At 61.4% G+C, this 55,370-nt stretch carries 63 protein-coding genes (1 of these 63 running past the window's edge); 35 read left to right on the top strand and 28 right to left on the bottom strand.

Annotated elements, in window-relative coordinates; all coding sequences use genetic code 11:
- From purH to WH91_RS18135, 5 genes are all read left to right on the top strand, one after another.
- Positions 1–618: the final stretch of a bifunctional phosphoribosylaminoimidazolecarboxamide formyltransferase/IMP cyclohydrolase gene (gene purH, locus WH91_RS18155; RefSeq protein ID WP_046172424.1), read on the top strand. It extends 969 nt beyond the left edge of the window; only the last 618 of its 1,587 coding nucleotides appear in the window; its start codon lies beyond the left edge, outside the window; the stop codon is at positions 616–618.
- Between the two features lie 116 nt (positions 619–734).
- Positions 735–2,093 (top strand): oligosaccharide flippase family protein, encoded by a 1,359-nt coding sequence (locus WH91_RS18150; RefSeq protein WP_074797181.1) that lies wholly within the window; start codon positions 735–737, stop codon positions 2,091–2,093.
- Between the two features lie 85 nt (positions 2,094–2,178).
- On the top strand, positions 2,179–3,585 hold the full coding sequence (gene leuC / locus WH91_RS18145) for a 3-isopropylmalate dehydratase large subunit (protein WP_046172422.1): 1,407 nt from the start codon (positions 2,179–2,181) through the stop codon (positions 3,583–3,585).
- Complete coding sequence (locus WH91_RS18140) at positions 3,576–4,004, top strand: metallopeptidase family protein (RefSeq protein ID WP_046172421.1); 429 nt, start codon at positions 3,576–3,578, stop codon at positions 4,002–4,004. The genes leuC and WH91_RS18140 overlap by 10 nt, the downstream gene beginning before the upstream one ends.
- 178 nt (positions 4,005–4,182) lie before the next feature.
- Complete coding sequence (locus WH91_RS18135) at positions 4,183–4,488, top strand: hypothetical protein (RefSeq protein ID WP_046172420.1); 306 nt, start codon at positions 4,183–4,185, stop codon at positions 4,486–4,488.
- Positions 4,489–4,512: 24 nt separating this feature from the next.
- Here the strand turns inward: WH91_RS18135 and WH91_RS18130 are convergent, their stop codons facing one another.
- A complete protein-coding gene (locus WH91_RS18130) occupies positions 4,513–4,812 on the bottom strand; it encodes a hypothetical protein (RefSeq protein ID WP_046172419.1) in 300 nt (99 codons plus the stop codon).
- Positions 4,813–4,925: 113 nt separating this feature from the next.
- On the opposite strand from WH91_RS18130, the gene rimM reads away from it, so the two are divergent.
- The 4 genes from rimM to WH91_RS18110 all read left to right on the top strand — a co-directional run bounded on the left by rimM (position 4,926) and on the right by WH91_RS18110 (position 7,952).
- Positions 4,926–5,465, top strand: a complete 540-nt coding sequence (gene rimM / locus WH91_RS18125; protein WP_046172418.1) for a ribosome maturation factor RimM — start codon at positions 4,926–4,928, stop codon at positions 5,463–5,465.
- The gene (trmD, locus tag WH91_RS18120) at positions 5,462–6,154 is read left to right on the top strand and encodes a tRNA (guanosine(37)-N1)-methyltransferase TrmD (protein WP_046172417.1); all 693 of its coding nucleotides are present in this window, start codon (positions 5,462–5,464) and stop codon (positions 6,152–6,154) included. The genes rimM and trmD overlap by 4 nt, the downstream gene beginning before the upstream one ends.
- Positions 6,155–6,335: 181 nt before the next feature.
- Positions 6,336–6,932 carry a 50S ribosomal protein L19 gene (gene rplS / locus WH91_RS18115; RefSeq protein WP_046172416.1) on the top strand — a complete coding sequence of 199 codons (597 nt, stop codon included), beginning with the start codon at positions 6,336–6,338 and terminating at the stop codon, positions 6,930–6,932.
- Positions 6,933–7,139: 207 nt separating this feature from the next.
- Positions 7,140–7,952: an exodeoxyribonuclease III gene (locus WH91_RS18110; RefSeq protein WP_046172415.1), complete on the top strand. Its 813-nt coding sequence runs from the start codon at positions 7,140–7,142 to the stop codon at positions 7,950–7,952.
- Here the strand turns inward: WH91_RS18110 and WH91_RS18105 are convergent.
- The 3 genes from WH91_RS18105 to WH91_RS18095 all read right to left on the bottom strand — a co-directional run bounded on the left by WH91_RS18105 (position 7,949) and on the right by WH91_RS18095 (position 10,024).
- Complete coding sequence (locus tag WH91_RS18105; protein ID WP_046172414.1) at positions 7,949–8,407, bottom strand: Crp/Fnr family transcriptional regulator; 459 nt, start codon at positions 8,405–8,407, stop codon at positions 7,949–7,951. The genes WH91_RS18110 and WH91_RS18105 overlap by 4 nt on opposite strands.
- Positions 8,408–8,507: 100 nt before the next feature.
- Positions 8,508–9,191, bottom strand: a complete 684-nt coding sequence (locus WH91_RS18100) for a response regulator transcription factor (protein ID WP_046172413.1) — start codon at positions 9,189–9,191, stop codon at positions 8,508–8,510.
- 155 nt (positions 9,192–9,346) lie between these two features.
- On the bottom strand, positions 9,347–10,024 hold the full coding sequence (locus WH91_RS18095) for a YggS family pyridoxal phosphate-dependent enzyme (protein WP_046172412.1): 678 nt from the start codon (positions 10,022–10,024) through the stop codon (positions 9,347–9,349).
- Positions 10,025–10,155: 131 nt separating this feature from the next.
- Here WH91_RS18095 and leuS point away from each other — a divergent pair, with 131 nt between their 5' ends.
- The 3 genes from leuS to holA are packed head-to-tail and all read left to right on the top strand — an operon-like array spanning position 10,156 to position 14,283.
- Positions 10,156–12,765 (top strand): leucine--tRNA ligase, encoded by a 2,610-nt coding sequence (gene leuS, locus WH91_RS18090; protein WP_046172411.1) that lies wholly within the window; start codon positions 10,156–10,158, stop codon positions 12,763–12,765.
- 4 nt (positions 12,766–12,769) lie between these two features.
- On the top strand, positions 12,770–13,261 hold the full coding sequence (locus tag WH91_RS18085) for a hypothetical protein (RefSeq protein ID WP_046172410.1): 492 nt from the start codon (positions 12,770–12,772) through the stop codon (positions 13,259–13,261).
- Positions 13,261–14,283 carry a DNA polymerase III subunit delta gene (gene holA / locus WH91_RS18080; RefSeq protein ID WP_046172409.1) on the top strand — a complete coding sequence of 341 codons (1,023 nt, stop codon included), beginning with the start codon at positions 13,261–13,263 and terminating at the stop codon, positions 14,281–14,283. The genes WH91_RS18085 and holA overlap by 1 nt, the downstream gene beginning before the upstream one ends.
- Positions 14,284–14,367: 84 nt before the next feature.
- Here the strand turns inward: holA and WH91_RS18075 are convergent, their stop codons facing one another.
- The 8 genes from WH91_RS18075 to hemE all read right to left on the bottom strand — a co-directional run bounded on the left by WH91_RS18075 (position 14,368) and on the right by hemE (position 23,188).
- The gene (locus WH91_RS18075; protein WP_046172408.1) at positions 14,368–15,243 is read right to left on the bottom strand and encodes a ParB/RepB/Spo0J family partition protein; all 876 of its coding nucleotides are present in this window, start codon (positions 15,241–15,243) and stop codon (positions 14,368–14,370) included.
- 9 nt (positions 15,244–15,252) lie between these two features.
- A complete protein-coding gene (locus WH91_RS18070) occupies positions 15,253–16,059 on the bottom strand; it encodes a ParA family protein (protein ID WP_082102257.1) in 807 nt (268 codons plus the stop codon).
- Between the two features lie 25 nt (positions 16,060–16,084).
- A complete protein-coding gene (gene rsmG, locus WH91_RS18065) occupies positions 16,085–16,732 on the bottom strand; it encodes a 16S rRNA (guanine(527)-N(7))-methyltransferase RsmG (RefSeq protein WP_052952945.1) in 648 nt (215 codons plus the stop codon).
- A complete protein-coding gene (gene mnmG / locus WH91_RS18060; RefSeq protein ID WP_046172407.1) occupies positions 16,732–18,594 on the bottom strand; it encodes a tRNA uridine-5-carboxymethylaminomethyl(34) synthesis enzyme MnmG in 1,863 nt (620 codons plus the stop codon). Before mnmG ends, rsmG begins: the two co-directional genes overlap by 1 nt.
- A 165-nt stretch (positions 18,595–18,759) precedes the next feature.
- Positions 18,760–20,046, bottom strand: coding sequence for a tRNA uridine-5-carboxymethylaminomethyl(34) synthesis GTPase MnmE (gene mnmE, locus WH91_RS18055; RefSeq protein WP_046172406.1), 1,287 nt, complete (start codon positions 20,044–20,046; stop codon positions 18,760–18,762).
- A gap of 52 nt (positions 20,047–20,098) precedes the next feature.
- Positions 20,099–21,364, bottom strand: a complete 1,266-nt coding sequence (rho, locus tag WH91_RS18050) for a transcription termination factor Rho (RefSeq protein WP_046172405.1) — start codon at positions 21,362–21,364, stop codon at positions 20,099–20,101.
- A gap of 338 nt (positions 21,365–21,702) precedes the next feature.
- Positions 21,703–22,131: a protoporphyrinogen oxidase HemJ gene (gene hemJ, locus WH91_RS18045; protein WP_046172404.1), complete on the bottom strand. Its 429-nt coding sequence runs from the start codon at positions 22,129–22,131 to the stop codon at positions 21,703–21,705.
- A 31-nt stretch (positions 22,132–22,162) separates the two neighbouring features.
- Entirely contained in the window at positions 22,163–23,188 is a 1,026-nt protein-coding gene (gene hemE, locus WH91_RS18040) for a uroporphyrinogen decarboxylase (protein ID WP_046172403.1), read from the bottom strand.
- Positions 23,189–23,621: 433 nt separating this feature from the next.
- On the opposite strand from hemE, the gene WH91_RS18035 reads away from it, so the two are divergent.
- Genes WH91_RS18035 through dnaQ form a run of 4 tightly spaced genes read left to right on the top strand, consistent with a single transcriptional unit; the run spans position 23,622 to position 26,368 of the window.
- On the top strand, positions 23,622–24,224 hold the full coding sequence (locus WH91_RS18035; RefSeq protein WP_143077994.1) for a Maf family protein: 603 nt from the start codon (positions 23,622–23,624) through the stop codon (positions 24,222–24,224).
- On the top strand, positions 24,221–25,051 hold the full coding sequence (locus WH91_RS18030; RefSeq protein ID WP_046172401.1) for a shikimate dehydrogenase: 831 nt from the start codon (positions 24,221–24,223) through the stop codon (positions 25,049–25,051). The genes WH91_RS18035 and WH91_RS18030 overlap by 4 nt, the downstream gene beginning before the upstream one ends.
- Before the next feature lies 1 nt (position 25,052).
- Positions 25,053–25,649, top strand: a complete 597-nt coding sequence (gene coaE, locus WH91_RS18025) for a dephospho-CoA kinase (RefSeq protein WP_046172400.1) — start codon at positions 25,053–25,055, stop codon at positions 25,647–25,649.
- Positions 25,646–26,368 (top strand): DNA polymerase III subunit epsilon, encoded by a 723-nt coding sequence (gene dnaQ / locus WH91_RS18020; protein WP_046172399.1) that lies wholly within the window; start codon positions 25,646–25,648, stop codon positions 26,366–26,368. Before coaE ends, dnaQ begins: the two co-directional genes overlap by 4 nt.
- Positions 26,369–26,416: 48 nt before the next feature.
- On the opposite strand, the gene secB is transcribed toward dnaQ, so the two are convergent.
- Both secB and WH91_RS18010 read right to left on the bottom strand, forming a co-directional pair.
- On the bottom strand, positions 26,417–26,932 hold the full coding sequence (gene secB / locus WH91_RS18015) for a protein-export chaperone SecB (RefSeq protein ID WP_046172481.1): 516 nt from the start codon (positions 26,930–26,932) through the stop codon (positions 26,417–26,419).
- Positions 26,933–27,011: 79 nt separating this feature from the next.
- Positions 27,012–27,464, bottom strand: coding sequence for an FxsA family protein (locus WH91_RS18010; RefSeq protein ID WP_158409602.1), 453 nt, complete (start codon positions 27,462–27,464; stop codon positions 27,012–27,014).
- Between the two features lie 157 nt (positions 27,465–27,621).
- On the opposite strand from WH91_RS18010, the gene WH91_RS18005 reads away from it, so the two are divergent.
- The 3 genes from WH91_RS18005 to WH91_RS17995 are packed head-to-tail and all read left to right on the top strand — an operon-like array spanning position 27,622 to position 29,331.
- The gene (locus WH91_RS18005; RefSeq protein ID WP_046172398.1) at positions 27,622–28,335 is read left to right on the top strand and encodes a Tim44/TimA family putative adaptor protein; all 714 of its coding nucleotides are present in this window, start codon (positions 27,622–27,624) and stop codon (positions 28,333–28,335) included.
- Between the two features lie 29 nt (positions 28,336–28,364).
- Complete coding sequence (locus tag WH91_RS18000; RefSeq protein ID WP_046172397.1) at positions 28,365–28,952, top strand: Smr/MutS family protein; 588 nt, start codon at positions 28,365–28,367, stop codon at positions 28,950–28,952.
- Between the two features lie 10 nt (positions 28,953–28,962).
- Positions 28,963–29,331 (top strand): helix-turn-helix domain-containing protein, encoded by a 369-nt coding sequence (locus WH91_RS17995; protein ID WP_046172396.1) that lies wholly within the window; start codon positions 28,963–28,965, stop codon positions 29,329–29,331.
- A 156-nt stretch (positions 29,332–29,487) separates the two neighbouring features.
- Here WH91_RS17995 and hslU read toward each other — a convergent pair whose 3' ends face one another.
- Both hslU and hslV read right to left on the bottom strand, forming a co-directional pair.
- Complete coding sequence (gene hslU, locus WH91_RS17990) at positions 29,488–30,792, bottom strand: ATP-dependent protease ATPase subunit HslU (protein WP_046172395.1); 1,305 nt, start codon at positions 30,790–30,792, stop codon at positions 29,488–29,490.
- A 65-nt stretch (positions 30,793–30,857) separates the two neighbouring features.
- Complete coding sequence (gene hslV / locus WH91_RS17985; protein WP_046172394.1) at positions 30,858–31,415, bottom strand: ATP-dependent protease subunit HslV; 558 nt, start codon at positions 31,413–31,415, stop codon at positions 30,858–30,860.
- Positions 31,416–31,548: 133 nt separating this feature from the next.
- On the opposite strand from hslV, the gene hisB reads away from it, so the two are divergent.
- The 7 genes from hisB (at position 31,549) to coaA (ending at position 36,214) form a co-directional block, all read left to right on the top strand.
- Positions 31,549–32,136 carry an imidazoleglycerol-phosphate dehydratase HisB gene (gene hisB / locus WH91_RS17980; protein WP_046172393.1) on the top strand — a complete coding sequence of 196 codons (588 nt, stop codon included), beginning with the start codon at positions 31,549–31,551 and terminating at the stop codon, positions 32,134–32,136.
- A gap of 193 nt (positions 32,137–32,329) precedes the next feature.
- On the top strand, positions 32,330–32,677 hold the full coding sequence (locus WH91_RS17975; protein WP_052952944.1) for a DUF2628 domain-containing protein: 348 nt from the start codon (positions 32,330–32,332) through the stop codon (positions 32,675–32,677).
- Complete coding sequence (gene hisH / locus WH91_RS17970) at positions 32,674–33,324, top strand: imidazole glycerol phosphate synthase subunit HisH (protein WP_046172392.1); 651 nt, start codon at positions 32,674–32,676, stop codon at positions 33,322–33,324. The genes WH91_RS17975 and hisH overlap by 4 nt, the downstream gene beginning before the upstream one ends.
- Positions 33,321–34,052 carry a 1-(5-phosphoribosyl)-5-[(5-phosphoribosylamino)methylideneamino]imidazole-4-carboxamide isomerase gene (gene hisA / locus WH91_RS17965; RefSeq protein ID WP_046172478.1) on the top strand — a complete coding sequence of 244 codons (732 nt, stop codon included), beginning with the start codon at positions 33,321–33,323 and terminating at the stop codon, positions 34,050–34,052. Before hisH ends, hisA begins: the two co-directional genes overlap by 4 nt.
- Entirely contained in the window at positions 34,049–34,879 is an 831-nt protein-coding gene (hisF, locus tag WH91_RS17960) for an imidazole glycerol phosphate synthase subunit HisF (protein ID WP_046172391.1), read from the top strand. Before hisA ends, hisF begins: the two co-directional genes overlap by 4 nt.
- A 67-nt stretch (positions 34,880–34,946) precedes the next feature.
- The gene (locus WH91_RS17955; protein WP_046172390.1) at positions 34,947–35,264 is read left to right on the top strand and encodes a phosphoribosyl-ATP diphosphatase; all 318 of its coding nucleotides are present in this window, start codon (positions 34,947–34,949) and stop codon (positions 35,262–35,264) included.
- Positions 35,264–36,214: a type I pantothenate kinase gene (coaA, locus tag WH91_RS17950; RefSeq protein WP_046172389.1), complete on the top strand. Its 951-nt coding sequence runs from the start codon at positions 35,264–35,266 to the stop codon at positions 36,212–36,214. Before WH91_RS17955 ends, coaA begins: the two co-directional genes overlap by 1 nt.
- Before the next feature lie 111 nt (positions 36,215–36,325).
- Here coaA and WH91_RS17945 read toward each other — a convergent pair whose 3' ends face one another.
- Complete coding sequence (locus tag WH91_RS17945) at positions 36,326–36,676, bottom strand: VOC family protein (protein ID WP_046172388.1); 351 nt, start codon at positions 36,674–36,676, stop codon at positions 36,326–36,328.
- A 118-nt stretch (positions 36,677–36,794) separates the two neighbouring features.
- On the opposite strand from WH91_RS17945, the gene dapB reads away from it, so the two are divergent.
- Together dapB and WH91_RS17935 are read left to right on the top strand one after the other, a co-directional pair.
- Positions 36,795–37,628 carry a 4-hydroxy-tetrahydrodipicolinate reductase gene (dapB, locus tag WH91_RS17940; protein ID WP_046172387.1) on the top strand — a complete coding sequence of 278 codons (834 nt, stop codon included), beginning with the start codon at positions 36,795–36,797 and terminating at the stop codon, positions 37,626–37,628.
- Positions 37,629–37,643: 15 nt separating this feature from the next.
- The gene (locus WH91_RS17935) at positions 37,644–38,258 is read left to right on the top strand and encodes a 2,3-bisphosphoglycerate-dependent phosphoglycerate mutase (RefSeq protein ID WP_046172386.1); all 615 of its coding nucleotides are present in this window, start codon (positions 37,644–37,646) and stop codon (positions 38,256–38,258) included.
- 120 nt (positions 38,259–38,378) lie between these two features.
- On the opposite strand, the gene WH91_RS17930 is transcribed toward WH91_RS17935, so the two are convergent.
- Positions 38,379–39,248 carry a methylated-DNA--[protein]-cysteine S-methyltransferase gene (locus tag WH91_RS17930; protein ID WP_046172385.1) on the bottom strand — a complete coding sequence of 290 codons (870 nt, stop codon included), beginning with the start codon at positions 39,246–39,248 and terminating at the stop codon, positions 38,379–38,381.
- A 70-nt stretch (positions 39,249–39,318) separates the two neighbouring features.
- Complete coding sequence (locus tag WH91_RS17925; protein ID WP_074797183.1) at positions 39,319–39,804, bottom strand: DUF2244 domain-containing protein; 486 nt, start codon at positions 39,802–39,804, stop codon at positions 39,319–39,321.
- A 50-nt stretch (positions 39,805–39,854) separates the two neighbouring features.
- On the opposite strand from WH91_RS17925, the gene nth reads away from it, so the two are divergent.
- Positions 39,855–40,547 (top strand): endonuclease III, encoded by a 693-nt coding sequence (nth, locus tag WH91_RS17920; RefSeq protein WP_082102254.1) that lies wholly within the window; start codon positions 39,855–39,857, stop codon positions 40,545–40,547.
- A gap of 149 nt (positions 40,548–40,696) precedes the next feature.
- Here nth and WH91_RS17915 read toward each other — a convergent pair whose 3' ends face one another.
- Positions 40,697–41,149, bottom strand: coding sequence for a DUF2214 family protein (locus WH91_RS17915; protein WP_046172383.1), 453 nt, complete (start codon positions 41,147–41,149; stop codon positions 40,697–40,699).
- A 60-nt stretch (positions 41,150–41,209) separates the two neighbouring features.
- Between WH91_RS17915 and WH91_RS17910 the strand changes: the two genes are divergently transcribed.
- The 3 genes from WH91_RS17910 to WH91_RS17900 all read left to right on the top strand — a co-directional run bounded on the left by WH91_RS17910 (position 41,210) and on the right by WH91_RS17900 (position 43,876).
- A complete protein-coding gene (locus WH91_RS17910; protein WP_046172382.1) occupies positions 41,210–41,773 on the top strand; it encodes a TetR/AcrR family transcriptional regulator in 564 nt (187 codons plus the stop codon).
- Positions 41,774–41,861: 88 nt separating this feature from the next.
- Complete coding sequence (locus tag WH91_RS17905; RefSeq protein WP_046172381.1) at positions 41,862–42,866, top strand: adenosine kinase; 1,005 nt, start codon at positions 41,862–41,864, stop codon at positions 42,864–42,866.
- A 296-nt stretch (positions 42,867–43,162) separates the two neighbouring features.
- Positions 43,163–43,876, top strand: a complete 714-nt coding sequence (locus WH91_RS17900; protein WP_046172380.1) for a hypothetical protein — start codon at positions 43,163–43,165, stop codon at positions 43,874–43,876.
- Between the two features lie 13 nt (positions 43,877–43,889).
- Here WH91_RS17900 and WH91_RS17895 read toward each other — a convergent pair whose 3' ends face one another.
- The 3 genes from WH91_RS17895 to WH91_RS17885 form a co-directional block, all read right to left on the bottom strand.
- The gene (locus WH91_RS17895; protein ID WP_046172379.1) at positions 43,890–44,660 is read right to left on the bottom strand and encodes a TIM barrel protein; all 771 of its coding nucleotides are present in this window, start codon (positions 44,658–44,660) and stop codon (positions 43,890–43,892) included.
- The gene (gene pyrF, locus WH91_RS17890) at positions 44,657–45,355 is read right to left on the bottom strand and encodes an orotidine-5'-phosphate decarboxylase (RefSeq protein ID WP_046172378.1); all 699 of its coding nucleotides are present in this window, start codon (positions 45,353–45,355) and stop codon (positions 44,657–44,659) included. The genes WH91_RS17895 and pyrF overlap by 4 nt, the downstream gene beginning before the upstream one ends.
- Positions 45,356–45,437: 82 nt before the next feature.
- Positions 45,438–45,983 (bottom strand): NADPH-dependent FMN reductase, encoded by a 546-nt coding sequence (locus WH91_RS17885; protein WP_052952943.1) that lies wholly within the window; start codon positions 45,981–45,983, stop codon positions 45,438–45,440.
- A 118-nt stretch (positions 45,984–46,101) separates the two neighbouring features.
- Here WH91_RS17885 and WH91_RS17880 point away from each other — a divergent pair, with 118 nt between their 5' ends.
- Positions 46,102–46,323, top strand: coding sequence for a hypothetical protein (locus WH91_RS17880; protein ID WP_046172475.1), 222 nt, complete (start codon positions 46,102–46,104; stop codon positions 46,321–46,323).
- Here WH91_RS17880 and WH91_RS17875 read toward each other — a convergent pair.
- The 5 genes from WH91_RS17875 to dnaK all read right to left on the bottom strand — a co-directional run bounded on the left by WH91_RS17875 (position 46,298) and on the right by dnaK (position 52,443).
- Entirely contained in the window at positions 46,298–47,137 is an 840-nt protein-coding gene (locus WH91_RS17875; RefSeq protein WP_158409601.1) for a glycosyltransferase family 8 protein, read from the bottom strand. The two genes, WH91_RS17880 and WH91_RS17875, sit on opposite strands and share 26 nt — an antisense overlap.
- 109 nt (positions 47,138–47,246) lie before the next feature.
- Positions 47,247–48,389 (bottom strand): molecular chaperone DnaJ, encoded by a 1,143-nt coding sequence (gene dnaJ / locus WH91_RS17870; RefSeq protein ID WP_046172376.1) that lies wholly within the window; start codon positions 48,387–48,389, stop codon positions 47,247–47,249.
- Between the two features lie 185 nt (positions 48,390–48,574).
- Positions 48,575–49,645, bottom strand: coding sequence for an alpha/beta hydrolase (locus tag WH91_RS17865; RefSeq protein ID WP_046172474.1), 1,071 nt, complete (start codon positions 49,643–49,645; stop codon positions 48,575–48,577).
- 296 nt (positions 49,646–49,941) lie between these two features.
- On the bottom strand, positions 49,942–50,403 hold the full coding sequence (locus WH91_RS17860; RefSeq protein ID WP_046172375.1) for a hypothetical protein: 462 nt from the start codon (positions 50,401–50,403) through the stop codon (positions 49,942–49,944).
- A 126-nt stretch (positions 50,404–50,529) separates the two neighbouring features.
- Complete coding sequence (dnaK, locus tag WH91_RS17855) at positions 50,530–52,443, bottom strand: molecular chaperone DnaK (protein WP_046172374.1); 1,914 nt, start codon at positions 52,441–52,443, stop codon at positions 50,530–50,532.
- A 227-nt stretch (positions 52,444–52,670) separates the two neighbouring features.
- On the opposite strand from dnaK, the gene pabB reads away from it, so the two are divergent.
- Positions 52,671–54,470 (top strand): aminodeoxychorismate synthase component I, encoded by a 1,800-nt coding sequence (gene pabB / locus WH91_RS17850; RefSeq protein WP_046172373.1) that lies wholly within the window; start codon positions 52,671–52,673, stop codon positions 54,468–54,470.
- Positions 54,467–55,102, top strand: coding sequence for a bifunctional nicotinamidase/pyrazinamidase (gene pncA, locus WH91_RS17845; protein ID WP_046172372.1), 636 nt, complete (start codon positions 54,467–54,469; stop codon positions 55,100–55,102). The genes pabB and pncA overlap by 4 nt, the downstream gene beginning before the upstream one ends.
- Positions 55,103–55,370 lie beyond the last annotated feature (268 nt).

The following is a 55,370-nucleotide window of genomic DNA, read 5'->3' as shown; positions in this document are numbered from 1 at the left end:
ACCGAAATCGTCAAGGTATTCACCGAGGTGATCGTGGCCCCGTCGGCGACGCAGGAAGCCCAGGACATCATCGCCGCCAAGAAAAATCTGCGCCTGCTGCTGACCGGCGGCCTCGCCGATGCCAAGGCCGATGGGCTCGTCGTCAAGTCCGTCGCCGGTGGCTTGCTGGTACAGTCGCGCGACAACCGCAACGTCGATGACTGCGAACTCAAGGTCGTCACCAAGCGCCAGCCGACCGAAGCTGAAATGGCCGACCTGCGGCTTGCCGCTAAAGTCGCCAAGCACGTCAAGTCCAACGCCATCGTCTATGTCAAGCAAGGCGCCACCGTCGGCATCGGCGCCGGCCAGATGAGCCGCGTCGATTCGGCCCTCACTGCCCACCGCAAGTCGATCGACGCCGCCAAGGCTGCCGGCATCGAGGGCCCGCTCACGCAAGGGTCGGTCGCTGCCTCGGATGCCTTCTTCCCCTTCGCCGATGGTCTGGAAGCGCTGGTCGCCGCAGGTGCCACTGCCGTGATCCAGCCAGGTGGCTCGATGCGGGATGATGAGGTGATCGCCGCCGCCGATGCTGCCGGCATCGCCATGGTGATGACCGGAATGCGCCATTTCCGGCACTAAACTCGCGTCGAGGTTACAAATTCGTAATCTCGCCGACCCCACAGAAGTAAGACCTTCTTGAGATTGGCATGGCAAATTGTCGGGGTCGCGGCTGCAGCCCCGACTTCGAGGCCTTTATGCGGTTCAAGATTCCTTCCGACCTTTCGGCGCTGCTACAGTCGGGGCTTCGTCGCTCGGTGGCATCGCTTGGCATCAAGCTCGCCACCGCAGGCCTGACCTATGTCACCTATGTGGTGCTCTCACGCACCATGTCGCCCGACGAATACGGACGCTTTGCCTTTGGGCTGGCGCTGGCAACCGTGCTGGCAATCGGCGCAGGCGTAGGCCAACCCATGGCCATCCTCCGCCTGTGGTCACAGGAAGCCGTTGCCGGGCGGGCGGCAGAAGCCATCAAGGCAGTCCGCGCCGGCTCGATGCTGACCATCCTCGCCAGCCTCGTTATCGCCCTCGCCCTTTGCGCCGCGGTGCTCATCACCCTGCAATTCGCCAGCTTCGACGACACCGCAAACCACTTCTACGGCGCGGCGTTTCTGGTGCTGCCGATGGCCATGGCGGAATACAATTCTTCGGCTCTGCGGGCTCAAGGCTCGTTGTGGACCGCACTGGTACCGCGCGATATTCTGTGGCGGTTGGCTCTCCCGGGCGTCGTACTGATCCTGTTTGCCTTTGGCGTGGTGCTGAGCGGGCCAGACGCGCTGGTGCTGTCGGCGGCTTTGCTGTCCGGCATGCTGGCGCTGCAGTTCTGGCGCTCCATGGCCGGCAAATATGTGCTGACGCCGAGCCTGTGGCCGGTTCGCCGCTATTGGCAGCAATGGGGCGGCATCAGCCGCTGGCTCATGCTCGGCGCCCTGATCGAGACTGCGGCGCTCAATGCCGATGTGATCCTCGTCGGACTGATGCTCGACCTCGAAAGCTCGGGCATCTATTTCAACGCCTTCCGCACCGCCGGGCTGATGACGCTGTTCACCTTCGCCATCGAACTGGTGATCGCCCCCATGGTGGCGCAGCATTTCCATGCTGGCCAGATGCGCAAGGCCCAGGCCATCACGGCGCTGGCTTCAGTGGCAGGCTTCGTTTTCTCACTGGTGATCTTCGCGATTTTTGTCGGCTGGGGCGACCTGATCCTATCGCTGTTCGGCGCCTACTATGCCGAGGGCACACTGGTGCTGGTACTGCTGTCCTTCGGCCTGCTGTTCGACGCCGCCACCGGCCCGTCCAAGATCGTCATGATGATGACCGGCCATGAACGCGCTTACGTGGCAATCTTTGGCACCATCATGGCACTGGGGTTTCTCGTGCAATTCCTCGTCATCCCCATCTACGGCATCGTCGGTGCCGCTGCCGCCAATATGGGCGCCCGCATCGTGGCGCAGATCGCCATCGCGCTATGGTGCCGCCTGCGCATCGGGCTCGATACCAGCCTGCTCGGCGTCTTCGCCGTGCGTGGCGCGGTAGACCGTCCATCGGCGGCCTGACCGTACCCATGAGTACGGTTATGCTTGACCGCCCTGCCCTTCCTGCCTTAGAACCACTCCAAACTTTCCCTGCCGGAATACCGCTATGACCAAGGCCCGCACGCTCTACGACAAGATCTGGGACGACCATCTGGTGCAGAACAACGAGGACGGTTCCTCGCTGCTCTATATCGATCGCCACCTCGTGCACGAAGTCACGAGCCCGCAGGCGTTCGAAGGCCTGCGCCTGAATGGCCGCAAGGTGCGTCACCCCGAGCGTACGCTGGCCGTGGTCGATCACAACGTGCCGACCACGGACCGTTCGCTGCCCAATCCCGATCCGGAAAGTGCGATCCAGATCGCCACGCTGGCCGAAAATACCAGCGAATTCGGCATCGAATATTTCGACCCCTTCGACAAGCGCCAGGGCATCGTGCACATCGTCGGCCCGGAACAGGGCTTCACCCTGCCCGGCATGACCATCGTCTGCGGCGATAGCCACACCTCGACGCACGGTGCTTTTGGTGCTTTGGCGCATGGTATCGGCACCTCCGAAGTGGAACACGTCCTGGCGACCCAGACGCTGATCCAGCAGAAGGCCAAGAACATGCTGGTGCGCGTCGATGGCAAGCTGCCGCCCCATGTCACCGCCAAGGACATCATCCTCGCCATCATTGGCGAAATCGGCACTGCCGGCGGCAATGGCCACGTCATCGAATTCGCTGGCGAGGCTATCGAGGCTTTGTCGATGGAAGGCCGCATGACGGTCTGCAACATGACCATCGAAGGCGGCGCCCGCGCCGGCCTGATCGCCCCCGACCAGACCACCTTCGACTATGTCGAGGGCCGCAATCGCGCCCCCAAGGGCAAGGCCTGGGACATGGCCGTCGATTACTGGAAGACCCTCTATACCGACGAAGGTGCGGTCTACGATAAGGTCGTGATCCTCGACGCCGCCCAGCTGCCGCCGATCGTTTCCTGGGGCTCTTCGCCGGAGGATGTGATCTCGGTGACCGGCGTCGTGCCGAACCCCGACGATATCGCCGACGAGAACAAGCGGGCCTCCAAGTGGCGCGCGCTGGACTATATGGGTCTCAAGCCCGGCACCAAGATCACCGACATTCCGGTAGAGCGCGTCTTCATCGGTTCCTGCACCAATGGCCGTATCGAAGACCTGCGCGCTGCGGCTGCCGTGATCGGCGATCGCAAGGTGGCGGCCGGCGTCAATGCCATGGTCGTGCCCGGCTCAGGCCTGGTCAAGGATCAGGCCGAGGCCGAGGGCCTGCACACCATCTTCCTCAATGCCGGTTTTGAATGGCGCGAGCCGGGCTGCTCGATGTGCCTCGCGATGAACCCCGACAAGCTCAAGCCGCAGGAACGCTGCGCTTCGACCTCCAACCGCAATTTCGAGGGTCGCCAGGGCTTCAAGGGCCGCACCCATCTCGTGGCGCCCGCCATGGCCGCGGCGGCAGCCCTTGCCGGCCACTTCGTAGATATCCGCGAGTGGCAGTAAGCGATCTAGCCTGGGGGGCGCGGTTCGCGCCTACCCTCGACGACATCGAGGCGCTGGCTACGGCAGCGCTTCGCGAGCTGCCTGAGCCGTTCAAGGCGCTCGCAGCCGACGTCACCTGCTCGGTCGCCGACTATGCCGAACAAGATGTGCTGGACGGCTTTGGTATGGAAAGCCCGTTCGAGTTGATGGGCTTGTTTGTCGGCGTCGGCATGACCGAAGACGGCGCAGTGCCCCAGACCGGCCAATTGCCCAACACCGTCTTCCTCTACCGCCGCGCCATTCTCGATTACTGGTCCGAGAATGATGACAATACTTTGAGCGAAGTGGTCACCCATGTACTGATCCACGAGCTAGGCCATCATTTCGGATTTTCCGATGAAGATATGGAATCTATCGAAGCATCCGAAGAGTCTCGCTAGAATCTTGTGAGTCCTCAATTATACCTGTTGAGTCACGACGGGCCGTTTTGTGTTAATGGTAAATAGGCGATAAAGTATCTTTCGGCAGCAACTTTTGGGTATGACTCCGACTTACCTTTCACACGTTGACCGAACGGAGACCATTTCTCGCCGGGCACGCAACCAAGGAGTGAGAAAGATGACTGTGCGCCAAAAAACCAGCCTTAAGATCGTCCAGCCCGAATTGGAACAGATGGAAACCGTGCTTCAGGAAGCGGCCAAGCAGTCGGCTCCTATGGTGCAGCGTCTCGCGACACATCGCGATCGTATCGACATGGTCCTCAAGGAACTCGAAAGCGAGCGCTTCGAGCTGCTATCGCGTCGCGATATGTTCCGCCGTCAGGCCGAAGCCGTCGAGCAGGGCCTGACCATGCACATCGACGATATCGAAGCGACGATGAATCTCTATGAAGGCGGCTTCCAGTCCCTGCCGAGCCGGACCTAATCCATTCACCGGACGGGACTGAACTCAGTCCCGTTCGACGAATTCGAACTCGGCTTCACTGCCGCCTGCTAGATCATCCGACACCTGCAGCGCCAGCTTGCCGTTTTCGAGCGCTGCAAACCAGTCTTCCCAACTGACCAATTGGAAGCCACCGATGCGATCGGGCCCTTCGTTGCCCTCGGTATTGATGGCGTGCTGGCCAAAGGTCAGTTGCAGCAACGTGCGCGTGCCGGTGCCATCTGGCGTATCCATCAACATAGGATTGCCACCGCGAGCCTCGGCCCATTGGCGGATGTCGTCGCGTTCGGTGAGAGTCTTGGCCATTGCGGGCTCCTTTGAGTGTTGCTTCGACAATAGCCGCGGCCCGACCTTGGTTCCGTTCCAATTCCCAAGCCGCCCCGCGCCTGCTAAGACGCTCTGAAATTGAGCGAGTGGGCATGACCAATAACAACGACAAGATTTTACTCGGCCAGATCGGCGCAGCGCATGGCATCAAGGGCCATGTGCGCGTCGCCACCCATACCCAGGATCCGCTGGCCATCGGCACCTATGGCCCGCTCGATACCGACCGGCCCGGGCTAACGGTGGTCCTGAGCAAGCTGCGCCTGCACAAGACGGTGGTCGTCGGCCAGATCAACGGCGTATCCGACCGCACGGCCGCCGAAAGCCTCAATGGCGTCAACCTGTTCATCGACCGGAACAAGCTGCCCCAACCTGAGGACGAGGACGATTTCTATCATGCCGACCTGATCGGCCTCGAGGCGCGCCTCGACACCGGCGTGACCATCGGCCAGGTTTCGGCCCTGCCCAATTTTGGCGCCGGCGACCTGCTCGAAGTGCGCGACCCGCAGAGCGGCGACACTTATCTTTACCCCTTCACCAAGGCCGTCGTGCCGTATGTGAACATCGCCGAGGGCTACATCACCATCGTCGTGCCGCTTGAGGTCGACGAGGGCGAGGAAGAAGAGCCCAATTGAGTTTTGCTGCCAGTGTCATAACGCTGTTTCCCGAACTGTTCCCCGGCCCGCTCGGCGCCTCGGTGCTTGGTCGTGGCTTGGGTGAAGGCTTGTGGTCCCTGTCCACGACGCAACTGCGCGATTTCGCGGTGGACCGCCACCGCAGCGTGGATGACAGCCCATCGGGCGGTGGCGCCGGCATGGTGCTCAAGCCTGACATTCTCGCCAAGGCGATCGATGCGACCGCACCCCAAGGCGATCCGCGTCCGCGCATCCTGATGTCGCCGCGCGGCAAGCCGCTGACCCAGGCGCGAGCGCGCGAGCTGGCGCTGGGACCAGGCGCGGTCATCGTCTGCGGCCGTTTCGAGGGAATTGACCAGCGCGTCATCGACCGACGTGGGCTCGAAGAGATATCTATCGGCGACTACGTGCTGGCGGGAGGCGAAGTTGCCGCCATGGTGCTGCTGGAGACCATTGTGCGGCTGATCCCCGGCGTACTGGGCAAGGCCGAAAGCCATGCCGACGAAAGCTTCGAGAACGGCCTGCTGGAATACCCGCAATATACCCGGCCGCAAAACTTCGAGGGCGTCGATATCCCTGCCATGCTGACCTCGGGCGACCACGGCAAGATAGCCAAATGGCGGCATGAGCAGAGCTTGGCGCTAACCAAGGCCCGCCGGCCCGATCTGCTGACGACCAAATCGTCATAAAAGCAGGCCCAACGCTAGACTCCGGGCGGTTTTTCGCCTAAGGAGCCGCCACTATCGCGGTTTGGGCTTATCGGACCTGGGCCGCACCAAAAAGAAGACTGCAACCTCCGTTACCAACCAAGACCGGGCGCCGCGCCTCAAAAACGCGACAAGCGCTCCATTGAAAAGATCAGGACGGATCATGAATATCATCCAGCAGCTCAATGCTGCACATGTCGAAGAACTGGCCGCCCAGCGCGAGCTTCCCGATTTCACCCATGGCGATACCGTCAAGGTGTGGGTCAAGATTCGCGAAGGCGAAAAAGAGCGCCTGCAGGCTTATGAAGGCGTCGTGATCGCCCTCAACGGCGGCGGCATCACCGCAAGCTTCACCGTTCGCAAGATTTCCTACGGCGAAGGCGTGGAACGCGTGTTCCCGCTGTATTCCCCGAATGTCGCTTCGGTTGAAGTCCTCAAGCGCGGCAAGGTGCGTCGCGCCAAGCTGTACTACCTGCGCGATCGTCGCGGTAAATCGGCTCGTATTTTCGAATCGACCAACTCGCGTACCAAGAAGATCGAAGCCGGCGAGCGCACTGCCTCCATCGCTGCCAAGGAAGCTCGCGAAGCTGAAAAGATCGCCGCAGCCGAGGCCTTTGCCGCCGAACAGGCCGCCAAGGAAGCCGAGGCCGCTGCTGCCGCCAAGGCCGCTGAGCTCGAAGCAGCAGCTGCCGCAAAGGCTGCCGAAGCTGAGGCTGCTGCTGCTGCTGCCGCTACCGAAGAAGCGCCCAAGGCCGAATAGGTTTTGGCATTTGATGTTTGAAGAACCCGGTCGAAAGGCCGGGTTTTTTGTTGCCTGATTCACGTGAAACGGTTTAGCCGCCCCTCGTTTCGGCGCGTATCGGACCGCAACCGGTTAGCACAGCGTTAACGTTGAGGCCGTCATATCCGGCTTGTTTGCTGGCGCTGGCTTGGCGATAAGGATGTCCCTGCCAGCAAAGGCCCCAACATGTCCGTTTCGATCGTCACCTGGAACATCAACTCGATCCGCCTGCGCCTGCCGATGGTGCTCGATTTCATCGCCAAGCACGCGCCCGACGTGATCATGTTCCAGGAGATCAAATGCCTGGACGACCAGTTTCCGCGCAATGCCTTCATCGACGCCGGCTATCCGCACATGGCCGTGCATGGCCAGAAAGGCTACCACGGCGTCGCCATCGTCAGCAAATTTCCGCTGACCGACGTGTCGAGCAAGGTGTTCTGCGAGATTCCCGAATCACGTCACGTCTCGGCGCTGACCGATTTTGGCCATGGCCCGGTGACGCTGCATGATTTCTATATTCCGGCCGGTGGCGATGAGCCCGATCCCGAGATCAACCCCAAGTTCAAACACAAGCTGGGCTTCCTCAGCGAGCTGACAGCCTGGTTCGCCGATCCGATGTTCCAGCGCGGCCATTTGATTGCCGGCGATTTCAACATCGCGCCGCATGAGAACGACGTCTGGGGCCACAAGCAGCTGCTCAAGATCGTCAGCCACACCCCCGTCGAGACCCAGGCGCTCGACGCCATCCTCAATGGCGGGCATGGCTGGGTCGACCTGGTGCGCAAGCACGTCCCCTACGACCAGAAGCTCTATTCATGGTGGAGCTATCGCAGCGCCGATTGGGAAAACGCCAACAAGGGCCGCCGCCTCGACCACATCTGGTCCACCGCCGACGTCGCCGAGCATTGCATCGGTACCGAAACCATCAAGGAATACCGCGGCTACACCCCCCAGCCGAGCGACCACGTCCCGGTTATCGCACGGTTTGTCGGGGTTTAGTCTTCCCCAGCCTTCATCCGTTGCCGGATTGGCTCGAGCGCCCCGAGGTAATTCCCCAGCTCGCGTTCGACGCGGGCGACAGCGCGTTGCGCCAGCTCTGGCGATTGTTGCACCAGCTTGAGGAAGGCCGTCCGCGGCACGAACAGCGTCTCGCAATCGGTGACGGCGGTAATGGTGATGGGGCGGGGCTTGCTGAGGATCAGCGCCATGGAGGAGACGACGCTGCCCCGCTCGGAAATGACATGTGGCTTGCCGCCACCATCTTGCTTGGACTTGAGCGTGCCGGAAATCAGCACGAAAGCGCCCTGCGGCACCGCGCCCGACTTGTAGAGCATGGCGTCGGGATCGAAATGGCGTAGGTCTCCGGCAAAGGCCAGCATGCGCCGCTGCTCGTCGTCGCAGATATCGAAAAATTCAGCCTGAGCCAGTGCCTCGGCCGCATCGTCCCTGATCATTTGCCCAATCCGGATGCGCCATCAGCCCCAGGAAAGGGGCTGATTCACCCTATAGGGCATTTTGAAACGCAGTGTACCAGATTTTGCGGTGGTCCACCGTTTACGGCACCAGGCGATAGCCGCCGTCTTCGGTCACCAGCAGGCGCGCATTGGACGGATCGCGCTCGATCTTCTGGCGCAGCCGGTAAATGTGCGTTTCCAGCGTATGCGTGGTTACCCGGTTATTATAGCCCCAGACTTCCTTGAGAAGAATATCGCGCGTGATGGTCTTGGGGCCCTGCCGGTACAGGTACTTCAAAATGGAAGTTTCCTTGTCAGTCAGCCGAACCTTGTTGCCATCATTGGCCTCGAGGATCTTCGCCGACGGCTGGAAACTGTACGGCCCGATGGTGAACACCACGTCCTCGCTCTGGTCATGCTGGCGCAAGGCAGCGTTGATACGGGCCAACAGCACGGGAAAGCGGAACGGCTTGGTCAGGTAGTCATTAGCGCCCGATTCGAGGCCCTTGATATGGTCGGCATCACTATCGTGCCCGGTCAGCATCAGGATCGGACTCTTGTAGCCCTCCTGGCGCAGCACCTTGACCGCCTCGCGACCGTCCATGTCCGGCAGGCCGACATCGAGGATCATCAGGTCGATATTTTGCGCGCGCGTGATCTTGAGCGCGTCGTTGGCAGTGCCGGCCTGGACAATTTCAAATTCCGGATAGGTATCAAGCTGTTCGACCAGCGTCTGGCGCAGATCAGCGTCGTCGTCCACCAACAGGATGCGTCGCTTGTTCATTGTTTTCTCCGGTCTTTTTTCAGACGGCCTGGGTCACATCATTGCGACCGGTTTTGGGCCAACCAATCACAACGCCGTCATAGCCATCAGGAACGAAACTTAGCCGGGGAAGTTGCACCTCGTCGACAAAGCGTCAAAAATACCAAGAATGAGAACTATTTAAGCGGTGGACGGTAGCCGAACAACGCCGAACCCACCCGAATATCGGTGGCGCCCATTGCGATACCGACCTCGAAGTCGCCGCTCATACCCATCGAAAGACGGGCAACGCCGGCTGCGCGACCGAGGCCTGCCAGCTGCGCAAAGTACGGACCGGGCGGCAGGCCATCGGGTGGAATACACATCAGCCCGACCACATCGAGCCCATGCACGTCGCGACAGCGGCTGACGAATTGCACGGTCTCAGCCGGCGCAATGCCCGCTTTTTGTTCTTCCAGCCCGATATTGACCTGCACAAAGCAAGCGAGCTTGCGGCCGGACAGCGCCATTTCAGCGGCAAGAATGCCGGCGAGCTTGTCGCGATCTAGCGTCTCGATCACATCGAACAGCGCCACCGCCTCGCGCGCCTTGTTGGTCTGCAATGGTCCAATCAGGTGCAGTTCCACGTCCGGGAAGCGTTGGCGCAGGCCAGGCCACTTGGCCTGAGCCTCCTGCACCCGGTTTTCGCCGAACACGCGCTGGCCGGCTTCCAGAAACGGCTCGATCGCCTCGGCGTCGAAGGTCTTGGAAACGGCGACCAGTTCGACCCGTTCGGTTGACGCCCCAAAGCGCGCCTGGGCGCTGGCGATACGCGTGCGGATGGCCTCTAGGCTGTTGGCTGCGGCTGAGTCCATGCTTTCGCCCTGTTCCTGTTGACCTTGGTGGGGAATTCTGGTGATGGTCCGGTAGCCAAAATCCCCCAGAAACGCAAGCAGCGCCGGACTCTGCCGTGCACCTTGCGCAAATATTACCCAAGGACGAGCAAGTGAGCGGCGAACGCTACAATCCGCGCGAAATGGAACCCAAGTGGCAGAAGGTCTGGGACGATAACCAGAGCTTTGTCAGCTCCAATGACGATCCGCGCGAACCCTATTACGTGCTCGAGATGTTCCCCTATCCATCGGGCCGCATCCATATGGGCCATGTGCGTAATTATTCCATGGGCGACGTGGTGGCGCGATATCACCGCGCCAAGGGCAAGAACGTGCTGCATCCGATGGGTTGGGACGCTTTCGGGCTGCCGGCGGAAAACGCCGCCATCGAGCGCCACACCCACCCCGGCACCTGGACCCGCCAGAACATCGCCGCGATGAAGGCACAGCTCAAGTCGATGGGTCTTGCCATCGACTGGACCCGCGAAATCGCCACCTGCGAGCCGGAGTATTACCAGCACCAGCAGTCGATGTTCATCGACATGATGGCGTCGGGCCTCGTCACCCGCAAGCAGTCCAAGGTCAACTGGGACCCGGTCGACATGACCGTGCTGGCCAACGAACAGGTCATCGACGGCAAGGGCTGGCGCTCCGGCGCCCCGGTGGAACAGCGCGAGCTGACCCAGTGGTTCTTCAAGATTTCCGAAATGGCCGAAGAGCTGTTGAGTGGCCTCGACGGGCTGACCGAATGGCCGGAAAAAGTGCGCGTCATGCAACGCAACTGGATCGGCAAATCGCAGGGCCTGGCTTTCGACTTCGGCCTCAAGGGCGCGCCGCAGGGCTTTGACACCCTGCCCGTCTACACCACCCGCCCAGACACCATGCGCGGCCCGACCTTTGCCGCCATCGCAGCCGACCATCCGCTGGCCAAGGCGCTGGCTGAGGGCAATCCCGAGGTCGCCGCTTTCAACAAGCTGTGCCAGCAGGCCGGCACCTCCGCCGAAGCGCTGGAAACCGCGGAAAAGCTGGGTTTCGACACCGGCATCAAGGCAACCCATCCCGCTGACCCAAGCTGGGAGCTGCCGCTCTATATCGCCAATTTCGTGCTGATGGACTATGGCACCGGCGCCATCATCGGCTGCCCGGCGCATGACCAGCGCGACCTCGACTTTGCCCGCAAGTACGACCTGCCTGTCATTGACGTTTTCAAGCCGCTCGACAGTAACGAACCCGTAGGCGACGAGGCCTTTTCGCCCCCCAAGACCCAGGCCGTACGCTATGTGCAGTGGTTTGGCGAGACCGGTGCCGAACTGAGCGTGCAGGAAGCCATGGACCAGACGCTGGCCCTGTTCCAGGCCAACGGCTGGGGCAAAGCCCAGACGCAATATCGCCTGCGCGACTGGGGTGTTTCACGCCAGCGCTATTGGGGCTGCCCTATTCCGGTGATCCATTGCGAGGTCTGCGGCACCCTGCCGGTGCCAAAGAAAGACCTGCCGGTCGTGCTGCCCGAGGATGTCACTTTCGACAAGCCGGGCAATGCGCTGGATCACCACCCGAAATGGAAGCATGTCGACTGCCCGCAATGCGGCGGCGCAGCACGGCGCGAAACCGACACCATGGACACGTTCGTCGATAGCTCCTGGTACTACACCCGCTTTACCGCACCGCATGCCGATACGCCGACCATTCCGGCAATTGCCAATCGCTGGCTGCCGGTCGACCAGTATATCGGTGGTGTCGAACACGCGATCCTGCACCTGCTGTATTCGCGCTACTTCACCCGCGCCATGAAGGCGACCGGCCATGTGGCGCATGACGAGCCGTTCAAGGGCCTGTTCACTCAAGGCATGGTGACCCACGAGACCTACAAGGCGCCAGCCGGCGAGTGGGTCGCGCCGGCCGATATCGTCATCGAAACCTTTGGCGAAGGACGCCGGGCCACTCATCTCAGATCGGGCGAGACGATCAGCATCGGCTCTATCGAAAAGATGAGCAAATCCAAGAAGAACGTGGTGGATCCCGACGAAATCGTCGCCACTTACGGCGCCGATACCGCGCGCTGGTTCATGCTGTCGGATTCCCCGCCCGAGCGCGACGTACAATGGACCGAAGCCGGCGTCGAAGGCGCCAGCCGCTTCCAGCAGCGCGTCTGGCGGCTGGTCGGCGAAACCATCGATCTGGTGAAACAGTCCTTAGGCACTGTTACCGGTTCTGACGACAGTGAGGCCCTATCGTTACGCAAGATCGTGCATCGCGCCGTGCACAATGTGGGCAGCGATATCGAAGGCCTGCGCTTCAACCGCGCCGTCGCCCAGATCTATGAACTGACCAACGCGCTGGTGCGCTCGGCCGGACTGGTCGCCGCGGCACCGGCAAGCCGCATTGCGGCCCTTGCCGAAGGCGTGGAGCGGCTGATTCAGCTTATCGCGCCGATGATGCCCCATCTGGCCGAAACCTGTTGGGAAGCGCTCGGCAACAGCGGTCTTGTGGCAGATGCCCTCTGGCCGCCGGTCGATCCGGCGCTGCTGCTCGACGACGAAGTCACCATGCCGATCCAGATCAACGGCAAGCGCCGTGGCGAAATCACTGTGGCCAAGGGCATGGCGGCGGCCGAGGTCGAGGCACTGGTCTTGTCAATGGACGAGATAGTCCGCATTCTGGACGGCAAGGCACCTAAGAAGATCGTCATCGTCCCGGACAGGATCGTCAATGTCGTGGTCTAAAACAATGCGCAGCCTCGCCTTAACGGCCACCTTGCTGGTTTCGGGCGCGCTGCTGGGCGCCTGCAGCTTTCAGCCGGTCTACAGCGGCGCATTGACTAGCCAACCGCTGCTCAACCTCGCTTATGCCAAGCCGGCAAACCGGCTCGAACAGATCGTCTATCAGGAGCTGTCGCTCCGGCTCGGCTCCTCGACGTCGGAAACTGCCCCACTGGCCCAGGTCTTCGTCTCGGTCGGTCTCGGCGGCATTGGCGGCCTTACGGCAACCGGCAATCCGAGTGCGCCGTCCCGCGCAACCGCGACGGCCACCCTGACCATCACGCAACGCGACGGCAGCACCACGAAGCCGCTGGTCATCACCCGCGTTGCCATCGCCCAATACAGCACCAACAGCCAGGTCTTCGCCAACAATACCGCCGCCACCGAGGCTGGCGAACGCGCCGCAAAATCCGCCGCCGAATCGCTACGCCTGGCAGTTCTGGCCGCGCTCAGCCGCTAATGGGATCACTCAAGGCGCATGAGGTCGCGCGGTTTCTCGTGCGGCCCGACATCACTGAGGGCATTTTCCTTGCCTATGGTCCGGATTCCGGCCTGGTGCGCGAGACTGCACAGCGTCTGATCAAGCAGCTTAGCGGCGATGATCCCGAATCCGCCAGCGTAGTCACATTGGACGGCAGCGAAGTCGACGCCGACCCGTCCATTCTGGCCGTCGAAGCCCGGACCATGTCGCTGTTTGGTGGCAAGCGCATCGTGCGGGTGCGCGGCGCCAGCAAATCGATTGTCATGACGCTGACCGAACTGCGCGACGACGCCGGCGGCGCCGCAATCGTGCTTGAAGCCGGCAACCTGACCCCAAAGGACGCACTGCGCGCCTTGGTGGAGGCGGCAAAGCTCGGCCGCGCCCTGCCCTGCTATCCCGACAGCGATGAAACACTGCAGTTGCTAATTCGCGAGAGCTTTAACCAGCAGGGCATCCGCGTCGATGCGGACGTGGTGACTACCCTACGAGAAATCCTCGGCAATGATCGCGAAATCACCCGCCGCGAGCTGGAAAAGCTCAGCCTCTACGCCGCCAAGAGCAAGGTTCTCACCCGCGAGGACGTGCTTTTATTGTGTGCCGACAACGGCATGCTGGTCATCGACGCCATTCTCGATGCGACAGGTGGCGGCCACGCCGAGCGGCTTGAACTCGCCCTGAACCGGGCGCTGTCATCTGGCGTCGATCCGCAACGCCTGCTCGCCATGGCCACAATGCACTTCGCCAGCCTACGTCGCTGGCGTACCGAGGTCGATACCGGCAAAAGCCCACGCATGGTGCTAGATAGCTCACGTCCCAAACCGCATTTTTCCAGGGCCTCGGGCCTGGAGCAACAATTGCGCCTGTGGTCGGATTCCGCACTGGCTACTGCGTCTGAGCGCATTTTGCAGGCCACCGGCGAGAGCCGCCGCCGCCCCGCCCTGGCCGATCCCATCCTGCGCCGAGCTTTGCTCGCCATCTGCATAATGGCCGCATCGCACTGATCCGTAACGTCATGGTTTCACGTGAAACGCAAAACGCCGTCTCAGCCTACGCTGAGACGACGTCTAATAATCTAGTGTAACCAGTTAGTTAGCGTATCCCGTCAGCTTGACGCAGAGACCATCAAGCTGCTCCAGCGTCTTGTACCGGATCTCCAGCTTACCGCCGCGCTCGCTATGCGCCAGCGATACCGACAGCCCCAGTGCATCCGAAAGGCGGCGTTCCAGCGCCACAGTATCGGCGTCACGATCGACACGCGCCACGCTCGGCTTATTAGTACCCGCAACTTCGCGCTGCTGGCTCAGCGCCTCAGCCTCACGCACCGACAGACCACCCGAGACAATCTGGCGGGCCAATGTTGTCGGGTCTTCGGCGGTGATCAGCGTACGAGCATGACCAGCCGTCAGAGTTCCGCTGGCAACCATGCTGCGCACATCTTCCGGCAGCTTGAGCAGGCGTAGGGTATTCGCCACATGCGACCGGCTCTTGCCTATGACCTGGGCGAGGTCCTGCTGGGTATATTCAAACTGCTCGATCAGCTGGCCGTAGCCCATGGCTTCTTCGAGCGGGTTGAGATCAGCGCGCTGCACGTTCTCGATAATGGCAAGCTCAAGCGCTTCCTTGTCATCGACGTCGCGAACGATAACCGGCACGTCATGCAGGCCGGCCTTTTGCGCCGCGCGCCAGCGGCGCTCGCCAGCAATCAGCTCAAAAATGTTTGGATCGTTGCTGGGACGGACCAGCAAAGGCTGCATCACGCCTTTTTCGCGGATCGAATTGGTCAGATCTTCGAGTTGCTCGGGATCGAAACTCCGCCGTGGATTGGAGCGGTTAGCGATGATGAACTCGACGGGCAGCTTCTTGATGCCACCTGACTCAGTGACGCGGGCGCCCTCAACAGTCGCCATGTCGCCGATCAGAGCCGCGAGGCCGCGACCGAGACGTGTTGGTTTTTCGTTCATATCGGGCTCCTAGGCCGCCGCTGCCGTGAGCTGGCGCTCACGACGGATCACTTCGGTGGCGAGGCGCAGATAGGCCTGGCTGCCGGCACATTTCAGATCATATAAGAGAGCAGGCTTGCCATAGGATGGCGCCTCGCTCAGCCGCACATTGCGCGGAATGACGGTGTCATACACCAAATCACCCATTTCGCTGCGCACGTCGGCCAGCACCTGCTCACTGAGGTTGTTGCGCTTGTCGAACATGGTCATCACCACGCCCTGGATCGACAGGTTCGGGTTGAGCGTCGAGCGAATCTGCTCGATTGTCTGCAGCAATTGGCTGAGGCCTTCCAGCGCAAAAAACTCGCATTGCAGCGGCACCAGCACGGCGTCGGCCGCAACCAGAGAATTGATAGTCAGCAGATTCAGTGAAGGTGGGCAGTCGATCAGAATATAGCTAACCGGCTTGTCATTAATGCTGAGCTCGCTGAGATGCTTGAACGCGTCGCGCAGCTTGAAAGCCCGGTCAGTATGGGCAGCTATGGTGAGCTCGACGCCCAACAGGTCCATAGTGGATGGCACGATAGCGACATTTGGAACGCCCGTCATGATCGCCGCCTGGGCGACGGTTGCCTCGCCCACCATCAGGTCATAAGACGACACTTCGCGATTGGTGCGCGAGATGCCAAGCCCCGTCGAGGCATTGCCCTGAGGGTCTAGATCGACGATCAATACCCGCTCGCCAATAGCGGCCAGGGCGGTTGCAAGATTGATGGCAGTCGTGGTTTTACCCACGCCGCCCTTTTGGTTGGCCAGTGTCAAAATACGGGGCGCCACTATTCGGCCTCCAGCTCGTTCGCCGCTAACTAACTGATTTCGCACGCAAATTTGTGAGCGTGAGCAAGACACCGCTAGTATCGATGTCACTGGCTTGTATTAACACGTCGTAATCAAAGTGCGTAGCCGTTTCCGCCAGTTCTTCAACATGTTCCCGTCCTTTATGCAAAATCGCCCGGGTTTGGGGCCCGAAGAACGGCTTTATCCAAGTGCACAATTGGGGGAGAGACGCCAAAGCCCGCGATGTGATGACATCAGGCACGGGTGTTTCACGTGAATCAATCTGGTCGCTACGAGCGCCTTCAACGGTAACCAGCAGCCCCAGTTCTCGAGCAACGGTTCGCAGAAAGCTAACTTTGCGGCTGTTCGGCTCTATCAGCGTGAAAAATGCCGGGGTGCCCTTGAGCGCTATAGCCAGTGGCAAAGCGGGTAGACCTCCACCGCTTCCCAAATCCAGGAACGCTTGATCTGTCGGCTTGAGCAGCGTTAATACTTGCAAGCTGTCGGCGAAATGTCGAGTCCACACCTCATTCAGTGTTTCACGTGAAACAAGATTCTGCACGGCCTGCCACTTGTGCAGCAGTTGAGCATATAATTCCAGATCAACCGCCACGTTCGCCAGGGGGCGCGCAAAGTATTGAGCATAACACTCAATTGCGGATTCATCAGACACTAGCTCGCCTTCCGGAATTCGCCACGTCGGATAACCGCCAGCAGCAGTGTGACAGCAGCCGGGGTCATACCATCCATAGATTGCGCTTGGGCAATGGTCTGAGGAAGATATTGCGCCAGCTTCTGGCGCAGCTCCATCGAAAGGCCAGGAATAACAGCGTAGTCCAGATTCTCTGGAATGGGCTTCTGCTCATCACGACGCACCGCCTCAATGTCATTGCGTTGACGGTCGAGATACACGGCGTATTGCGCATCGACGACGAGCTGCTCGATGATGTTGGCCGGAATACTGGCAATTGCAGGCCACAGGCGGGTGACGTCGGCGGGCGTCACATCGGGATAAGACAACAATTCAAACGCCGACCGCGCCTTGCCGTCTTCGTTGACAGCTATTCCGGCTTTCCGCGCGGCCGTGGGGGAAGTGACCATTTCGGACAAAAGTTGCCGACCATGCGTCATTCCATCCGCCTTCACCGAATAAAGTTCACGGCGCTCTTCGCCAACCAGTCCGGTTTCGATGCCCAATGGTGTCAGACGCTGGTCAGCGTTATCCGCGCGCAAATGCAGGCGAAACTCCGCACGCGAGGTGAACATGCGGTAAGGTTCGGAGACGCCGCGCGTCACCAGATCGTCCACCATCACCCCGAGATAGCTCTCTGTGCGCGACAGGATCATCGGAACCTCGCCGCGCGCCGCCAGTGCGGCATTGGCGCCAGCGAGCAGGCCTTGTGCGCCGGCCTCTTCATAACCTGTCGTGCCGTTGATTTGCCCCGCCAGATACAGTCCGGGCTGACGCTTGACCTCGAGCGTGAGACGCAGCTCGCGCGGATCGACATAGTCATACTCGATGGCATAGCCCGGCCGGATGATGCGGACGTTTTCCAGGCCCGGCATTGAACGCAGAAAGGCTTCCTGCACATCCGCTGGAAGTGATGTTGATAGACCGTTTGGATAGATGGTCTGGTCGTCCAGCCCTTCTGGCTCAAGGAAGATCTGATGACTGTCGCGATCGGCAAAACGGACCACCTTGTCCTCGATAGACGGGCAATAGCGCGGGCCACGGCTCTGGATGCGGCCTGAATACATTGCCGAGCGATGCAGATTATCGGAGATGATCCGATGGGTCTCGGCCGTGGTGCGTGTCATATGGCAGGAGACCTGCCGCGTGGTTATGGCCTTGGTCAATGCGGAAAACGCCTCGGGCGGATTATCGCCTGGCTGCTCTTCGAGGGTAGAGAAGTCTATACTGGTGGCGTCGAGCCGCGCTGGCGTCCCCGTCTTGAGACGGCCCAGCTGCAGGCCAAGATTGTCGAGGCGCGTTGAAAGACCGAGCACCGACTTTTCTCCGAGCCGCCCCGCTGGAGTGCTTTCTTCGCCGCGATGGATCAGGCCACGCAGGAAGGTGCCTGTGGTCAGCACCACCGCCTTGGTGCCGATACGGCGACCATCGAGCAGCACGACGCCACTGACCACGCCATCGGTCACTTCGATATCGTCGACCTCACCCTCGATGACGTCGAGATTGGGTTGCGCCGTAATCGCTGCCTGCATGGCCTCGCGATAGAGCTTACGGTCAGCTTGGGCACGAGGCCCACGGACTGCCGGTCCCTTGCGACGATTGAGCACGCGAAACTGAATACCCGCCTGATCCGCTACCTGGCCCATCAGACCATCCAGCGCGTCGATCTCCCGCACCAGGTGGCCCTTGCCCAGCCCGCCGATAGCCGGATTACAGCTCATTTCGCCGATGGTCGCAAACTTGTGCGTCACCAGGGCCGTGGCAACCCCCAGTCGCGCCGAGGCGGCTGCGGCTTCTGAGCCTGCGTGTCCACCTCCAACCACGATGACGGCATAATCGGTCATGCGAATATCTCCAGCCCGGCTCAATAGGCCAATGTTTCACGTGAATCAATTCTTGGGTGGTTGGGATACCCTGGCATCGTACCACTCGAGCACAGCTATCGTGGCATTGTGCCTGAAATCGCACCACAGGAGCGATTTGCGATACGGCAAAATGTTTCACGTGAGTCATTTGCCGATACAGAAGCTGGCAAACAGACGATCCAGTACGCGCTCGGCGTCGATACGACCCACCAGGCGCTCAAGAGATTGCGACGCAATTCGCAGGCTCTCGGCAGCCAGTTCAGGTGATGTTAGGTGCAGGCTGGCGTCATCCAGCGCATGGAGAGATTCTGACAAGGCGATGCGGTCGCGCTCCCGGCTGAGCAGGGGTGGCTCGCCCGTGGTCAAAGTCCCGCCCAGGTCCGATATCACCTCCAGGAGTTTTTCCATCCCCTCGCCGGTTCTTGTCGAGACCAATACATCAGCGGCCGCGTTCAATCCAATATCTGCCTTGGTGCCAACGCGTATCGAACCTTCGGGCGCGATGCCATTGTCGGTGATATCCGGTGCGGTCAGCCACAACACTATGTCTGCCTGTTCAATGGCCAGCTTGGCTCTACGGACCCCTTCCGCCTCAGCTTTGCTGTCGGTGTCACGCAGGCCGGCGAGATCGAGCAGAATGTAGAGCTGTCCGCCAATATCGAGCGGAACCTCACGAACGTCGCGCGTGGTGCCGGCCTCGTCCGTGACAATGGCGATATCGGATTTCGCTAGAGCGTTGAGTAAGCTGGATTTTCCGACGTTTGGTGCGCCGGCTAGCGCCACTCGAATGCCTTCACGGATAATACGGCCGCGTTCAATGGAATCGACTGCAGCGTGTATGTCAGCACGTAACGCGGCGATGCTGCCGCCAAACTCGGGCGGTAGTGCCTCCTCGACATCACCTTCGTCGGAGAAGTCCAGCCGGGCTTCTATTTCGGCGCGCAAATCCAGCAGTTGATCGCGCCAGCCGTCAATGCGTTGGGTTAGCCCGCCCTCGAAACGCGCCAGCGCCTGGCGGCGCTGGTTCTCCGTTTCGGCGTCCAGCAAGTCGCCCAAGCCTTCAATCTCGACCAGATCGAGCTTGCCATTTTCGAAGGCGCGACGCGTGAACTCACCAGCTTCCGCCAGTCGTGCGCCCTTGCCACTCAGGAGCTTCAGTATAGCGCGAACGCCAGCGCGCGAGCCATGCACCTGCAGCTCTGCGCAATCCTCGCCGGTGAAGCTGTGCGGCGCCGGAAACCAGGCGATAAGGCCACGATCCAGCAGGCTATCCTGCCCGATCGCCCGTAGCGTCAAGCGCCGCGGTTCGGGAAGGTCACCCGCGATGTCGGTGAGAAGAGTTGCCACGGCGGGGCCAGAAAGCCGAATAACCGCTACGCCGGAGGGCGGTGCCCCGGAGGACAGCGCCACGATGGTGTCGCCTGACCGCATCTTGGGTCAGGCGAAATGATGGGCGGCGGCAGGATGCAGCGCGCCCATTGGATCAGGTATTCATCGAGTCGAAGAAGTCGGAATTGGTCTTGGTCTGGCGGACCTTGTCGACCAGGAATTCCATGGCGTCGATAGTCCCCATCGGATTGAGGATACGGCGCAGCACATACATCTTCTTGAGGATATCGGGGTCGACCAGCAGTTCTTCCTTGCGGGTACCGGACTTGGTGATGTCCAGCGCCGGGAAGATGCGCTTGTCGGCGACCTTGCGATCCAGGATGATTTCCGAGTTACCGGTGCCCTTGAACTCTTCAAAGATCACTTCGTCCATGCGCGAACCGGTGTCGATCAGTGCTGTCGAAATGATGGTGAGCGAACCACCGTCCTCGATGTTGCGGGCGGCACCGAAGAAGCGTTTCGGGCGCTGCAGTGCATTGGCGTCAACGCCGCCAGTCAGCACCTTGCCCGAGGACGGCACAACGGTGTTATAGGCGCGGCCAAGGCGGGTGATCGAATCGAGCAGGATGACGACGTCGCGCTTGTGTTCGACCAGGCGCTTGGCCTTTTCGATAACCATTTCCGCAACCTGGACGTGACGCGATGCTGGCTCGTCAAAGGTCGAGGAAATAACTTCGCCCTTCACCGAGCGCTGCATGTCGGTCACTTCTTCGGGCCGCTCGTCGATCAGCAGCACGATGAGATAGCATTCGGGATGATTGGTGGCGATTGATTGTGCGATATTCTGCAACAATACCGTCTTACCGGTACGCGGTGGCGCAACAATCAAGGCGCGCTGGCCCTTGCCGAGCGGCGCTACAAGATCGAGCAGCCGCGCCGAACGATCCTTGACGGTGGGATCGGGCAACTCCATGCGGAGCCGCTCTTCGGGGTAGAGAGGGGTCAGGTTGTCGAAGTTCACCTTGTGGCGAACCGCCTCGGGATCTTCGAAATTGATGGTGTTGACCTTGAGCAGCGCGAAGTAGCGCTCGCCATCCTTGGGAGACCGGATCTGGCCTTCGACCGTGTCGCCGGTGCGCAGACCGAAGCGGCGAATCTGGGATGGACTGACATAAATGTCATCGGGGCCCGGCAGATAGTTTGCGTCCGGGGAGCGCAGGAACCCGAAACCGTCTGGCAGGACTTCAACGACGCCTTCGCCGGTGATGTCGACTTCCTGGGCGGCCAATTCCTTGAGGATGGCAAACATCAATTCCTGTTTGCGCATGGTCGAGGCATTCTCGACCTCGTGTTCTTCAGCGAACACCAGGAGTTCGGCCGGAGATTTGGCCTTGAGCTCACTGAGCTTCATATTCTGCATTTAGCGGGAAACCCTATTGGGAAACTATGATCGTCTTGGTCGGCGATATTTGGGAGGGGTAGGCACCGCGCAGCGACCGGGGAGATCAGCTAGTATTTGGGATGCGTTGAAAATCATGTAGCGCGAACTGCCGAGGTTTTCAAGATTGAAACTGCGAGCAGACCTGGATTCACGTGAAACGCTTGCTCTTGTCACCACGCTGTCCATTGACGCGGTCATCCCGCGCTTGACCCAATATCCATCCTGAAATGGTCGTTGAACCACTTGGCGGCCAGCCCGCCATCTCGGGATAGGCCCAGGGTCAAGCCCGGGGTGACACCGCTTATGCGGATCGATGGTCAGAACGGCTTCACGATCACCATGATGACAATCACGATGGCTATGACGAAAGGTATCTCGTTGATGGAGCGGTAGAATTTGTGAGAACGGGTATTCCGGTCTTCCTTGAACGCCCGCAACATGCCGCCGTACCAGCCATGCACCCCGCTGAGCGCGATGACCATGGCGGCTTTGAGCCACATCCAGCCCATCGAAAAATCGACGATGCCAAAGCCGAAGGCCAACCACAGCCCAAAGATCCAGGTGGCGATCATCGCCGGGGTGATGATGCCGCGATATAGCCGGCGCTCCATCACCTTGAAAGTCTCGGACTTGTCGGACCCCACCACAGATTCGGCGTGATAGACGAACAGCCGCGGCAAATACATCATCCCCGCCATCCAGGCGATTACCGAGATGACATGCAGCGCCTTGACCCATTCGTACACTTTTCGAACTCCTCAACAGTTCAAATCGGCTTTAGCCGTTTTTGAGCCGGTCAACCAGCCGCGCCACATGCTCGATCGGGGTTTCCGGCACGATGCCATGGCCCAGGTTGAAGATATGCGGCCGATCGGCGAAGGCGGCGAGGATTGCGTCAATCCTATCGTCGAGTTGCCGGCCGCCAGCGACCAGCCGAAGCGGATCGAGATTGCCTTGCAGCGGCAGGGTTTTGGGCAGGTTGCCCGCAAACGACAGTGGCGTCGCATAATCGATACCCATGGCATTAACGCCGGTCTCGGCCGCATAACGGGCAAGGTTGCCGGCTGCACCGCGCGGAAAACCGATGATCGGGGCGTTGGGCACGCGAGCCCGAACGCCGTCGACAATCCGCCGGTTGGGTTCGATGACGTGGCTGGTAAAAGCCTGATCGTCGAGATTGAGCGCCCAACTTTCGAACAGCTGCACCACATCCGCGCCGGCCTCAAACTGCGCCACCAGATAATTGATGCTGGTTTCGACCAAGACATCGAGCAGCGCCGCAAAGGCCTCCGGATGGCGCAGCGCAAACAAACGCGCCGCCGCCTGGTCCGACGAGCCGCGACCACCGATCATATAGGTCGCCACGGTCCAGGGAGAGCCACAGAAGCCGATCAGCGTCTTCTCCGGAGCCAGTGCCGCTCGCAGACGCCGCACGGTCTCCAGCACCGGCGCCAGATGCTCCAGCGGATCCTTCTTCATCCCCAGCCCGGCGATGCTTTCAGCACTCACCGGATCAAGCACGGGCCCTTCGCCCTGCTCGAAGCGGACCGACTGTCCCAGTGCGTCTGGGATGACCAAGATATCCGAGAACAGGATGGCCGCATCCAGATCGAACCGTCGCAGCGGCTGCAGCGTTACCTCGGTCGCCAGGTCGGGCGTATAGCACAGCTCGAGGAAGTTTTTGGTCTTGGCGCGGATCTCGCGATATTCCGGCAGGTAGCGACCAGCTTGGCGCATGATCCAGATCGGAGGCCGCTTCTGCTTTTCGCCAAGCACGGTTGCCAACAGAGGTTTGTGGGTCAAATCGCTCTTCCCTTCAAAACCCCAATAGAGTCTGTCTTACTTCGTATCAGTATTATCATAGCGGTGTTTTGAGCCAATTCACGGCAGTCCACAATTGGGCCCGTTGGCGGCACAAGCGCGCAGGGCGATGGTAAACAGCCTGTTAACGCGCGTTACAGTGTTTGCGTGTCAAGACCGCGCCACAATGGTTAACGAGACGTTAATCCGGCGACTCCGGAGTCAACGATTCGAATCCGCCTGTGCAAATCCGCTTGGCGGGAGCAGCCTTGCCTCGCAAGGTTATCCCCAGACCTATCCATAGGCGGCGGGCATGGGGTCACCGAGCTGGCCTGTTAATGTTTTGCTAACCAAGTCGAACAAGTTCGGCTCCGGTCCAAAGTCATGAGTCATTATCACAGCCTGGGCTTGAGCTGTGGATGACAGTGTGGAAAACATTGCCCCCATGTTGATCCTCGCGAGCCAGAGCCAAACCCGCAAAGCCTTGCTGCAGCAGGCTGGATTGGTGTTTTCGACGCATCCTGCCGAACTCGACGAACGCGCTCTGGAAGACGCGACTTTGGCGTCTGGCGGCGACGGACGCGATGTGGCGCTGCTGTTGGCCCAGCGCAAGGCCCTGACGGTTTCCGCCGACTATCCAGGCGCAATCGTGATCGGCGCCGACCAGACCTTGAGTCTGGGGACCGAGCTTTTGCACAAGCCTCTTGATCGGGATCAGGCCGCAATCCAGCTCGACCATCTGCGTGGCAAGACCCATCGCCTGCATGCTGCCGTGGCGTTAGCGCGCGATAACCAACTGCTGTGGTCCGATATTGAGACCGCGGAACTGACCATGCGCGAATTTTCCGCTGCCGAACGCGATGATGTTCTTAACCGCGAAGGTGAGGCGGTGCTGGGCTCGGTCGGCTCCTATCGCCTCGAAGGCCCCAGCATTCGCCTGTTCGAGACCGTGACCGGCGACTATTTCACCATTCTGGGCCTGCCCCTGTTGCCGCTGCTGGCGGCCTTGCGCAGCTTTGCCCCCGAGACCCTTACGTGACCATCAAAGCCTTCGTTATCGGCCATCCGATCAACCATTCCCGCTCGCCGCTGATCCACGGCACCTGGCTGAAACAGCTTGGCATCGACGGGAGCTATGAGGCCATCGACGTTGCGCCGGCCGAGTTGCCAGCGTTTTTCGAGCGCCTGCGCAGCGGCGAATTTGCCGGCGGCAATGTCACCATTCCGCACAAGGAAGCAGTGTTTGCGCTGTGCGACGAGGTTGATCCACTGGCCCGCATGATCGGCGCGGTGAACACGCTGGTGGTGCGCGACGGCAAGGTGCTGGGCAGCAACACCGATTATCTCGGCTTCCTCGGCAATCTCGATGCTGGCGCTCCCGGCTGGTCGGATGGTCCAGATGATGCGCTGATCATTGGGGCCGGAGGTGCGGCCCGTGCCGTTCTGGTCGCGCTTCGGCGGCGCAACGGTGGCAGGGTTCACGTGCTTAACCGGACGCTGGTCAATGCCCAGACGCTGCTCGACGAAATCGACGGGCCGTTCGAGGCCAATGGCTTCGAGGATTTTGCCGAACTGGCGCCTCATATCGGCCTGCTGGTCAATACCAGCTCGATCGGCATGCATGGCAGCCGCTTCGACTGGCTCGATCTCGGCCTGTTGCCCGAGACGGCACTGGTCACCGACATCGTCTATACGCCGCTGCAGACGCCGCTGCTGATAGACGCCGTCATGCATGGGCTCAAGACCGTCGATGGTTTGGGCATGCTGCTGCATCAGGCAGTGCCGGGCTTTGAGGCCTGGTTTGGTACCCGGCCAAGCGTCACGCCGGCGCTGCGCGCAGCAATTGAAGCAACTCTGGGGCAATGAGATGTGGCGTATCGGACTGACCGGCTCCATCGCCACTGGCAAGTCCACGGTGCTCAAGGCCTTTGCCGATCTGGGCGTGCCGGTGCTGTCGGCCGATGATGTGGTGGCCCAACTCTACGGCGGCGAGGCCGTGGCGCCCGTAGAGGCGGCTTTTCCCGGCGTGACCCGTGATGGCGTCATCGACCGCAATTTGCTGTCGCAACAACTCGCGAAGGACCAATCCGGCTTCAAACGGCTGGAGGCGCTGGTACATCCGCTGGTGCGCGCCGGTATTGCCCGCTTCATGGACGAGGCCCAAGCAGCCGGCCATGAACTGGCGGTGGTGGAAGTGCCGCTACTGTTTGAAAGCGGCTATGACTATGGCTTCCGTGCCGTTGCGGTGACCTGGGTGGATGATGCCACCCAGCGGCAGCGGGCGTTGGCCCGACCCGGTATGACGGTGGAAAAGCTCGACACGATCATTGCCCGCCAGATGCCACAGGCGGAAAAGAAGGCACGCGCTAGCTACCTGTTCGACACCGGTATGCCGCAAGACAAGACCATTGCCATGGTCGCGGCGCTTGTCGCCACCATCAGAGCCAGAGGGCCAAAGCATTGAACCGTGAGATTGTGCTCGATACCGAAACCACCGGTCTGTCGCCCGCCCAGGGCGATCGCCTGGTCGAAATCGGCTGCGTCGAGCTGATCAATCACATTCCGTCCGGCCGCAATTACCACGTCTATTGCAACCCGCAGCGCTCGATGCCCGAAGAGGCCTTTCGCGTGCACGGGCTGAGCGAGGAATTCCTCAAGGACAAGCCGCTGTTTGGCGCTGTCGCCAAGGAATTCCGCGAATTCCTGGGCGATGCGCAGCTGGTGATCCACAATGCGCCGTTCGACATGGGTTTTCTCAATGCCGAGCTGAGCAAGGTCGGCCAACCACCCCTGAGCAACAAAGTGCTCGATACCGTGATGCTGGCCCGCGAAAAGCACCCCGGCGCTCGCGTTAGTCTAGATGCACTGTGCAAGCACTACGGCATCGACAACGCGCGCCGAACCCTCCATGGCGCGCTGCTCGACAGTGAAATCCTGGCCGAAGTTTACCTGGAGCTGCTTGGCGGCAAGCAGGTCAGCCTGGCGCTGATCGCCGAAACCCGCATTTCCGGCGCCGATGCAATTGCCACGCGTACCATTGTGGCGCAGCGGCCCGTGGCCCTGCCGACGCGCCTGTCGGCAAGTGAAGCCAAGGCCCATGCCGCCTTTATCGCCAAGATGGGCGGCGACGCCATCTGGGCGAAGTACGTCGAGGCCGACAGGACAGCCGTTCCCGCCCAATAAAAAGCCCCGGTCTCCCGGGGCTTTGGTCGGCTATTCTGATAGATCAGCCTAGTTCAAGGTCTCTGGTTCAACCGGAGCTGCCGGTGCCGTGCCTTGCTGTGCGGCCAACTTCTGCAGGTTCTGGCGATAAATCGATGCGAAATCCACCGGCTCCATCATTAGCGGCGGGAAGCCGCCCTGCTGGGTGACGCTGGCGAGCACCTGGCGCGCGAACGGGAAAATCAGGCGCGGGCATTCGATCATCAAAAGCTGGCTGAGCTGAACTTCCGGCACGTTCTTGAGGCGGAACACGCCGCCATAGACCAGCTCGACATTGAACAGCACCACGGCCTCGCGATTGGCCTTGGCATTGAGCGTCAGCTCGACCGCATACATGTCGTCGCTCTGCTTCTTGACGCCGACCGAGATCGAGACGTTGAAGGCTGGATTGCCGCCACCAGCCATGATCGAGGCAGGGGCGCCCGGATTCTCGAAGGAAAGGTCGCGGATATACTGACCCACCAGGTTCATCGAGGGTGGGTTGGCAGCCTGAGGGGCCGCGCCGCCCTGGTTATCGTCAGACATGTGCATCTAGTCCTTCAAGGGAAATTTATTGCCGGGTTGGCTAGCATCTTTGCGCCTGAGCGACAAGACGGAGCCCGTTTCAGCGCGGGCGATAGTCCTCGTCATCGAGATCGATCACGCCCTCGTTTCGACTGGCCGCCGGATCCTGCCGACGATAGGTTGCCGTCGTCGCGTCAACCACTGTCACCCGGCTGGCCAACGACTTATAAATCCAGCTTCGAACCGGGGGCAGCAACAGCGCCAAGGCGACAAAATCGCTGAGAAAACCTGGCAGCACCAGCAACAACGCCGCTAGGCCGATCATCATCGTATCGGCAATGGTTTTGCCGGGCATGCGGCCGGCGCTGACATTGTTGCGCAACTGGGTCAGCACGGAGAGCCCCTGCTGGCGTATCAAAACACCACCAAGAAGAGCCGCGCCGATGATCAGCGCAAGGGTCGGAAACAGGCCGATTGTCTGCCCCACCTTGATGAAGATGGCGATTTCCACGATCGGCAGGGCGATCAGCCCAAAGGCAAAAAATCGGATCAAGGTGGGGTTCCTCTCTGAATCCCTATGACAAAACGCCTCTCGCCCCATCGTGAACTGGTTTTGGGGTGAGGCTTTCCCTATATATAGGCCAACCAAGCGCTCAACGAGCGTCCCCGCGTCGTTTTTATTCGGCGCTCACGCCAAGGTGCACTGTTCAATGGATGAATTCTTCGATCTTCCCACCCTTATCGTGATTGCCGTTGCAGTCTTTGTGCTGTTCCGCCTGCGCTCGGTGCTCGGCACCCGCACCGGCAACGAGCGTCCCCCGGCCGAACGCCGCAAGCCCGCTACTGAGGCAGCGACCGACGATACGGTCGTGCCGATGCGTCCACGTGCCACCCCGGCTCCCGAGCAGGATGACGAATACCGCATCCGCAAGACCGACGCCGAAATCGAACAGATGGCCAAGAACAACCCGGAATTGGCTGCCGGCCTCAAGGATGTGGTCCAGGCCGACCTCAGCTTCACGCCCAAGAGCTTCCTCGAGGGTGCCAAGCAGGCCTATGAAATGGTCGTCACCGCCTATGCTGCGGGCGATCGGGTCACGCTGAAGAACCTCCTCGAAAAGGATGTGTTCGACGGCTTCCAGACTGCCATTGCCGACCGCGAGAAGGCCGGCCAGACCGTGGACTTCACTTTCGTCGGCCTGCCCAAGGTCGAAATCGCTGATGCCGAATACGACAGAAAGAACGTGCTGATCACCGTCCGCTTCCATGCCGAGGTGGTTTCGGCCACGCGCGACAAGGACGGCGCGCTGGTGGATGGCAATGCCGACCAGGTGCAGACCATCGCCGACGAATGGACCTTTGCGCGCAATCCCAAGTCGAAGGATCCGAACTGGAAAGTCGTCACCACCAGCCAGCTCGACTGATCTGAAGGCGGTTTGCGGCAGTCCCGACCATGTCCAAGCGTGATCCCAAACGGCTGCCGCACGACTTCCACCTGTGGACGGCGGTGGCTTCGACCGTCGATCCGCTGCGTCGCAAGGGCCTGCTGAAGATGTTGGCGGCAGGCCCGCTGCCGCTACCCGTGGCAGAACCCGCCCCGGTGGCGACCAAGCCACCGCCAGGCAAGAAGCCAGCAAAGAAACCGTTTCTGCCGCCCTATCAGGCGCCTTTGCCAACGGCCACCTATCCGGAAAAAGCCGTCGATCCGGCCATCCGCAAGAAGGTCGGCCGCGGCCGTATCGAGATCGATGGGCGCATCGACCTGCATGGCATGACCCAGATCGAAGCCCGCGGCGCATTGCACCGCTTCATGCACGCTCGGTTCGCGCGTGGCGACCGCACCGTGCTGGTGATTACTGGCAAGGGCCTCAAGACCGATAATGATTACATTGCCGCCATGACCGAGCGCGGCATCCTGCGCACCATGCTGCCGATCTGGCTCAGCGAGCCGAGCCTGTCGCCCATGGTCTCGGGCTGGAGTCTCGCCGCACGTGGCCATGGTGGCGAGGGGGCGTGGTATGTGCGCCTGCGCCGCGCATGAGAGCGCAACAATGACGCCGCTTGGTGCAAAGATAAGGGAATTACGCGAGGCGCGGAGCATTTCCCTTAAGGAAATGGCTGCGGCGCTGAATGTCTCGAGCGCCTATCTCTCGGCGCTCGAACACGGCAAGCGCGGCAAGCCCACCGGCTTCCTCCTGCATAGGATGATCACTTTTTTCAACGTCATCTGGGACGAGGCAGAGGAGCTGCAGCGCCTGGCCGAGATGAGCGACCCGAAGGTGACCATCGATACCGGCGGCCTATTGCCCGAGGCGACGGAGCTGACCAACCGGCTAGCCAGCGACATCGGCAAGCTGGAACTGGAGGATTTGCGGTTCCTGCGCGACGAGTTGGTGAAGCGAAGCGGCAAGAAGCGGTAGATTTGTCAGCCGGAAGTTTCAGTCGACACCCTCCCCCTTGCGGGGAGGGCCAGGGAGGGGGAGGTTTAGCCGCTATATAGGGGTTAACCGACACCCCCACCCAACCTCCCCCGTCGAGGGGGAGGTGCTGCCCCGCGCTTGAGGAAATATCGCGCCCTAAAGCACGAACTTGCTCAAATCCGTATCGGCCGCCAACACCCCAACCTTCTCCGCGACAAACGCTGCGTTGATCGCGATGGTGTGGCCCTGCTTGTCCGGCGCTTCGAAGCTGATGTCCTCCACCAGCCGCTCCATCACCGTCTGCAGCCGCCTTGCGCCGATGTTCTCGACCGAATTGTTGACCTTGACTGCAGCGTCGGCGATCGCCTCGATGGCGTCGGTGGTGAAGTCCAGCGTCACCCCTTCAGTGCCCATCAGCGCCACATATTGCTTGATCAGGCTATTGTCGGTCCCCGACAGGATCTGGATGAAATCCTCGCGGGTCAGCGCTTTCAGCTCGACGCGGATCGGCAGGCGGCCCTGCAGTTCCGGCAGCAGGTCGCTTGGCTTGCTGACGTGAAAGGCGCCTGAGGCGATGAACAGGATATGGTCGGTCTTGACCGGTCCATACTTGGTAGAGACCGTGGTGCCTTCGATCAGCGGCAACAGGTCGCGCTGCACGCCTTCGCGTGACGGACCGCCCTGGGCGCCGCCCTCGCGATGGGCCACCTTGTCGATCTCGTCGATGAAGACGATGCCATGGTTTTCCACCAGCTCGATGGCTTCGCGCTTGAGCTGTTCCTGGTCGAGCAGCTTGTCTGCCTCTTCGGCGATCAGCGGCTCATAGGCGTCCTTGACCTTGATCTTGCGCTTGACGCCGCGGCCACCCATCGCCTGCTTGAACATGTCGGAAATGTTGATCATGCCACCATTGGGCATGCCGGGAATCTCGAAGCCGCCGGCATTGGGCGCCGGCTGCATTTCGATCTCGATCTCGCTGTCGTCGATTTCGTTGCTGCGCAGTTTTTTCCGGAACGAATCGCGCGTCGATGGCGTGGCCGAAGTGCCGACCAGCGCGTCGAGCACGCGGTTTTCGGCATTGGCATGCGCCTGCGCCTGCACATCGGCACGGCTCTTGTCGCGCAGCACGGCAATGCCCGCCTCGACCAGGTCACGGATGATCTGCTCGACGTCGCGGCCGACATAGCCCACCTCGGTGAACTTGGTGGCCTCAACCTTGATGAACGGTGCCTGTGCCAGCCGGGCCAGCCGCCGGGCGATCTCGGTCTTGCCGACGCCGGTCGGCCCGATCATCAGGATATTCTTGGGCGTGATCTCGCGCCGCATCTCGGGGCTGAGCTGCTGCCGGCGCCAGCGATTGCGCAATGCGACCGCAACGGCGCGCTTGGCATCATGCTGGCCCACGATATTACGGTCGAGTTCGGAAACGATCTCGCGTGGCGAAAAATTGGTTTCAGTCATTTTATCACTTTCCGGACCGCTCGGAAGCCGGCCCTCGTGCGCTGCTTGTCAGGCCAGCGCCGGTGCTAATCGAGCTCGATGGTTTCAAGCGTCACATTGCCATTGGTATAGACGCAGATTTCCTCGGCGATCTTCATGGCGCGACGGGCGATATCCTCGGCGTCGAGGTCGGTCGCCTGGTGTAATGCGAGAGCCGCGGAGTGTGCGTAATTGCCCCCCGAGCCGATGGCGATGACGCCATGGTCAGGCGTCAGCACGTCACCCGTGCCGGTCAGCACCAGCGTATCGGTCTTGTCGGCGACGATCATCATGGCTTCGAGCTTGCGCAGGTAGCGATCGGTGCGCCAGTCCTTGGCCAGCTCGACGGCAGCGCGCATCAGCTGGTCGGGATATTGCTCAAGCTTGGCTTCGAGCCGCTCGAACAGCGTGAAGGCATCGGCGGTCGATCCGGCAAAGCCGCCGATCACCTTGCCACCGGCCAGGCGACGCACCTTCTTTGCGGTATGTTTCATCACGGTTGGGCCCATGGAAACCTGGCCGTCGCCAGCCACCACGACCTTGTTGCCCTTGCGAACCGACACGATGGTCGTGCCGTGCCAGCCGGGCGAATTGTTGTCACTCATTTGGGATAGATACTCCGAAGTGTTGACTGATATTTAGGAGACCGCGGCGGGAATGCAATGCGGTACCCGGCAACGCAATCTTCACGCCGCCGTGCCTATCTGCTACGGAGCCGCGACTTTCCGGAGACAGCCCATGCGCACCGCTTCCATCGCCCGCAAGACCAACGAGACCGAGATCAATGTTTCGGTGAACCTCGACGGCACCGGCGCGCATAGCATGGCGACCGGCATCGGCTTTTTCGATCACATGCTGGACCAGCTGTCGCGCCACTCGCTGATCGACATGGACGTGACTTGCAAGGGCGACCTGCACATCGACTTCCACCACACGGCGGAGGATGTCGGCATCGCGCTGGGCCAAGCCATCCTGAAGGCCCTCGGCGACAAGAAGGGCATCCGCCGCTATGCCTCGGCCGACCTGCCGATGGACGGCACGCTGACCCGGGCGGCGCTGGATGTCTCCGGCCGGCCGTTCCTGGTGTTCCGAGCCGAGTTCAACCGCGACAAGGTCGGCGAGATGGACACCGAGCTGTTTCGCGAATTCTTCCAGGCCTTCGCCATGAATGCCGGCATCACGCTGCATATCGAAAACTTCTACACCGACAACAACCACCATCTCGCCGAATCGATGTTCAAGGCCGTTGCACGGGCTTTGCGCGAAGCGGTCGAGATCGACCCGCGGGTTGGTGATCGGGTCCCCAGCACCAAGGGTACGCTGTAAAGCAAGAATACCCCCACCTCGCCTCCCCTGAAAAGGGGGAGGAATCTGCCTGGTGGCTTTGGCAACATACTGCGGCATACACGATCAGCTCCTCCCCATCTTCAGGGGGAGGTTGGGTGGGGGTGCCCTTCCACCCGCAGCCGATTTGTTCTAAGTGCTGCCGCAACGAGGCCACCTTCGCCAAGGAAGCCGCATGACCCTCTACGCCATCTATGATCCCAAGCCGGGCCGGCCCGATCTGCCGGCTGCGATTGCCGAAAACTTCTCCTGGTTCGCCGCCATTCTGCCGCCGGTATTTCTGGCGCGACACGGACTGTGGCTGGAACTGCTGGCCTGGGTGCTCAAGCTGGTTGCGTTGGCCGTCTTGTCGGGCTTCATCGGCGGTGGCGCAGTCTCCGCCGTCTATCTGCTGGCGATGGTCTGGCTCGGCTTTGCCGCACCCGGACTGCGCCGTCACGCCCTGCAATGGCGCGGCTGGACCCCTCGCGGCGAGCGCGTCGCCCTGAGTGCAGACATGGCGCAACTGGAGGCCATCCAATGAGCCTCGTGACCATCATCGATTATGGCGCCGGCAACCTGCACTCGGCGGCGAAGGCCTTCGAGCGCATGGCCAATGGCATTGGCGACATCACGGTAGAAGTCACGTCCGACCCCGAGCGCGTCCGCATCGCCGACCGCATCATGCTGCCCGGCGTTGGCGCCTTTGCAGACTGCAAGGCCGGGCTCGACGCGGTGGCAGGCATGGTCGAGGTACTCGACGAGCGCGTTATCCGGGGCGGCGTACCTTTCCTCGGCGTTTGCGTGGGCATGCAATTGCTGGCGAGTGAAGGGCATGAAAAGACCGTGACGCCTGGCCTCGGCTGGATCCCCGGCGCGGTGCAAAAAATCACCTCTTCCGATCCATCACTCAAAATCCCGCACATAGGCTGGAACACCATCGACTTGACTCAGCCGCACGCGCTGTTCGAGGGCATCCCGACTGGTCCCGACGGGTTGCACGCCTATTTCGTGCACTCCTATCACCTGGTGACAGCGAGCGATGACACGCTGTTTGCCACCACCGACTACGGCGGCACCGTCACCGCCTGCGTCGGCCGCGACAATATTTTCGGCGCCCAGTTTCACCCGGAAAAAAGCCAGGCGCTGGGGCTCAAGCTGATCGAGAACTTCCTGAGGTGGACGCCGTGATCCTGTTCCCAGCCATCGACCTCAAGGACGGCCAGTGCGTGCGCCTCAAGCTCGGCGACATGGAACAGGCCACGGTCTTTAACGACGACCCGGCAGCCCAGGCCAGGAGTTTCGAGGACCAGGGCTTCGACTATCTCCACGTCGTCGACCTCAACGGCGCCTTTGCCGGTGAGAGCGTCAATGGCGCGGCGGTGGATGCCATCCTCAAGGCGGTGAAATTTCCGGTGCAACTCGGCGGCGGCATCCGCACGCTGGCCCACATCGAAAGCTGGCTCGACAAGGGCCTTGCCCGCGTCATCCTCGGCACCGTCGCGGTGCGCGATCCGGCGCTGGTCAAGCAAGCAGCCGCGCGTTGGCCGGGCCAGGTCGCAGTGAGCATTGACGCGCGCAAGGGCATGGTAGCGGTCGAAGGCTGGGCCGAGACATCTGAGCTGAGCGTCATCGAGCTGGCCAAGCGCTTCGAAGGCGCCGGGGTTGCCGCCATCATCTATACTGACATCGATCGCGATGGTGTGCTGGCCGGCATCAACTGGCCGGCGACGCTCGAGCTGGCGTTGTCCACCAGCATTCCGGTCATCGCCTCGGGCGGGCTTGCTTCGATGGGCGACATCGAGCGCATGACGCGGCCCGAATTCCGCATCCTCGAAGGCGCCATTTCCGGTCGGGCGCTGTATGACGGCCGCATTGATTCACGTGAAGCACTGGCTTTGCTGAGGAGCGCGGCGTGACCCTCAAGACCCGCTTGATTCCCTGCCTCGATGTCATGGGCGGCCGCGTCGTCAAGGGCGTGCAATTTGTCGATCTGCGCGATGCCGGCGACCCCGTCGAAGCTGCCATGGCCTATGACGCAGCCGGCGCCGACGAGCTGACCTTTCTCGACATTACCGCCAGCCACGAGGGCCGCGACACCATTTTGGACGTCGTCGCCCGCACTGCCGAACACTGCTTCATGCCGCTGACGGTGGGCGGTGGCGTCCGCAGCATCGAGGACATTCGCAAGCTGCTGCTGGCCGGCGCCGACAAGGTGGCGATCAATTCCGCCGCAGTGAATGACCCTGACTTCATCTCCCGCGCCGCCGACAAGTTCGGCAACCAGTGCATCGTCGTTTCGGTCGATGCCAAGCAGCGCCTGAGCCAGGCGGTGGGTGGGGACAACAGATCCGAATGGGAAATTTTCACCCATGGCGGCCGCAAGCCATCGGGCCTCGACGCAGTGGAGTTTGCCATCCGCATGGTTGAACGCGGCGCTGGCGAATTGCTGGTCACCTCGATGGACCGAGACGGAACCAAGTCCGGCTTCGATCTCAAACTCACCCGCGCCATTGCCGATGCGGTGGAAGTGCCGGTGATCGCCTCCGGCGGCGTCGGCAGCCTGCAGGACCTGGTCGATGGCGTCACCGAAGGCCATGCCAGCGCCGTGCTGGCCGCCTCGATCTTCCATTTCGGCACCTTCACCATCCCCCAGGCCAAGCAATACATGCGCGAGCATGGCGTGGCGGTGCGGATGGACTTGGCTGCGACCGACAGGGCAAATCGCTCCAGTGGAGCGATTTGAGCAGACAAGGCCAAGAGAGCTACGCTCGAATGGGACGAGCCCAATTAAGCACTCGGAGTGCGTTCAGATGAATTTAGAGACCCTCGAAGCTCGTATTGCTATCCGCGCGGCGGCCTCGCCCGATGAGAGCTACACCGCCAGGCTGATTGCCCGCGGCATGGAAAAATGCGCCCAAAAGCTCGGCGAGGAAGCCACTGAGGCGGTAATCGCTGCCGTCACAGGTAACCGCGCCGAACTGGTCAAGGAAAGCGCCGACCTGCTGTATCACCTGCTGGTGGTACTGAAGGCCGCCGACATTCCGCTCGCCGAAGTCATGGTCGAACTCGATGCTCGTACGGCCCAGTCCGGCCTTGCCGAAAAAGCCTCACGGACGGACCAGCACTGATGGCCAAGCGCAAGCCGGTCCTCGCGCCCTATCATTCTTTCACCAAAGCCCAGTGGAGCGCCCTGCGCGCCGACGAGCCGATGACGCTGACGCGCGAGGACATCGCGCGGCTGCGCACGTTGAGCGATCCGATATCGCTGGAAGAGGCCGAAGAGACCTACCTGCCGCTGACGCGCCTGCTGTCGTTTTATGTGGAAGCCATCCAGGGCCTGCACAATGTCTCGACGCGCTTCCTCGAAACGCCCGACCAGAAAGTACCCTTCATCATCGGCGTCGCCGGTTCGGTGGCGGTGGGCAAATCCACCACCGCGCGTATCCTGCAGGCGCTGCTGCAGCGCTGGCCGTCGAGCCCAAAAGTCGACCTGGTGACCACCGACGGCTTCCTGCACTCAAACAAGGTGCTGGCCGAGCGCGGCATCATGGAGCGCAAGGGCTTCCCCGAGAGCTATGACCGCACTCGTTTCGTGCAGTTCCTCTCCGATATCAAGTCGGGCAAGGGCCAGATGCAGGTGCCGGTCTATTCTCACCTGGTCTATGACGTGGTCCCGGGCAGCGAAGTGACCGTGGACCGGCCTGACATCCTGATCGTCGAGGGGCTGAATATCCTGCAGCCGGGTGAGTTGCCCAAGGACGGCAGGCCAATCCTCTTTGCCTCCGACTTCATCGATTTTTCGATCTATATCGACGCCGACAATGATGACCTTGAAGCCTGGTTCATGGAGCGCTTCTTCCGCCTGCGCGAAACCGCTTTCAAGGACCCGACCTCGTTCTTCCGCCGCTTTGCCGAAATGAGCGAGACCGAAGCCGGCGAGTTCGGCAAAATGGTCTGGCGCACCATCAACCTGCCCAACCTGCTCGACAACGTCCTCCCCACCCGCGGCCGCGCTGACCTGATCCTCAAAAAGGGCAAGAACCACCTGATCGAGGACGTAAAGCTGCGGCGGGTTTAGAGCCGTCCCACAGGGAAATCGCGCCGGTGGCGCGATTTAAGGCGAGAAAGCCAAGAGGGCTATGCCCGAATGGCGGGGGTTCTTTTCCACCTCTCCCGAGAGAGGTTAAAGCTAATACGTTCCGTGCTGGGGTTGGCTGAAGACGATCTGGTTGCCGTCGGGATCGCGAAACTTCGCGGTCTTGAAGAAGTCGCCCATGGCTTTCGCGACCGGCGTCAATCCATGCAGGCTCAGCCGGCCCAGCTCTTCGGCCAGGTCATCGACCACCAGCGTCAAGCTCGACGCCCCTGCCCGGTCGGCATCGGTAGCCACATGCACCCAGCCGCCGCCCGGCAGTTTCCATTCGGCCACATCATTCATCGGCCGCGCATCGGCTGGGCGGCCGAACAGCCGCTCGTAATAGTCGAGCGCCTCGTTGATATCGTCCACCGCGATACCGGCCAGCGCGTTGGTGATGGTCAAATCAGGTCCCTTGGCTTTTGTCCAAACATCACCCTAGCATGATGAAGGCTATGGGGCACACCTGTTGGCGTTTTCCCTGAGCGCTGCTATAGCCAAAAACCAATAGGGAGACGGATAGATGGCAGATCTCAAGGTCGTGGTGGCAGGGGCCGGTGGGCGCATGGGCGCGGCCAATATCCGCGCTGTCGCCGCGCTGGGAGGGCTGTCGCTGCATGGCGCTATCGCCAAGCTCCACGCCGCCGTCGACCGTCCGGGTTCGCCTGCGATCGGCCTGGACGCGGGCCTTTTCGCCGGCATTGAAGAACTGGGCGTCAGGATTACCGACGATATCGACGCGGCCCTGGTTGGCGCCGATGCCATCATCGATTTCACCGCGCCCGGCGCCAGCGTCGCGCTATCGCAAAAGGCGGCGGCGCTGGGTATGGTCCATATCATCGGCACCACCGGTTGCTCGGAACAGGACGACGCGGCAATCGCCGCCTCGGCACAGGCTGGCGCGCGCATCGTCAAGTCCGGCAATTTCTCCATGGGCATGGTCGTGCTGGCCAACCTGGTCGAGAAGGCTGCCGCGGCCCTCGCCGACTACGATATTGAAATCCTCGAAATGCACCACAATAAAAAGGTCGACGCCCCCTCCGGCACGGCGCTCCTGCTGGGCGAAGCCGCCGCCAAGGGCCGCGACATCGCGCTCAAGGATCATGCGGTGACTGTACGCGACGGCCACACCGGTCCACGCGAGGCCGGCACTATCGGTTTTGCCACGCTGCGCGGCGGCAATGTCATCGGCGACCATATGGTGATCCTCGCCGGCCCGTCCGAGCGCATCGAACTGAACCACCGTGCGCAGGACCGCACCATCTATGCCAATGGCGCCGCCCGCGCCGCGCTCTGGGCCGCGTCTCAGCCGCCCGGCCTCTATTCCATGACCGACGTGCTCGGCCTCAACGACTAAAGCAAGGATAAGACAATGACCGGTACCCTGATCCTCGTGCGCCACGGCGAAAGCGAGTGGAACCTCAAGAACCTGTTCACCGGCTGGCGCAATCCCGACCTGACCGAAAAGGGCATCGGCGAGGCGCGCGCCACCGGCAAGGCGCTCAAGGCCAAGGGTATCGTCCCTGACCTCTACTATACTTCGGCCCTGCGCCGCGCCCAGCACACGCTGGACCTGATGCTCGAAGAAATGGAGATCCTCAACGTCACCATCACCCGCAATATTGCGCTCAACGAACGCGACTACGGCGAACTGTCGGGTCTCAACAAAGACGACGCGCGGGTCAAATGGGGCGAGGAGCAGGTGCTGATCTGGCGCCGCAGCTTCGACGTTCCCCCGCCCGGTGGCGAAAGCCTCAAGGACACCGCCGCCCGCACCCTTCCCTACTACGAGGCCGAAATCCTGCCGCTGCTGCTGGCCGGCAAGACCGTGCTGATCGCAGCCCACGGCAATTCGCTGCGGGCACTGGTGATGGCCATTGAAGGCCTGACGCCGGAACAGATTCTCAAGCGCGAAATTGGTACGGGCCAGCCGACGATTTACAATATTGGGGCCGATGGGAAGCTCGAAGGTCGCGTCGAAATCTGAAGCTAAAGGGCTGCCAGGGTTCTTGTTTGGTACCCCACCTAACCCCCCTATTTAGGGGGAGGCTAGGTGGGGTATTCTTCCTCACTACCGATTCACGTGAAACCTCGAACCGGCCAATGGCTAATGCGCCGCCGAGATAACCCCGGCTTCCCAGCCCAAAATCGCCCGCTTGCGCGGCAGGCCCCAGTGATACCCGGTCAGCGCGCCCGATGTACCGACTACGCGGTGGCACGGCACCACGAACGAAATCGGGTTCTTGCCCACAGCCGCACCCACCGCGCGCGCTGCGGTTGGCCGGCCGATATGGCTCGCGACATTCTGATAAGTCGCGGCGCGACCCACCGGAATCTTCAGCAGCGTTTCCCATACCTGAACCTCGAAATCGGTCCCGATCAACACCACGCGCACCGGTCGGTCGGGTGACCAATGCGCTGGATCGAACGCCTGCGCGACCATCGGCGCCACCCTGGCATCATCGCGGATGAACCGCGCATTGGGCCAACGATTGGCCAGGTCCTCGAAGGCTTGGCTCACCGTGGTGCTCTCATCGGCAAAGCCGAGGCCGGACATGCCGTAGTCGGTGGCGGTCACTACGGCGAGGCCGAACGGCGATGGCGCCGCACCCCAGATCATGTCCAAGCCAGCCCCGCCGGCCCGGAAAACGCCCGGGGGCATGGCTTCATAGGTGACGAAAAGATCGTGCAGCCGAGACGTCGAGCTCAGGCCCACCTGATAAGTGGTGGCGAGCACGCTCTCCTGGTTACGCAGCAGGCTCTTGGCATGGTCGAGTGCCACCGCCTGGGCAAAGCTCTTGGGCGATAATCCGCACCAGCGCCGGAACAGCTCGGTCAACTGTCGCTCGGTCAGCCCCAGCGCCCGGGCGAAGCGCGGCAGGTCAGCCACGTCCGGTCCGGTCTCGGAGAGATAGCGGATTGCCGCCTGGATGGTGTCGTAATCCGTCGCGGGGGTCATGGAGAATATATGGTTCATCGGAGCACCCTGACTTTGGGTCACTCTTAAGGGACACCGGCTGCGGTTGCGACCCGGTTTTGACGTTGGCTCAGGCGTCCTGCCGCGCTTTTCGCAGCGCCGTGCCAAACGCCCTGGCAAAGCTCGATCGGTCTTCGGGGCTGAGAAAGGCGCCAAGTTCGAGCTCTTCCTTGCCGCTGCGCAGGCGCACCGCAATGGTCTTTTCATTCTCGTCGCGCACCACAATCAGCCGCACGGTCTTGGGCGCGAACCGCCGCAACACGCTTTCGCCCTTGCTTTGCGTGGTGATGACTTCGAGCTGGTCGGCCCACAGCGTCACCTGCTGCCGCATTCGGCGCCGGCGCGATTGCTGCACCGTTAGGGCGCTCAGGCTGGCAGTACCAGCGAGGAATGCCGTGCCCGCCGGCAGCAGCGCTTCGGGGATGAGAATGGCTAGCGGCGTCGCCAGCAGGGTGGCAACGGCCAGCGCCACCCAGCCGCCGGTTATCCGGGGTGAGCGGTCCGGCTGGAGCGCTGCAGAAAACAGCGGCACTGTGGTAGTAGCTTGCATTGGCATGGCGAACTCTTCGACATGGAGACTATAAGCGCAAAATCAGTGGTGAGAGAATGGCCGGGCCGAAAAAAGTGAACGCCTTGCCCAAGGCCGATGTCGAAGCCATCTTCCACCGCTTCCATGAAATCGAGCCCGAGCCCAAGGGCGAGCTCGACTACAGCAATGCCTTTACCCTGCTGGTGGCGGTGGTGCTGTCAGCTCAGGCAACCGACGTCGGCGTCAACAAGGCCACCAAACACCTGTTTGCGCTGGCCGCTACGCCCCAGCAGATGGTGGCGCTTGGCGTCGAGCGCATCACCGAACTGGTCAAGACCATCGGCCTCTATCGCGGCAAGGCCAAGAATGTCTTCACTTTGAGCCAGATGCTGATCGACCTGCATGGTGGCGAAGTGCCCTCAGACCGCGAGGGTCTTGAGGCCCTGCCCGGCGTCGGTCGCAAGACTGCCAACGTGGTGCTCAATATCTGGTTCAAGCAGCCGGCCATTGCGGTGGATACGCACTTGTTCCGCGTCGGCAATCGCACCGGCATGGCCCCGGGCAAAACGCCACTGGCGGTTGAGCTGACGCTGCTCAAGGTTATCCCCGCGCCATATATGCTGCATGCCCATCACTGGCTGATCCTGCACGGACGCTACGTCTGCAAGGCGCGCAAGCCAGAATGCTGGCGCTGCGAAATTCGCCAATGGTGCCGCTTCGAACCCAAGACGCCCCCGCCCAACAAGCCGCTGCCCAAGCACGTCGCCTAGGTGTCCTTGTCGGGTACCCCACCGCGCATCCCCCGATGAGGGGGAGGAACTCGGCCGGCGATTGCACGGGATTGTGCCTGACACTCGATAGTATCCCTCCCCCCCTTTCAGGGGGAGGCGAGGTGGGCGTATCCTTGCTTCCTACCCCTTCAGCTCCCATACCCCCGCGCCATCGCCGCCGCAAAGATCGGGATCAACAGCAATACGCCCGCCTGGATATGCACCAGGCGCCGGCTTGTCGCGATTTCCGCCGGCGGCGGCACATAACTCTCATCCGTCCCCACCGCCTTGAGCCATTTCCGGATCGCCATCGTCGGCTGGATCGTCAGCAGGCCCACTACCAGGAGCGCCGCCATCTTGCCCCAGAAGGCGTGGTTGGTGACGTAATACTCCCATCCCCTGACGCCAAAAATCACCCGGATGATGCCAACGACGATGACCAGCCCCGCCACCCCGCCATACGCCGCGTCAATCTGCGCCAACTGACGAATCCGCGCGCCGGACAGCCCCGGCCGCAGCAGTGCGAACTCCGCCGCATACAGCGCCACCAGCGCAAAAACCGACAGATGATGCGCAATCGCCAAAAGCAGGTCGATATCCATTTGCGAGCCCTCAACGCCCCATGTTATTCATGCTTACATATTCGCAGAGCAAAGTGAACAATGTCAACATCCATCGCCAATGCCCCCTATCATCACGGCGATCTCCGTAATGCGCTGCTCGAATCAGCGCTGATCATCCTTGAACGCGAGGGCGAGGCCGGCCTTGGCCTGCGCGACGTCGCCCGGGCGGTGGGCGTCTCGGCCGCAGCACCCTACCGGCATTTTGATGGCCGCGGCGCCTTGCTCGAGGCCCTTGCGGTGACGGGCTACCAGCGCTTCACCCGCCTGATGGAAACCATCGCCACCGACGATACGCTGGACCATATGTCGGCCATGGGGCGGACCTACGTCAAATTTGCCCTCGATAATCCCAACCTGTTCCGGCTGATGTTTTCCCCCGCGCTGCGGCGCGACAACCGGCCCGGCCTGCGCATGGCGGCCGACGCCGCCTATCGGACGCTGCGCCATGTGACCGGCGAGGACGTGGATACCGACCGCGTCGCGGCGCTGGCCGCCTGGGCCAGGGTCCACGGGCTCGCCGTGCTGCTGCTCGATGGCCAGATCGCCATCCAGGCCGGCGAGGATATCGAGGCACTGGTCGCCGAGATCATCGACAAGCATTAGCGTCCCCAAAATCTCGGCTCCTAGGTTGCCGATCCCCGGCTCTTGCTCTAAACCGGCTGACGGCTTTTCCCTGTGCCGGACCTTGCTCATGACCCAGACCCGCTTCGACGTCCTCACCATCGGCAACGCGATCGTCGACATCATCGCACCTGTCGAACAAGGCTTTCTCGAAGCCGAGGGCATGAAGGAGGGCATCATGCACCTGATCGATACCGATCGGGCCGAGCATCTCTATTCCAAGATGCCGCTGGGCCGGCAGCAGATTTCGGGCGGCAGCGCCGCCAATACCGCCGCAGGCGTCGCCTCGCTCGGTGGCCGCGCCGCCTTCATCGGCAAGGTCGCCGACGATACGCTCGGCGATGTGTTCGAGGCCGATCTCGATGCCATCGGCGTCCATTACAACACCAGCCGCCTCAAGAATGGCGCGCTGACCGCCCGCTCGATGATCTTCCTCAGCGAAGACGGCGAGCGCACCATGAACACCTATCTCGGCGCCTGCCACCAGCTCACCGAGCAGGACATCACCCCCGACGAAATCGGTTCTGCCGCCATCACCTATATGGAAGGCTTCCTGTGGGATCCGGTAGAGGCCAAGAAAGCCTTCGTGCTGGCCGCCCACTATGCCCACAAGAACGAACGCGCCGCCGCCTTCACCCTCAGCGATCCGTTCTGCGTCGATCGCTATCGCGCCGAATTCCTCGACCTGATGCGGTCCAAGACCATCGACTACGTCTTTGCCAATGTGCATGAGCTGAAATCGCTCTACGAAACCGACGACCTCGGTGAAGCCGTGCGCCAGGTCGCCAAGGACACCGAACTGGCTGCCATCACCATGGGCGCCGAAGGCGCCATGGTCGTATTCAACGGCGAAGTCACCTCGGTCCCTGCCTTCCACGTCGACAGGGTGGTCGACGCCACCGGCGCCGGCGACCTGTTCGCCTCAGGATTTTTGCTGGGCATGGCCCGCGGCCAGACGCTGGAATCCGCCCTCAAGACCGGCTGCCTCGCCGCCTCCGAAGTCATCGGCCACATCGGCGCCCGGCCACAGCTCGATCTGGAAGACCTCACCAAGCAGCATGGGTTGGTGGGCTGAGGCTCCATGTGGGTTCAATTTAGGAGCAATCAGCGATAAGCGTTGACGACAATAAGCCCAACATGCGGAATGAGCTTTATTAAGAAATTCAGCGCGGCGCTTCTAATGTAATGTCTAAGGTCCATAGAGACGATCGAGCTGCGCTTTTGGCTTTGGGTATGATTCTTGCGACTGTTATTCTAGTGTGCGCACTAAGTCTTCTTTTCCGTTACCTGCCCACCTTCCCAGAAGGTAGTGCAGCTAGCGACGCCACACACAGTGGCTTGGCAGAACGTGGTCCATCCGAGGGCTATTGGATGCCCGAGTTCTCTGCTCGCGATACGTACGCTCAATGGACTATGACGGTCTTGGCATTTGTCGCCACGATCATAAGCGTCGTTGGTGTAGTCCTAATCAGGCAGACCTTTGTGGAGACGAAGCGAACGGCTGATGCTGCCGTTTTCGGCAATCAACAGTCAGCTCGTGCCGTTTTGGAAGCACAAAAATCAACTGATCAGGCCATACGCGCTAACGAGATAGCGTTGGAAACGGGCCGGGCGTCGGCGCGAGCGTACCTCAATTGTACGGGCGCCACTTTCACTTTAGCGAACCGAATCTGCGTTTTGAAAGTTAGCATAAAGAACTTCGGTCAAACGCCGGCCAGTCATGCACTTTTGAGCGGACGACTGTTCGTGCCAAATATGAACAGCGTGAGTAACGCGGACCAAATTCTCTACGGACAGGAAAAGCACACCCAGATATTCGATCTTCCCCCAACCGACGCAGCCGCTGCCTTAATTGTATTCCCATTGACGTTTTCCACGAATGTTAGCCGGGAGCTGTCGGAAGGCAAATGGTTGGCCTCTGCTGAGTTCTCACTCCACTGGAAGGATATTTTTGGTGATTCCCAAACTAGACAATTCTTTCTTGTCGAAAATACTAGCAACTTTGCTGAAGAAACTGGCGGTATCAGGCGCCGTGAGGGTGACATGCGGGCCAGCAACACCCGTCCGCAGCAACGCAAGATCTAGCGACACAATCTAGTTAAGCGTCCAAACTCCGCCGCATCACCCTCAGCGCCTCCGCCGTGCTCCCCGTCGGCCTGAACTCCAGTCCTACCGCGCCGTCGTAGCCTTGCTCTACCAGCCACCCCAGTTTCTGCTTCAGCGGCAGGCCCCCGCTCCCCGGCTCATTGCGGCCGGGGTGGTCGGCGATGTGGACGTGGAACACGCGGTTGAGGCGGTCGGCGACGACCTGTTCGGGGTCTTCGCCCATCACCATGGAATGGTACAGGTCATAGGTGATGCCGATTTCCGGGCGGTTGACCGCGTCGGCGATGTCGAGGCCTTCGGCGGTGCTGGTGAGGTAATAGCCGGGGTGATCGACGCGATCGTTGAGCGGCTCCAACGCCAGGCGAACGCCTGATCCCTTCAGCACATCGGCCGACCGGCTCATGGCGATGGTCAGCGTGTCATGCTGGCGGGCGCGATCGACGCCGGCCAGCAGTGGCCCGGACTGGCAGATCAGGATCGGCGCACCCAGCCGCAGGGCGACATCGCGGCTGCGTTCGAGGCCGGCGAGAAACCGGTCATGGTCACCTTCGCGCGTCAGTTCGGCAAACGGTTCGGCGACGATGCCGGCCAGCTTGACGCCGGTTTGGGCCAGCGCCCGCTCGACGGCCTCGAGATCCTTGTTGGACCACAGCCAGAATTCGACGAGATCGAACCCCTCGGCCTTGGCGAGGTGGATGCGCTGGGCAAAGTCGTCCGTCTCGGGGAGGAACAGCATTTCGATACAGGCCGAAAATGTGGTCATGCGAGCCTCGTGCCGCGGTTCATGTCATCAAGGATGGCCCGAGCCGCAGCGGCGGGATCGGCCGCTTCGATGATCGGGCGGGCCACCACGAGATGGCTGGCGCCCAGGGCCAGGGCTTCAGCCGGGCCCATGACGCGCTTCTGGTCGCCGGCCGGGCTGCCCGCCAGACGGATGCCCGGCGTCACGATGGCCATGTGCGGGCCGATGATGGTGCGGACCATTTCGGCTTCCAGCGGCGAGGCCACCACGCCGCCGATGCCGGCATCGCGCGCCTGCTGGGCCCGTAGCGCCACCAGCCCGGCTGCGTCGCGCTCATAGCCCGCTTCCTTGACGTCGGCATCGTCCATCGAGGTGAGAACCGTAACGCCCAATATGCAGAGACCGGAACCCGCCGCGGCCTTGGCAGCGGCGCGCATGGTCTTGGGATAGGCATGCACCGTCAGCATGGTCGCGCCGGTTTCGGCAAAGGCCGCGACGCCCTTTTCGACCGTATTGTCGATATCGAGCAGCTTGAGGTCGAAGAACACTTTCTTGCCGGCCGCGAGCAGCGCCTTGCCCAGCGCCAGCCCGTCGGCGCCATAAAAGCACTGGTAGCCGATCTTGTAGAAGTCGACGCTATCGCCCAGCAAAGCCACGATTTCCTCGGCGCGTGCGCGCGTCGAAACGTCGAGGCCCACGATCAATTGGCCAGCCATGAGTCTTCCTCCGATGTGGTTATTGGCTTGGGACTAGAGCAAATCACGCATCGTCGCAAGCGGAGCAGGCCGACGAGGCTGGTCACCCCCGGCTGAAATGGGTCAGTTCATGCACGATCTGCTCGACCTTGCGGATAATGGCAGGCTCGGTTGGATTGCCTCGCTCATCGAGAACCTCCTCGGCCGGGCCTATTCCCAACAGCGTCGGCACCACCAGTGCCCCGACCTTGCTCAGCGAATCCCGCAGATGGCTCAGCGAAAAGATCGTGCCATATTTGCCGGAGCTGACCCCGCCGATGCCGAATACCGCATGGCGGAACACGCTGGGCTTTTGCCGGCTGAGCCAGGTGATGGTGTTGACCAACAGCGGCGGCACGCCGCCATTATATTCCGGGCTGGCGATGAAGATGATGTCATGGCTGCGCCAAAGCGCCGCGAGCTGCGCGGCAGCTTCCGGCACTTCGTCAGGCTCCAGATCCTCGTTGAAGATCGGCATGGCAAAATCGCCCAGCTCAATGGCGTTGACAGTAACGCCTGTTTCTTCCAGCTTGCGGCCGACATGCTGCTGCAGCAGCCGATTATACGATCCCTGGCGGATCGAGCCGGAAAGTGTCAGCGCGGTGGTCATGCATCAGTCCCTGTGGTCAAGCACTTGCGCACGCCGTAGCGACGTTCGCAAGACATACGCCGATGCTTGCCCGCTGTGGAGCGTGTCCCTATCCTTGTCGGACAATAAGGACCAAGCCATGGCATCGAAACTGATCGTTACCCATCTCAACCACGACCTGCAGGGCCGTAAGTCTTATGTGTCGCTGATCTGGTCGGACGATCCGACGCGACGGCTGGGACTTGAGGTGCCGTTTGGCACGGCCTTGGCCGATGCCGAGACCGCCGCTCGCACAGCGCTGACGGCCCTGGCGCGCGAACTTGACGAGAGCGAACTCAGCCCAGTCGCAAGCAGCGCCTGACCATTCGAACCAACCGCTCGCGCCGGTACTGGTAATAATATTGGTTGGTCATCAGGTGCCGATAGGTGCGCTTGAAGGCGACGCGCGACCAGACGAACCACGGCTTGGGATTGGCCGAGTAATGCACGATGGAAGGGTTCAGCACCTCGTGCGCCGGCTCCGGGTTTTGCAGGTTCCAGCGCATATCGAGTTCGAGAATCCTGCCGCGGAAGCAGAAATTGATCATGTCCTGATCATAGTAGAATTGGGCAAGTTCCGAGGCATGCAGGCCCGCAAGCCCTGCGGCAAAGTCCATCTGCCGGTATTGAACCATGTCGATCAGCATGACGCCCGCATTGAAATAGGGCTCAGCCATGGAAAAGGCCTTGCGCGCGCGCAGGTCCTTGCCGGCAATCACATGCATGCGGTCTGGCTGTAATACGGCGGCGACGGCATAGCCGCCCATCTCCATGAAGTAGAGTGGATCGAGCGGGCTGCGGATGAACAGATCACTGTCGAGATACAGCACCCGCGCAATTTCTGGGTCCAGCAGATCGCCCAGGAATAGCCTGGCATAAACGATCGGGTTCAGCCGCCGCAGCCTGATGCGCGGAAATGCGGCGATGCGGCCTTCAAGAATATTCAATGCGTCGATGTCGATGAAATTGATGGTCGCGCCGTAGTCCCGCCCGATGCTGGCGATAGCAGCCATATGCTCGGGCGTCAGCGCCCGATGCATCAGATGAAACCGCAGCTGCCCCGGATGATGCGTCGTCAGGCAGATCGAGCGCATTGTGGCATAGGTCGGCGCCCAGAATGCGTCATCGAATGCCATGGCGATCTCGATCATAATGAGCCTTTACCGCCTGTATTCTCGCGCCACTCGGGTCGAGCCATCTTGGCCCTGAACCTAAAATCGCCCCACCGGGTTGATTTCTACGGTTCTAAGCCTCGAACATCTTCTTGAGTTTGTCGAAAAAACCGCCTGACGTCGGGCTGTTTTCCTGGGTCTCGAGCTTGGCGAACTCTTCCAGCAATTCGCGCTGCTTGCGGCTCAGTGCCTGCGGCGTCTCGATGTCGAGCTGAACATACATATCGCCGACATCCTTGCTGCGCAGCACGGGCATGCCCTTGCCCTTGAGCCGGACGCGCTGGCCTGGCTGGGTGCCGGCAGCAACCTTCACCTTGGCGCGGGCGCTATCGAGCGTCGGCACTTCGAATTCGCCGCCGAGCGCCGCCGTGGTCATGGCGATCGGTACGCGCGCATATAGGTCCGCCCCATCGCGCTGGAACAGGTCATGCGGGCGCAGCGATATGAAGATGTAGAGATCGCCCGGCGGACCACCGCGCAAGCCCGCTTCGCCCTCGTTGGCAAGCCGAATGCGGGTACCGTCCTCGATGCCCTTCGGAATATCGACGGACAGCTTGCGGTTTTCCTGGCGGCGGCCTTGGCCGGCGCAATCGGTGCAGGGCGAATCCATCATCTGGCCGCGGCCCTGACAAACCGGGCAGGTGCGCTCGATGGTGAAGAAGCCCTGCGCGGCGCGGACCTTGCCATGGCCATTGCACTGGCGGCAGGTATGGGTGCCGGTGCCCGGCTTGGCGCCCGAGCCATCGCAGGTGGTGCAGCCAACGAGAGTGGGCACGTCGATCTCGACGGTGCTGCCCTCGAAGCTTTCCTCAAGGCTGATTTCAAGATTATAGCGCAGGTCGGCGCCGCGCAGCTTGGCAGCGCCGCCACCACTACGACGGCCACCGCCGTTGCCGCCCATGAAGTCGCCAAAGATGTCATCGAAAATATCGGACATCGATGAGTTGAAGTCATTGCCGAAGCCGCTGCCGGCAGGCCCGCGCGCGCCATTTTCAAACGCGGCGTGGCCGAACCGGTCATAGGCAGCCCGCTTCTGGCCGTCCTTGAGCGTGTCATAGGCCTCGCTCAATTCCTTGAATTTGGCCTCGGATTCGGAATTGCCGGGATTGCGGTCGGGGTGATGCTGCATGGCAAGCTTGCGATAGGCGCTCTTGAGCGCAGCATCGTCAGCACCCTTCTGGACGCCGAGCACCTCGTAGAAATCCCGTTTGGACAAGAACAACGTCTCCAAATACGACCGGTCGCGTCAGGCGCGCCCTGTCAAATCTTTAAGCCCCGAGCCACCCCTAGATGGCAATCGACCCCGCGCACCACAAGGGGCTGGGGTCGAGATGGCAGAGCCAATACCCGCTCATAGCAAGAGCGGGCCGGAGCTTCAACATCGGTGATTTCCGATCGAGCCTAGCCCCGACGGCTTGGTGCAAAGGCCTTGCTCAAGGCATCGGCCGCGTCGGACTGGGCGAACAGCGCCTTGGTCACGACAAGACCGAGGCCGAAAAAACCCTGCGTCACGCCTTCATAGGTCCAGCTACTGACCGCAACACCCGCGCGTTCCAGCGCAACGGCGAGGGTCTCGCCCTCGGAACGCAGCGGATCGAGGCCTGCCTGGATCAGCGTGACCGGAGCCAATCCGGCGAGATCGTCGCGCCCAACGAAATCGATGCGGCTATCCTTGAGCCCGTCCTGATCGTCGAGCAGGTGCCGATAATGCCAACGCATCGCTGGCAGGCCTATTGGCCGAGCCCGCAGCATTTCGCCATACGACGGCGTCGCCAGATCACCGCCGGCAATCGGGTGGATCAGCAGTTGATGCACCGGCTGGGTCTGGCCCCGGTCGCGCGCCGTCAGTGAAACATGCAACGCCAGGTTGCCGCCCGCATCCTCACCGGCCACCGCCAGGCGCTTGGGGTCACCAGCGAGATCATTGGCTGCATTGATCAGCCAGCGCCAGGCGGCAACGGCATCGTCGTGTGCGGCCGGGAATTTATGCTCCGGGGCGAGGCGATAGGCGACAGAGACCACGATTGCTCCGGTGCGCCGTGCAATGGCCCGTGCCGATGCGTCGTGGCTGTCGAGGTCGCCGGTGACGAAACCGCCACCATGGAAATACAGCACCATCGGATTGAGCCGGCTGAGCAGTCCGGCCGGACGATAGATCCGAGCCGGTAGTTGTGATTCGGCTGCTGCGCCGAGGATAGCGCTGTCTTCCGCCGTGACGCCGTCATTGGGCCATTCGCGGCTTTGTTGGCCGAGAATGGCGGCAACGGCCTCGCCGACCTGCGGCTGCTGTCGGGCCTGCTGAGGTGAAAGATGCTCCAACGAGCGGGCGCCGAGCTCGGTCAGGCGATCCAGCACATGCTTCATGTCGGCATCGATCCGGCCCATCGGATCGCCGCTGATCAACTCGGCTAGGCGGCCGATGGAGTCGGATGGTGGAAGTGAATTGGAATGATCCTGGCCAGAATCGGACATCAGCAGGCCTCGCAATTTTGTGAGCTGAGCTTTGACTGGATAATGCGGACCGCACTTGGGCGTGAATAAGCCCATTTCGCGGCACACGGATTCACGTGAAACGCTTCAAGGTGTTCCGCGCAAGCGGATGAAAGGCTCCAGCGGAGCCTTTGAAACCAAGAAGACCATGAGACCTACGGTCGAATGGCAGGACAGCGTCACATCCATAGAATTCTTTTAGCACGGCCGTTTGCAGCACAAAACAAAACACCCTCGAGCAAGCTCGAGAGTGCCGGTCTATGGCGTAGCAGCGAAGCTTAGGCTTCCGCCGTCTCGCCGAGGTTCACATTATTGTCCATCAGCTTCTTGCGTGCGGCATTGACCGCATCGACGCTGAACTGGTCTTCGTGGTTGAGCACGATGGCCTCAGCGGTCAGGTCGCTACGCTTGTGTTCGACCAGCTTGGCAAAGCCGTCGCTGACGTCCGGTGCCATCACCAGATCGGTGAGCACGCGGATCGCGCCGAACTTCTTGTGGCGGGCACGGATATTGATCAGCTTGGTGGAGCGGCCGTTATCGGCAGTGCGGAATTCCTCTGCGGCGACGAGGCCGGTGAAGAATGCGCGGTCGATGGCTTCGCTATAAGCAGCGCCAGCCAGTTCGGCAATGCGCATCTGGCAGCCAAAGGCGAGGTCGATATAGCCAAGGCGAACGGCGTTAGCCATCAGCTTGCGCAGTTTTATTGGGTCGGTGAAGGTTTGGGGGTCTGGAATGTTCATTCGCTATCCTAAGCGATACGGCGCCAAATAGCCAATGGAATGGCGCAGTCAGCTCCGGTCGTGGTTTACAGCATAAACGAAAAGGGTCCGGCTTGCGCCGGACCCTTCAATCCATTCGCATAAGACTTACGCAGACTTCTTGTCGTCGTCGTCCTTGACCTCTTCGAAGTCGGCGTCGACGACGTCGTCTTCGTCCTCATCGTCGGTGCCATTGGCCTTGGCTTCGGCTTCGGCCTGGCTTGCCTTGTACATGGCCTCGCCCAGCTTCATCGAGGCCTGTGCCAGCGCATCGGTCTTTTCCTTGATCAAATCGCCATCGTCGCCTTCGATCACGGCCTTGAGCTGGGTGATCGCGGTTTCGATTGCGGTCTTGTCTTCGGCGCCAACCTTCTCGGCATATTCCTTCAGCGACTTTTCAGTCGAGTGGATCAGGCTTTCGCCCTGGTTCTTGGCTTCGACGGCTTCACGCTTCTTCTTGTCGCCTTCGGCGTTCTGCTCGGCTTCCTTGACCATCTTCTCGATGTCGGCGTCAGAAAGACCACCCGAGGCCTGGATGCGGATCTGCTGCTCCTTGCCGGTGCCCTTGTCCTTGGCCGAAACCTGCACGATGCCGTTGGCATCGATGTCGAAGGTCACTTCGATCTGCGGCACGCCGCGCGGTGCAGGCGGAATGCCGGCCAGATCGAAATTGCCCAGCAGCTTGTTGTTGGCAGCCATTTCGCGTTCGCCCTGGAACACGCGGATGGTCACGGCACTCTGGCTGTCTTCGGCGGTCGAGAAGGTCTGGCTCTTCTTGGTCGGGATTGTGGTGTTGCGATCGATCAGGCGAGTAAACACGCCGCCGAGGGTTTCGATGCCCAGGCTAAGCGGCGTAACGTCGAGCAGCAGCACGTCCTTGACGTCGCCCTGCAGCACGCCTGCCTGGATCGCTGCGCCGAGCGCCACGACTTCGTCCGGGTTGACGCCCTTGTGGGGCTCCTTGCCAAACAATTGCTTGACCAGTTCCTGTACCTTGGGCATGCGGCTCATGCCACCGACCAGCACGACTTCGTCGATCTGGGCAGCGGTGATGCCGGCATCCTTCATGGCCTGCTTGCAGGGGTCCATGGTGCGCTGGATCAGGTCATCGACCAGCGATTCCAGCTTGGACCGGCTGAGCTTGAGCGTCAGGTGCTTTGGGCCCGAAGCGTCGGCGGTGATGAACGGCAGGTTGATTTCGGTCTGGGTCGAGCTCGACAGTTCGATCTTGGCCTTTTCGGCAGCTTCCTTGAGACGCTGCAGAGCCAGCTTGTCGGAACGAAGGTCGATGCCCTGTTCCTTCTTGAACTCGTCGGCCAGGTAATCCACCAGGCGCATGTCGAAGTCTTCGCCACCGAGGAAGGTGTCGCCGTTGGTCGACTTCACTTCGAAGACACCATCGCCGATTTCAAGGATCGACACGTCGAAGGTGCCGCCGCCAAGGTCATAGACCGCGATGGTGCCCGTGTTCTTCTTGTCGAGGCCATAGGCCAGGGCAGCCGCAGTCGGCTCGTTGATGATGCGCAGCACTTCAAGACCGGCAATCTTGCCTGCGTCCTTCGTTGCCTGGCGCTGGCTGTCGTTGAAGTATGCCGGAACTGTGATGACGGCCTGGGTGACGGTCTCGCCGAGATAGGACTCGGCAGTTTCCTTCATTTTCTGCAGGATCATCGCCGAGACCTGGCTCGGAGAATACTTTTCGCCCGAAGCTTCGACCCAGGCATCGCCATTCTCGGCGGCCACGATCTTGAACGGCACCAGGTTCTTGTCCTTGCCGACGACCTTGTCGTCATAGCGACGACCGATCAGGCGCTTGACCGCAAACAGCGTACCTTCCGGATTGGTCACGGCCTGGCGCTTGGCCGGCTGGCCAACCAGACGTTCACCGTCCTTGCTGAAGGCAACCATCGAGGGGGTGGTGCGCGCCCCTTCCGCATTTTCGATGACCTTGGGATTGGCGCCGTCCATGACTGCGACGCAGCTATTGGTGGTGCCCAGGTCGATACCGATGACTTTAGCCATTAAACTAGCCTCTCTTTCAGCAAACCCATTGTGAAACCCCTCTTGCGAGGCAGTCCCTTGGCCGCAAGGGCCGGGTTCCTTTGCAACGTGAATGTGCCCATCTCTGGGCCTGCGGCGTATATAGGGGGGTGGCCCAAGCCCTTCAAGCGCCGTGTCGATAGATTTGCCAGCTTCCCAAGCCAGCCTGACCCGTGACGAAGCCGATAAAACTGCCTAGAACAGCGGCCATGTTCACCCCCGGCACCGTCCTGCTTCACGATACGCTCGATCCGCATGGCGAGAACCTGTGGTTCACCGCGCCAAGGCAGCAGCTTGTTGCGCGCAATCGCGCTGAAATCAAGACCGCACTGCGCCAGCTCGAAGCGGCAAACGCTGCTGGCCTGCATGCAGCCGGCTATCTGGCCTACGAGGCCGGCTTTGCTTTCGAAGAGCGACTGGCGCCATACCTGCCCGACGACGCGCCGCTGCTCTGGCTCGGGCTTTATGAAGCCCCCGAACGCCTGACCGCCGCCGAGGTCGATCAGCGGCTTGCCGCCATCGCTGGCAATGCCACAGGCGCCGCGTTCGACATCACCCCGCGCTGGGACGAGGCGCGCTATGCAACCGCCTTCGACCGGGTAAAAGACCTGATCGCCGCCGGTGATACCTATCAGGTCAACCTCACCTTCAAGGCCGATTTCCGCCTCGAGGGCGATCCGGTGGCGCTATATCGCGAACTGGTGCGCAAGCAGGCCGTCGCCTATGGCGCGCTGATCAACACCGGCGAGCAGTGGATCCTCTCCCGTTCGCCCGAACTGTTCGTTTCCAGCCGCGCTGGCGCCCTCTCTGCTCGCCCGATGAAGGGCACCCTGAAACGCGGTCGCACAGTGGCCGAGGACGAAGCAGGTCGCCTCGTTCTCGCAGCCGATGAAAAGAACCGCGCCGAAAACCTGATGATCGTCGACCTGCTGCGCAACGACCTGGGCCGCATTGCCGAAATCGGCTCGGTCAAGGTCACCGACCTGTTTACCGTCGAAACTTACGCGACGCTCCACACCATGACCTCGGGCATTACCGCCCACCGCCGGCCTGAAGTGACAACTTCGAAGGTGCTGGCCAATCTCTTTCCCTGCGGCTCGATTACCGGCGCCCCCAAACTGCGCGCCATGGAAATCATCCGCGAGATCGAAGGTGGCCCGCGCGGCCTCTACACCGGCTCCATCGGCCACTTCGCCCCCAACGGCGACCTCACCCTCAACGTCGCCATCCGCACCGCCGTTATCGACAATGCCGGCAGGGGCGAAATCGGCATCGGCGGTGGCATAGTCGCCGATAGCGTCGTCGAGGATGAATACCGCGAGGCCCTGCTCAAGATGGCATTTTTTACCGAGCCAGCGCAGCCAGTCACCCTGATCGAAACCCTGCTCTGGCAGATCGAGGGGGGCTACACCCTGCTCGACCGCCACCTCGACCGCATGGCAGCATCGGCTGCGTACTTCGCCCTGCCCTTCGACCGCGCGGCGATCCTGGCCCTACTCCAGGCGCAACCCTTCCCCGAACCCCGCATGCGCGTCCGCCTGATGCTCGACGTGTCCGGTCACGCCGTAACGGCCGTACCGCTGCCGCCCAATCCAGCCACTTTCCGCTTTGCCATCGCGCCCGGACGGCTTAATTCCCAAAGCCTCTGGCTGATGCACAAGACCACCAACCGCGCTTTCTACGACGAGCCGCGCCAGCACGCCCACGCCGCCCTCAGCGTTGATGAAGTGGTGTTCCTCAACGAACGTGGCGAGCTGACCGAGGGCTCGATCACCAACCTCTTTGTTCAAAGCGATGGCACACTGCTCACGCCACCCCTGTCCTCCGGCCTACTCCCCGGCACGCTGCGCGCCGAGCTACTCGCCACCGGCAAAGCCAGCGAGCAGCTTTTGACGCTAGACGATCTGGAGCGGTCCGATGCAATCTGGCTCGGCAATTCAGTCCGCGGCCTGATGCGGGCCGAGTGGATCAGAGAAGCGACACCCAAAGCCCCGGAGACACCAGAATGACCATCGAGATCCAACCCAATGACCTGCTGGTCGTCGTCGATGTGCAATATGATTTCCTGCCCGGCGGTAGCCTCGCGGTGGCCGGCGGCGACGAGATTGTGCCGCTGATCAACACGCTCGCGCGCAAATTCGCCCATGTGGTCTTCACCCAGGATTGGCACCCGGCCGATCACATCTCATTCGCCAGCCAGCATGACGGGCGCCAAGCCTTCGAGATGATCGAGCTCAGTTATGGCCCGCAGGTATTGTGGCCCGACCACTGCATCTGGGACAGCCACGGCGCCGAGATTTCGGCGGACCTTGATATCCCGCACGGCCAGCTGGTCATCCGCAAGGGCTACAATCGCGAAATCGACAGCTACTCCGGCTTCCAGGAGGCCGACCGCCACACCCCGACCGGCCTTGCCGGCTACCTCAACGAACGCGACGTCGGCCGGCTCTACATCGTCGGCCTCGCCACCGACTTCTGCGTCGGCTGGACCGCCATCGACGCCGCCGCCGCCGGCTTCGAGGTGACAGTCGTCGAAGACGCCACAAGGGCAATCGACAACGGCGGCAGTCTCGCAAAAGCATGGGCGGCTATGGCGGAAGCAGGTGTTGGACGGGTGCAGTCGAAGGATATCTTGGGCTGACGAGCGCAGTCGACACACACATCGTGGCTCCCATCACCCCACCCTCAATCCTTCTCGCCTCAAATCGCTCCACTGGAGCGATTTGCCCTTCGGGATGGCTCGAAGCCCATTCAGGGGAGGGAGGCGCCAGACCAACGGTCAGAGTTCTTTCTCATCCCTCACCCTTGTGGGGAGGGTGGCCCCGAAGGGGTCGGGTGGGGGTAGGTTGGCGCACAATGCACCCACTGTGCCCCAGGGGGGAGGGGTGCGACGGGTAAATATCCCACAA

Origin of the sequence: Devosia psychrophila (genome assembly GCF_000971275.1) — a bacterium.
Lineage (GTDB): Bacteria > Pseudomonadota > Alphaproteobacteria > Rhizobiales > Devosiaceae > Devosia > Devosia psychrophila.
The sequence above is the reverse complement of the archived record's forward strand: the minus strand, read 5'-3'. Positions and strand labels throughout refer to the sequence as shown.

Coding starts and splice junctions, on each gene's coding strand:
- WH91_RS18150 (WP_074797181.1), top strand. CDS start 735: ATGCGGTTCAAGATTCCTTCCGACCTTTCGGCGCTGCTACAGTCGGGG.
- leuC (WP_046172422.1), top strand. CDS start 2,179: ATGACCAAGGCCCGCACGCTCTACGACAAGATCTGGGACGACCATCTG.
- WH91_RS18135 (WP_046172420.1), top strand. CDS start 4,183: ATGACTGTGCGCCAAAAAACCAGCCTTAAGATCGTCCAGCCCGAATTG.
- WH91_RS18130 (WP_046172419.1), bottom strand. CDS start 4,812: ATGGCCAAGACTCTCACCGAACGCGACGACATCCGCCAATGGGCCGAG.
- rimM (WP_046172418.1), top strand. CDS start 4,926: ATGACCAATAACAACGACAAGATTTTACTCGGCCAGATCGGCGCAGCG.
- rplS (WP_046172416.1), top strand. CDS start 6,336: ATGAATATCATCCAGCAGCTCAATGCTGCACATGTCGAAGAACTGGCC.
- WH91_RS18110 (WP_046172415.1), top strand. CDS start 7,140: ATGTCCGTTTCGATCGTCACCTGGAACATCAACTCGATCCGCCTGCGC.
- WH91_RS18105 (WP_046172414.1), bottom strand. CDS start 8,407: ATGATCAGGGACGATGCGGCCGAGGCACTGGCTCAGGCTGAATTTTTC.
- WH91_RS18100 (WP_046172413.1), bottom strand. CDS start 9,191: ATGAACAAGCGACGCATCCTGTTGGTGGACGACGACGCTGATCTGCGC.
- WH91_RS18095 (WP_046172412.1), bottom strand. CDS start 10,024: ATGGACTCAGCCGCAGCCAACAGCCTAGAGGCCATCCGCACGCGTATC.
- WH91_RS18085 (WP_046172410.1), top strand. CDS start 12,770: ATGCGCAGCCTCGCCTTAACGGCCACCTTGCTGGTTTCGGGCGCGCTG.
- holA (WP_046172409.1), top strand. CDS start 13,261: ATGGGATCACTCAAGGCGCATGAGGTCGCGCGGTTTCTCGTGCGGCCC.
- WH91_RS18075 (WP_046172408.1), bottom strand. CDS start 15,243: ATGAACGAAAAACCAACACGTCTCGGTCGCGGCCTCGCGGCTCTGATC.
- mnmG (WP_046172407.1), bottom strand. CDS start 18,594: ATGACCGATTATGCCGTCATCGTGGTTGGAGGTGGACACGCAGGCTCA.
- mnmE (WP_046172406.1), bottom strand. CDS start 20,046: ATGCGGTCAGGCGACACCATCGTGGCGCTGTCCTCCGGGGCACCGCCC.
- rho (WP_046172405.1), bottom strand. CDS start 21,364: ATGCAGAATATGAAGCTCAGTGAGCTCAAGGCCAAATCTCCGGCCGAA.
- coaE (WP_046172400.1), top strand. CDS start 25,053: ATGTGGCGTATCGGACTGACCGGCTCCATCGCCACTGGCAAGTCCACG.
- secB (WP_046172481.1), bottom strand. CDS start 26,932: ATGTCTGACGATAACCAGGGCGGCGCGGCCCCTCAGGCTGCCAACCCA.
- WH91_RS18005 (WP_046172398.1), top strand. CDS start 27,622: ATGGATGAATTCTTCGATCTTCCCACCCTTATCGTGATTGCCGTTGCA.
- WH91_RS18000 (WP_046172397.1), top strand. CDS start 28,365: ATGTCCAAGCGTGATCCCAAACGGCTGCCGCACGACTTCCACCTGTGG.
- WH91_RS17995 (WP_046172396.1), top strand. CDS start 28,963: ATGACGCCGCTTGGTGCAAAGATAAGGGAATTACGCGAGGCGCGGAGC.
- hslU (WP_046172395.1), bottom strand. CDS start 30,792: ATGACTGAAACCAATTTTTCGCCACGCGAGATCGTTTCCGAACTCGAC.
- hslV (WP_046172394.1), bottom strand. CDS start 31,415: ATGAGTGACAACAATTCGCCCGGCTGGCACGGCACGACCATCGTGTCG.
- hisB (WP_046172393.1), top strand. CDS start 31,549: ATGCGCACCGCTTCCATCGCCCGCAAGACCAACGAGACCGAGATCAAT.
- WH91_RS17975 (WP_052952944.1), top strand. CDS start 32,330: ATGACCCTCTACGCCATCTATGATCCCAAGCCGGGCCGGCCCGATCTG.
- hisH (WP_046172392.1), top strand. CDS start 32,674: ATGAGCCTCGTGACCATCATCGATTATGGCGCCGGCAACCTGCACTCG.
- WH91_RS17955 (WP_046172390.1), top strand. CDS start 34,947: ATGAATTTAGAGACCCTCGAAGCTCGTATTGCTATCCGCGCGGCGGCC.
- coaA (WP_046172389.1), top strand. CDS start 35,264: ATGGCCAAGCGCAAGCCGGTCCTCGCGCCCTATCATTCTTTCACCAAA.
- dapB (WP_046172387.1), top strand. CDS start 36,795: ATGGCAGATCTCAAGGTCGTGGTGGCAGGGGCCGGTGGGCGCATGGGC.
- WH91_RS17935 (WP_046172386.1), top strand. CDS start 37,644: ATGACCGGTACCCTGATCCTCGTGCGCCACGGCGAAAGCGAGTGGAAC.
- WH91_RS17930 (WP_046172385.1), bottom strand. CDS start 39,248: ATGAACCATATATTCTCCATGACCCCCGCGACGGATTACGACACCATC.
- WH91_RS17925 (WP_074797183.1), bottom strand. CDS start 39,804: ATGCCAATGCAAGCTACTACCACAGTGCCGCTGTTTTCTGCAGCGCTC.
- nth (WP_082102254.1), top strand. CDS start 39,855: ATGGCCGGGCCGAAAAAAGTGAACGCCTTGCCCAAGGCCGATGTCGAA.
- WH91_RS17915 (WP_046172383.1), bottom strand. CDS start 41,149: ATGGATATCGACCTGCTTTTGGCGATTGCGCATCATCTGTCGGTTTTT.
- WH91_RS17910 (WP_046172382.1), top strand. CDS start 41,210: ATGTCAACATCCATCGCCAATGCCCCCTATCATCACGGCGATCTCCGT.
- WH91_RS17905 (WP_046172381.1), top strand. CDS start 41,862: ATGACCCAGACCCGCTTCGACGTCCTCACCATCGGCAACGCGATCGTC.
- WH91_RS17900 (WP_046172380.1), top strand. CDS start 43,163: ATGCCCGAGTTCTCTGCTCGCGATACGTACGCTCAATGGACTATGACG.
- WH91_RS17895 (WP_046172379.1), bottom strand. CDS start 44,660: ATGACCACATTTTCGGCCTGTATCGAAATGCTGTTCCTCCCCGAGACG.
- pyrF (WP_046172378.1), bottom strand. CDS start 45,355: ATGGCTGGCCAATTGATCGTGGGCCTCGACGTTTCGACGCGCGCACGC.
- WH91_RS17885 (WP_052952943.1), bottom strand. CDS start 45,983: ATGACCACCGCGCTGACACTTTCCGGCTCGATCCGCCAGGGATCGTAT.
- WH91_RS17880 (WP_046172475.1), top strand. CDS start 46,102: ATGGCATCGAAACTGATCGTTACCCATCTCAACCACGACCTGCAGGGC.
- WH91_RS17875 (WP_158409601.1), bottom strand. CDS start 47,137: ATGGCATTCGATGACGCATTCTGGGCGCCGACCTATGCCACAATGCGC.
- WH91_RS17865 (WP_046172474.1), bottom strand. CDS start 49,645: ATGTCCGATTCTGGCCAGGATCATTCCAATTCACTTCCACCATCCGAC.
- WH91_RS17860 (WP_046172375.1), bottom strand. CDS start 50,403: ATGAACATTCCAGACCCCCAAACCTTCACCGACCCAATAAAACTGCGC.
- dnaK (WP_046172374.1), bottom strand. CDS start 52,443: ATGGCTAAAGTCATCGGTATCGACCTGGGCACCACCAATAGCTGCGTC.
- pabB (WP_046172373.1), top strand. CDS start 52,671: ATGTTCACCCCCGGCACCGTCCTGCTTCACGATACGCTCGATCCGCAT.
- pncA (WP_046172372.1), top strand. CDS start 54,467: ATGACCATCGAGATCCAACCCAATGACCTGCTGGTCGTCGTCGATGTG.